Below are 52,329 nucleotides of genomic sequence, written 5' to 3' on the forward strand. Positions count from 1 at the left end.
GGCATCGAAGCAATCAAGAAGTTCGCCGACACCGGCACCAAGCCGCAGCCTACCGCTGGCAAGGACTTCTTCGACACCGGTGTTTCGTTGGTCACCGACAAGCCGGCCAAGGGCGTTCCGTCGATTGACGTTGCCGAAGGCCTGAAGAAGTGCTGGGGCTGATCTGCTCCAAAAAAATTCGCAGTAGAAGGGCGGCTCAGGCCGCCCTTCTGGTAAGCGGTTTCTGCAACCAAGGCTATCAGCAATAGCCCTTGGTTGAATAAGTAAGTTCTACAATGCCGCAGGCGGCCGTCGGCAATTGGTGCCACGGTCCAGCCCGGCCCTCAAGCCTCAGAAGAGGTCCACGGGAGGAAAGCCGATGAGCGAGCCAAAAGCCGCCACCAAACCTCATCTTGAATACGAGAATGTGCTGTCGGGCAGTGCCACTGCGGTCGCGCAGTTCGATACCAACGACAAGACGCCATTGCAAAAGTTTCAGCACTTCCTGCATTCCAGCCCGGCTGCCGTGCCGTTGATCGTGCTGATTCTGTCACTGATCGCGTTCGGCGTCATTCTGGGTGGCAAATTCTTTTCGCCCTTTGCCCTAACGCTGATTTTGCAGCAGGTTGCCATTACTGGCATCATCGGTGCAGCCCAGACCCTGATTATCCTCACCGCTGGTATCGACCTGTCGGTGGGCGCCATCATGGTCTTGTCTTCTGTCGTCATGGGGCAATTTGCCGTTCACTATGGCGTGCCTGGCCCGCTTGCCGTGCTGTGCGGCTTTGCCGTCGGCGGCATTTGCGGCTTCATCAATGGCGTGCTGGTGGCCCGCGTCAAGCTGCCCCCCTTCATTGTCACGCTCGGCATGTGGCAGATCGTGCTGGCAGCCAATTTCCTGTATTCCGGCAACGAGACAATCCGCTCGCAAGACCTGGGCACCAATGCGCCCATCCTGCAATATTTTGGCCAAAGCTTTAAACTGGGCGGCGCCGTGCTAACCTATGGCGTGATTGCACTCGCCCTTCTGGTTGCCGTGCTCTGGTATGTCTTAAACAACACCGCCTGGGGCCGCCATCTCTATGCAGTTGGCGACGATCCCGATGCAGCGGAATTGTCTGGCGTCAATGTCAAACGCATGCTGATTTCCGTCTACACGCTTGCCGGCCTGATCTGTGCGCTGGGTGGTTGGGCGATGATTGGCCGTATCGGCTCGGTATCGCCAACGGCTGGTCAGTTTGCCAATATCGAATCCATCACCGCAGTGGTGATTGGCGGCATGTCGCTGTTTGGTGGCCGTGGTTCCATCATGGGCATGCTGTTTGGCGCGCTGATCGTCGGCGTATTCCAGCTTGGCCTGCGTATGGCCGGCACCGACCCGCAATGGACCTATATGCTGATTGGCGTGCTGATCATTGCCGCCGTTGCAATTGACCAATGGATCAGAAAGGTAGCTGGCTAATGGCACAAGAACCCATTCTCACCGCCCGTGGCCTCGTCAAGCGTTATGGCCGTGTAACCGCCCTCGACAACGCCGATTTTGATCTGTACCCGGGTGAAATTCTCGCGGTCATTGGTGACAACGGTGCTGGTAAGTCCTCGTTGATCAAGGCTATTTCCGGCGCCGTGACACCGGATGAAGGCGAGATCAAGCTCGAAGGCAAGACCATCAACTTCCGTTCGCCGATTGATGCCCGCAAGGCCGGCATTGAAACCGTGTATCAGAATCTTGCCCTGTCTCCGGCCCTCTCGATTGCCGACAACATGTTCCTGGGCCGTGAAATGCGCAAACCCGGCATCATGGGCAGCCTGTTTCGTGCTCTCGACAAGCCAGCTATGGACAAGTTTGCCCGTGAAAAGCTTTCCGAGCTTGGCCTTATGACCATCCAAAACATTAACCAGGCTGTGGAAACCCTCTCGGGTGGCCAGCGGCAGGGTGTTGCCGTGGCACGCGCTGCGGCTTTCGGTTCGAAAGTGGTTATCCTCGACGAACCGACGGCGGCGCTCGGCGTCAAGGAAAGCCGCCGTGTGCTGGAGCTGATCCAGGACGTGCGCTCGCGCGGCATGCCGATCGTGCTGATTTCGCACAATATGCCGCATGTGTTCGAAGTGGCCGATCGCATCCATATCCACCGGCTTGGCAAGCGTCTCTGCGTGATCAATCCGAAGGATTACACCATGTCGGATGCCGTTGCCTTCATGACGGGCGCGAAGGAAGCCCCAGCGGAAGCGATTGCCGCATGACGGTTTCCGTCTCCTCGCTGACAGATGATATAATCCGGCTGGCCCAAGAGGCCAGCCGTTTCATGATCGCCGTTGCCGGACCGCCAGGCGCGGGCAAGTCCACCCTGTCGGAAGCCTTGCGCGAGGCGCTGATTGCGCGCGGCGAAACCGCGGAAATCCTGCCGATGGACGGGTTTCACATGGACAATGGCATTCTGGAACAGCGCGGCCTGCTGAAGCGCAAGGGCGCACCGGAAACCTTCGACGTGCGCGGCTTTCTCGACATCGTCACGGCGGTAAAAGCTGGCGACGAGGAGGTTCTCGTACCGGTCTTTGACCGCGACCGCGAATTGGCTATTGCCTCGGCCCGGCCAATTGCACCGGACATCCGTTTCATACTGGTCGAGGGCAATTACCTGCTTCTCGATCGCGCGCCCTGGACACGCCTGCAAAGCTGCTTCGACCTGACGGTCTTCGTCGGCCCACCGCTGGACGTGCTGGAACAGCGCCTGCGGGACCGTTGGGTTCATTACGGACTGGACGAGGCCGCAATCGCCTGGAAATTGAATGGCAACGACTTGCCGAATGGCCGATTGGTGATCGAAGCGTCCCGGCCCGCTGATATCAGTGTTGATATCGTCGCCATCGCGTGAAACCGTATATTTCCTGGAAACAGGGTGGGATAAGCCTCGACTCCCACCAAAAATCTGCTTACAAAATAAGCACGCTTATTTTCAGCACAATGTCATTGACAGCTGCCCCCTTCCTCGCTCTATTTGTATAGTCAAATGGCCGAGAAACGGCTGAGGGGAATTGCACCGGTACGAGAGATCGCCGGGTAGCGGGCAACTGGAGAAATTGTGATGCAGAAAAGACTGTTGCTGAAGGCGGCGCTTGGGGCTGCCCTGTTGTTTGGCGCGAGCCTTTCGGCCCATGCCGAAGATGCGCTGGCGAAGATCAAGGCCGCAGGCACCTTGAAGGTCGGCACCGAGACCGCCTTTGCGCCCTTCGACTTTATTGATGCTGGCGACCACGTTGGCCTCAATGTCGATATGTTTGCAGAAATCGGCAAGGAACTTGGCGTGAAGATCGAGTGGATCGCGCTGCCCTGGGATGGCGTTCTGCCGGGCCTTGAAGCTGGCAAGTTCGATATTGTCGCTGGCCCCGCCACCATCACCAAGGCCCGCATGGAGCGCTATCGCTTCACTGCCCCGATTGCCGAAGCCACGGTTGCCATCCTGAAAAAGGCCGGCGACAAGACCATCACCAAGCCGGAAGATCTGGCAGGCAAGGCGGTCGGCGTCGGCAAGGCCACCGCCCAACTGGCCCAGCTTCAGGAATTTTCGGCCACCTTGCCGAAAAAGATCGAGGTGCGTGAATATGTCTCCTTCAACGATGCCTATGCCGACATGGCGGCGGGCCGCGTCGTGGCAGTTGCCAATTCACTCCCCAATATCGCCTTCGTCGCCAAGCAGCGTAACGGCGCTTTCGAAGTCGTGCTGCCGCCATTCGGCAAGAAGAGCTATTTCGGCTTTATCGGCACCAAGGATGCCGACCACGCCAGCCTGATCGACGCCGTCGATGCCGCACTCATCAAGATGAAGAGCGATGGCCGCATGGCGAAATTGCAGGAAAAGTGGTTTGGCACCAAGTTTGATACGCCTGATAGCTTGAAAGACCCGGCGTTTTGAGGTGAGCTATCCTGAGGCAATGCCTTTGGAGCAGCATATAATCTCTTGATATGCCGCCTACCCCCCTCTGCCTTGCCAGGCATCTCCCCCTCAAGGGGGGAGATCGACTCGCGGGAAGCGCCGATTTCCTCAGCCAGCATGATATTTTAACGGCTATATCGGTTTGAACTGATAATTTTCGTCTATCCAATCTCCCCCCTTGAGGGGGAGTGTCCGGCAGGACAGAGGGGGGTATCCCGCCCGCTGCCATCTATTGTGGTCCGCCATGGCGGAGACTGGGGTGCCATGTCATTCAAACTCTTCTTTCTGCTGGTTAAGGCCGCCGGATGGACGCTGGGCATCAGCGTGATTTCGATTGCCATCGGCTTTTTACTGGCCGTACTCCTGTCCGGTGCCATGCTCTCCGGCAAACGGCTCTACACAATGCCCACAGAACTGTTCATCAGCTTCTTTCGCGGCGTGCCGCTCTTGGTGCAATTGCTGCTGATTTACAATCTCCTGCCGTTTATTGGCATCAACGTGCCAAGCGTGGTGGCCGCCATCATCGGCTTGTCGCTCTGCACCGCCGCCTATCAGGCCGAAAACCTGCGGGGTGGCTTTGAAAGCGTGCCGAAAGGCTTGATCGAGGCCGCCGATATGGCTGGCTTCTCAGCACGGCAAACCTTTTTGCGCATCAAACTTCCTATTGCGCTTCGGCTCACCTTTCCCGCCTTGGTCAATGAAGCGATCATGATCCTCAAATCCTCGTCGCTGGTATCCGTCGTCGGCATAGTCGAGCTGACTCGTATGGCGCAGGATCTGGCCGCTTCCACCTATTTGCCGCTTGAACTGTTTGCCTCGGCAGCACTGATTTATCTGATTATCTGCTGGAGTGTTGCGCTTTTGAGTGGCGTGGCTGAACGCGTCCTTCCGGGAGCCGTAAAATGATTTTTGATCCCAAAGTCATTCTCGATCATCTGCCGGAAATTTTCAGCGGCACCGTCACCACCTTATGGATCTGGATTGTCGGCATGTTGCTGGGTGTGCTCGTGGGCTTTCTGGTGGCAACAGGCCGTCGCTACGGCGGAAAATTTCTGGATATTCCGCTGGGGCTGATGGTGGAAGTGCTGCGTGGCACACCGTTTCTGATCCAGATTTTTCTGGTCTATTACGGCGGCCCCTATGTTGGCCTGTCGCTGGACCCGATTCCTTGCGGATTGATTGGCCTCACCGTCTATTCCGCTGCCTATTATTCCGAGATTTTCCGGGCTGGTTACAGCTCCGTTCCCCATGGGCATGTGGAAGCGGCGGAATGCCTCGGCTTGACACGCCTTCAAACCATCCGCCGCATTCTCCTGCCGGAAATGGCGCTGATTGTGCTGCCGCCTTGCGTCAATCTCGCCATCATCCTTCTCAAGGAATCGGCGGTGTTGTCTATCATCACCGTTCCCGAACTCACCGCCACCGTCAGCGCCATAGGGTCTGCCCAATATGCCTTTCTGGAGGCGATTTTCGTGCTGGCGGTTATTTACTGGGTCATTGTGGAGGCCACCGCCTGGGCGGCCCGCAAGGCTGAATCCCGTTTGAGCAGATTGAGGTTTTCCGCGCCATGACGATTCCCGCTATTTCCGTCTCCAAGCTCGTCAAGCGCTTTGGCACCAACACCGTGTTGAATGACATCAACCTCGATATCCCCGAGGGCAAGGTCTCGTGCCTGATTGGCCCTTCCGGCTCTGGCAAGAGCACGCTGCTCCGCTGCATGGCCTTTCTGGAAGAGGCCAGCGAGGGCATGATCACCGTCAGTGGCGAGGCGCTTGGCTACTTTGAGCGGCCCGATGGCCAACGCGAACGCCTGCCCGCAGCCCAGATCCGCGCCGTGCGCTCACATATCGGCATGGTGTTTCAGCAATTCAATCTCTGGCCGCATATGACCGCGCTTGGCAATGTGTCTGAAGCATTGAAAACCGTGCATAAAATACCCAAGCGCGAGGCAGAAAACCGCGCCATGGTGCAGCTGAAAAAGGTAGGGCTGGAGAACCGCGCGGGCCATTACCCCTCCCAGCTCTCCGGCGGGCAACAACAGCGTGTGGCCATTGCCCGCGCCTTGGCCTTGCAGCCCAAAATCATGCTGTTTGATGAGCCAACCTCGGCGCTGGACCCAGAATTGACTGGCGAAGTGCTAACCGTGATGCGTGACTTGGCGGCGGAAGGCATGACCATGGTGGTGGTAAGTCACGAAATTGGCTTTGCCGCCACGGTGGGCCAGCAGATCAGCTTTCTCGATCACGGCAAACTGCTGTTTACTGGCGCGCCATCCGATGTTTTTGCCAAGCCGCGCCATCCGAGATTGGAGCAGTTCCTTGACACCTATCTGGATCGCGGCGCATCGATGCTGGCATGATGACAGACGACACCGACACACCCAGCAAATCCCTGCACCAGCGCATTCTGGATGATATTGAGAGCAATATCCTCTCAGGCCGATGGCCGCCGGGCCATAAAATCCCCTCCGAACAGGTACTAACCGAGGAATATGCCTGCTCTCGCATGACGGTGAACAAGGTGCTGACCCAGCTTGCCCGTGCAGGTCTCGTGCTGCGCAAGCGCAAGACTGGCAGCATTGTCATGCCACAGAATTCGCAAAGCGCCATTCTGGAAATTTACGACATCAAGGATGAGGTCAATTCGCTCGATAAGACCTACCATCACGGCATTCTGTCACGCGCAATCCGCGCGCCCACCAAGACCGAGTCCGAAAACTTGTCTCTTGCACCCCGCCGCAAACTGCTGGCCATCACCTGCCTGCATTATGCCAATAACAAGCCCTTTTGTCTGGAAGAGCGCATTATCAATCTCGGCGTGGTGCCGCAGGCGCTCGATGCCGATTTTGCCGATCTGGCCCCCGGTCCGTGGCTGCTGGATCATATTCCATGGAACGCCGCCGAACACCGCATTGCCGCCGAAGCCGCCAGTGATGCGGCGGCCAAAACCTTGGACATTGCTGCCAACACCCCGGTTCTGGTGGTGGAGCGCCAGACCTGGCGGCTGGATGAAACGGTAACGCAAGTGCGCCTGACCTATCCCGGTGCCAGTCACGCTGTAACAGCCCGCTTTACCCCATCCCAACGCATTATGACTCCTGCCTGATCAGAAAAGAAGAGATCGCCATGGGCCGCACCGACACGCTGAAACTTGGAACCTTCGTCTACACTTTCGGTTTCAACCCGGCTGCGTGGCGACACCCGGATGCCGATGTGAATGGGGCCAACAAGATTGATCACCTGCTGAACGTGGCGAAAATCTCGGAAGCGGCGAAATTTGACTTCATGTTCCTGGCCGATTCCCCCGCCGCCGCCATTGGCGATGCTGATGCACTGGCGCGCTCGCCCACCAAGATGAACCGGTTTGAGCCGCTGTCACTGATTTCGGCGCTGTCCGTGCTCACGGAAAAGCTCGGCTTTGTCGCCACCGCCTCCACCAGCTATTACGAGCCGTTTAACATTGCCCGCATTTTTGCCTCCATCGATCATTTGAGCGGTGGCCGCGCCTGCTGGAATGTTGTGACCTCAGACCATGACGAGACCGGCTATAATTTCGGCTTTGACGGTCTGCCACCCCATGCGGAACGTTATGAGCGCGGCTCAGAGTTCGTCGATGTTGTCTTTGGCCTGTGGGACAGTTTTGAGCCAGATGCTCTGGTGCTGGACAAGGCCAACGGGCTTTACCATGACAAAGAAAAGCTGCACACGCTGAACCACAAGGGCAAGCATTTTCAGGTGCGCGGCCCGCTCAACATTGCAGCCTCCCCACAAGGCCGCCCGGTCATTGCCCAAGCTGGTGGCTCCGAAGCGGGCATGGAACTGGCCGCCCGCACCGCCGAAATCGTCTTCAGCCTTGCCTCCAATCTGGAGCGCAACAAGGCCTTTGCCGACAATATCAAGGGCCGCATGGCCAAATATGGCCGCTCCACCAATGATTTAAAACTCATGCCCGGTCTTGTGGTGAACGTCGGAGAAACCAAGGCTGAGGCGCAAGCCAAGGTGGATTTCCTGATCGATAACCTTCACCCCGATGTCGGCCGCTGGATGCTGGGCGAGTTTCTGGAAGCCGATCTTTCTGGTGTTGCCCTTGATCAGCCTTTCCCGCTGGAGCGCCTGCCCGCAGAGCCAAAAGGCTCAAAAGCCATGTTTGAATGGTTGCGCGATTTCATCATGGAAGGCCATACCGTTGGCGAGCTGATCCGCTTCTATGCCGAGAAAAGCACCGGCAATGGCATCACCGGCACCCCCACCGAGATCGCCGATTTTATGGAAGAATGGTTCCAGGCCGGAGCCGCCGATGGCTTTATTCTGATGCTGCCAACCCTGCCCGCCAGCTTGAATGATTTTGTCCGGCTGGTGCTGCCGGAATTGCGCAGGCGTGGATTGTTCCGGGAAGAGTATGAGGGCAGCACGTTGCGGGAGAATTTGGGGCTGTCGATGCCGGTCAATCGGTATGTGGCAGCACGGGATGGTCGGGACATCAAATAAACAACCTGAGCAAGGTCACCCCCTCATCCCCCCGCCGGGACCTTCTCCCCGCTGGGGAGAAGAAAGCTGATCATTGACTTTGAATTCATACGAAATCGGCATCCACATAGACGATCTTTGGCGTCATGCAATGACATCTGCTCCACGACCTCTTCTCCCCATCGGGGAGAAGGTGGCGGCAGCCGGATGAGGGGGTGCGAAGCCAAATTGTTGGACGACAAGATCAATCTCAAAACGCCGCCATCAAATCCCGCATGACGCTCGCAAACCGCACTGCAATCCACTCCCGTGCCTTATGCCGCCCAGCTTCCACCTGCTTGGTGCCAGCCACCCAGACGCAATCCACCGAAGCGCCATTGGCAAAGAGAAAACTGTCCAAAATCTGATCTCCGCTCAAACCGAGATCATGGTGCGGGTTGAGGCTGACAACATCGGCAGGCTTCCCCACCTCCAGCCCACTGTCCGCCATCAACGCAGCAGCACCACCACTCACAGCACCGTCAAACAGATACCGCCCCGTTGAACCACCCGGAACAGCCATCACATTACGGGCGCGATGAGCCAGGCGTTGCGAATATTCCAGCTGGCGCAACTCATCAGCAATGCCAATCAGGATGTTGGAATCAGAGCCGACACCAAAACGCCCGCCCTGCCCCAAGAACACGTCAGCATTGAATGTGCCATCGCCCAGATTCGCCTCGGTGATCGGGCAAAGACCGGCAATGGCACTGCTCTTGGCCATCCGCACTGTTTCATCATCCGTCATATGGGTAGCATGGATCAGGCACCAGCGAGTGGTGAGATCGGCATTGTCCAGCAGCCATTGCACCGGGCGCTGACCAGACCACGCCACGCAATCCTCCACTTCCTTGACCTGCTCGGCCACATGGATATGGATTGGCCCATCGAAAGAAAGCTGTTGCAGCGCTGATAATTCCTCCGGCGTCACGGCCCGCAGGCTGTGAGGCGCAATACCAGTGACGCTACCGGGCAGATTTGATGCCGCTTTTTTCGCCCCCTCCAAAAGCTTCGCAAAACCATCGAGATCATTGATAAACCGTCGCTGGCCCTCATTGGGGGCCAGACCACCAAAGCCGGAATGGGCATAAAACACCGGCAGCAGCGTGAGGCCAATTCCGGTCTCGCTGCTTGCGGCAACTATGCGTTCTGCCATCTCGGCACGGTTGGCAAAAGGGCTGCCATCACGGTCATGGTGGAGATAGTGAAACTCGCCCACCCGGCCAAAGCCAGCTTCCAGCATTTCCACATAAAGCTGGGCGGCAATGGCCTGCATCTGCTCCGGATTCATGGTCAGCGCAAAGCGATACATCACCGTGCGCCAGCTCCAAAAACTATCATTGTCTGGCCCGCGCAATTCCGCCAAACCCGCCATACCGCGCTGAAAGGCGTGGCTGTGCAAATTGGCCATTGTGGGCAGCAAGATCTCGTGGCGCTCATCGCCAGCTTGCGCCTCAACACCCTGCTCAATGCCGGAAATGGAGTGGCTTTTCAGCGTCAGCCGCACATCCTTGGCCCAGCCATCCGGAAGCAGCGCCTGTTTTGCGTGGAGTGTCGTCATAGCTTTCCCCTCTCATTTTCTGGCTTGCGCCTTTTCTGTCTTGCGCATGGGCTCATTAAGTATATACATAATAGGAAAATCGGTGAGGCGCAATGCAGCCTGAACCGCAATAACAAGGGATCAGCATGACAGATCGGGATCGCATTTTCACCAATGCGCGGTTGGCAACGCTCAATCCGCAACTTTCAGGCCTCGGCATTATCGAAGATGCCGCGCTGATGGTGCGTGATGGCAAGATTGTCTACGCTGGCCCAATGGCGGAACTGCCGATTAGCCTGCTGAATGCTGCCGATGTTGCCGATTGCGAGGGCCGCTGGATCACCCCCGGTCTGGTGGATTGCCATACCCATCTGGTGCATGCAGGCAACCGCGCCCATGAATTTGAAATGCGGTTGGCGGGTGCAAGTTATGAGGAAATTGCCCGGGCGGGTGGCGGCATTGTCTCATCCGTATCCAAGGTACGGGCGGCGAGTGAGGCGGATTTGTTGCGCGAAACGCTGCCGCGTCTGGATGCGCTTCTGGCCGAGGGTGTCACCACCGTTGAGGTCAAATCCGGCTATGGGCTGACGGTGGAAGATGAGCTGAAAATGCTGCGGGCCGCAAAAAAGCTCAGCGATACGCGCCCCGTTTCCATCACCACCACCTATCTCGGTGCTCATGCCACACCCGCAGAATACAAGGGCCGCAATGGTGATTTTATCCGCGAGGTTGTGCTGCCCGGGCTGAAAGCTGCCCATGCAGAGCAGCTTGTTGATGCGGTGGATGGGTTTTGCGAGGGGATTGCCTTTTCACCCGAAGAGATGCGCGTGGTTTTTGATGCAGCCCAAGCTCTGGGCCTGCCGGTGAAACTGCATGCCGATCAGCTGTCCAATCTATCCGGTGCGGCCCTTGCCGCCGAATATGGTGCACTCTCAGCTGATCATCTGGAATATACCGATGCGGCGGGCGCGAAAGCCATGGCAGAGGCTGGCACCGTGGCGGTGCTGCTGCCGGGTGCCTTTTACTTTATCCGTGAGACAAAAAAGCCGCCTGTTGATCTCTTCCGCCAGCACGGCACCAAAATGGCGCTGGCCACCGATAACAACCCCGGCACATCGCCGCTGACCTCGCTGCTGCTGACCATGAATATGGGGGCCACCCTGTTTGGCATGACGGTGGAGGAGTGCATAGCCGGAGTGACCCGCGAGGCCGCCCGCGCGCTGGGTCGGCTTGATCAGATTGGCACGCTGGAGGCCGGAAAATCGGCTGATCTTGCCATTTGGGATATTTCTGAACTGTCTGAGCTTGTCTACCGCATGGGCTTTAACCCGCTGCACCAGCGGGTGTGGCGCGGCCAAGACACATAGCAAAGACGCATAACAACAAGGGGCCACAATGACCATTACCCTTCACCCCGGCTCTGTGCCGCTGGCCGATCTGGCGAAAATCTATTGGCATGGTGAGCCAGCCGTGCTGGATCGCAGCTTTGATGCGGGCATTGAGCGCGCAGCCGCCCGCATTGCTGCCATTGCTGCGGGTAATGAGCCTGTTTACGGCGTCAACACCGGCTTTGGCAAATTGGCCTCCATCAAGATTGATGCGGCGGATACGGCCACGCTTCAGCGCAATCTCATCTTCTCCCATTGCTGCGGCGTCGGTGCGCCACTGGCTGAGAATATTGTGCGGCTGATCTTGTCGCTGAAGCTGATTTCGCTGGGCCGTGGAGCCTCCGGCGTGCGGCTGGAGCTTGTACGTTTGATTGAAGCCATGCTGGAAAAAGGCGTGATTCCGCTGATCCCGGAAAAAGGCTCTGTCGGTGCCTCCGGCGATCTGGCCCCGCTGGCGCATATGGCTGCGGTGATGATGGGCGAGGCAGAAGCCTTCTATCAGGGCGAAAAACTGCCGGGCAAACTTGCGCTGGAACGCGCTGGCCTTACCCCGGTTATTTTGGCAGCCAAAGAAGGGCTGGCGCTGATCAATGGCACGCAGGCCTCCACCGCTTTGGCCTTGGCAGGCCTTTTCCGCGCCCATCGTGCAGCACAAGCAGCATTGATTACCGGGGCGATGTCTACCGATGCGGCCATGGGTTCATCGGCACCGTTTACGGCCGATATTCACACCCTGCGTGGCCACAAGGGCCAGATTGATACGGCTGCCAGCTTGCGCGCCTTGCTGGAAGGTTCCGTCATCCGCCAAAGCCATCTGGATGGTGACGAGCGCGTCCAAGACCCCTATTGCATCCGCTGCCAGCCGCAGGTGGATGGAGCCTGCCTTGATTTGCTGCGGATGACGGCCCGCACGTTGGAAATCGAGGCCAATGCAGTGACGGATAATCCGCTGGTGCTCTCAGATGATACTGTAGTGTCTGGCGGGAATTTCCATGCCGAGCCAGTGGCTTTTGCTGCCGACCAGATTGCCATTGCCGTGTGTGAAATCGGGGCCATTGCCCAGCGGCGTATTGCGCTGTTGGTGGACCCGACCCTGTCTTACGGCTTGCCTGCGTTTTTGGCCAAAAAGCCGGGCCTCAATTCCGGCCTGATGATTGCCGAAGTCACCTCTGCCGCGCTGATGAGCGAAAACAAGCAGATGGCCCATCCGGCATCAGTCGATTCAACACCGACGTCTGCCAATCAGGAAGACCATGTTTCCATGGCCTGCCACGGTGCGCGGCGCCTGTTGCAAATGACCGAAAACCTGTTTGCCATCATTGGCATTGAGGCTCTCACCGCCGCCCAAGGCGTGGAGTTTAGAGCACCCCTGACCACCAGCCCCGAGTTGCAAAAGGCTATTGATACCTTGCGGGCCGTTGTACCGACGCTGGAGGAAGATCGGTTTATGGCACCGGACTTGGCGGCAGCCAGTGCGCTGGTGGCCGATGGGGCTTTGGTGGGCAGTGTATCGGCTGGGATCTTGCCGGGGGTGGAGGGGTGAGCGGAATGGGCGTTTTTATGTGGGGTCTACCCCCCTCTGGTCTGCCGACCATCTCCCCCTCAAGGGGGGAGATCAGCACGAGGCAACGCCCAGTTCAATTCTTTATCCAAACACTTTTCAACGAGTCGATCTCCCCCCTTGAGGGGGAGATGTCCGGCAGGACAGAGGGGGGTTACCCCATACTCCACGGGAGACATGTCGCATGACCCAAGTGTTCGAAATCACCCAAGGCACTTCACCCGTCATCCTCGCCTTCCCGCACACGGGGACGGATGTGCCACCTGCCATCTGGGACCGCCTCAACGACAACGGCAAACTGCTGGCCGATACCGATTGGCATATCCACAATCTGTACAAAGACCTGTTGCCAAACATCACCACCGTTCGCGCCACCTTCCATCGCTATGTGATTGACGCCAATCGTGATCCCGCGGGGGTGAGCCTCTATCCGGGGCAAAACACCACGGGGCTTATTCCAGAAACGGATTTTGACGGACAATCGATCTGGATGGATGGACAGGAACCAACGGAGGCGGATATTGCTGAACGCCTGAGCGCCTTTCACGCGCCCTATCACGCAGCCCTTTTGGCCGAGATTGAGCGCGTCAAGGCAATCCATGGCGTGGCGGTACTCTACGATTGCCACTCCATCCGCGCCAACATCCCCTTTCTGTTTGAAGGCAGATTGCCGGATTTGAACATCGGCACCGATATGGGCCGCACCTGTGATGCCGCCATTGAAGCGGCAACGGTGGAGATCGCGGCGTCAGCGGAAGGTTACACCTCCATCCTCAATGGCCGCTTCAAAGGCGGCTGGACCACGCGCCATTATGGCAAGCCAGACACCGGTATTCACGCCATTCAGATGGAGCTGGCGCAGGCCTCTCACCTTGCCAGTGAGGCACCGCCCTTTGCCTATGATGAAGACAAGGCGAGCCGTTTGCGCGTGCATCTCAAAGCCATTTTGGAGCGGATTGAACAGATTGCGTTTCAACTGAAACAAAAGGGGGAATGATCATGACCAACCCACGCCACAATATCCGCGATGTGCGGGCTGCCACCGGGACAGAACTAACAGCCAAAAGCTGGATGACCGAAGCCCCCTTGCGCATGTTGATGAACAATCTCGACCCCGACGTGGCCGAGCGTCCGCACGAACTGGTGGTCTATGGCGGCATTGGCCGCGCCGCCCGCACATGGGAGGATTTTGACCGCATTGTTGCCACGCTGAAAACCCTGACGGAAGAAGAAACGCTGATTGTGCAATCGGGCAAGCCAGTCGGTGTGTTCAAAACCCACAAAGATGCCCCACGGGTGCTGATTGCCAATTCCAACCTCGTGCCGCATTGGGCCACATGGGATCATTTCAACGAGCTGGATAAAAAGGGGCTGGCCATGTATGGCCAGATGACCGCAGGCTCGTGGATTTACATTGGCACGCAAGGCATTGTGCAGGGCACCTATGAAACCTTCGTGGAAGCGGGCCGTCAGCATTATAACGGCAGCCTAAAAGGTAAGTGGATACTAACAGGCGGCCTCGGCGGCATGGGTGGCGCGCAGCCGCTGGCAGCCGTCATGGCCGGTGCCTGCTGCCTTGCGGTAGAATGCGATGAAACCCGTGTCGATTTTCGCCTGCGCACCCGCTATGTTGATGCCAAGGCCCACACGCTGGATGAAGCCTTAGCGTTGATTGACCAATGGACCAAGGCAGGCGAAGCCAAATCCGTGGGCCTGATTGGCAATGCTGCCGACATTTTCCCGGAACTGGTGAAGCGCGGTGTGCGCCCCGACATTGTCACAGACCAGACCTCGGCCCATGACCCGATCAATGGCTATCTGCCCTCCGGCTGGACCGTTGCCGAATGGCGCGCCAAGCAGGAGAGCGATCCGAAAGCGGTAGAGCGTGCCGCTCGCGCATCCATGAAAGTGCATGTCGCCGCCATGGTTGATTTCTGGAACATGGGCGTGCCGACGCTGGATTACGGCAACAACATCCGGCAAGTCGCCAAGGAAGAAGGGCTGGAAAATGCCTTTGCCTTCCCCGGCTTTGTGCCTGCCTATATCCGTCCGCTGTTTTGCCGGGGCATTGGTCCGTTCCGCTGGGCTGCCCTTTCGGGTGATCCAGAGGATATTTACAAGACCGATGCCAAGGTGAAGGAATTGTTGCCCGACAACAAGCACCTACACAATTGGCTGGATATGGCGCGCGAGCGCATTGCCTTTCAGGGCCTGCCTGCCCGCATCTGCTGGGTGGGTCTGGGCGATCGCCACAAACTGGGTCTGGCCTTCAACGAAATGGTCCGCAGCGGCGAGCTAAAAGCCCCGGTGGTGATTGGTCGTGACCATCTGGATTCCGGCTCCGTCGCCTCGCCCAACCGCGAAACCGAAGCCATGAAGGACGGCTCGGATGCCGTATCCGATTGGCCCTTGCTGAACGCGCTGCTCAATTGCGCCTCGGGTGCCACATGGGTATCGCTGCACCATGGCGGCGGTGTGGGCATGGGCTTTAGCCAGCATTCCGGCATGGTGATCTGCGCCGATGGCACCGATGATGCCGCACGGCGCTTGGAGCGGGTGTTGTGGAACGACCCGGCCACCGGCGTCATGCGCCATGCCGATGCGGGCTATGACATTGCACTGGATTGCGCCAAGGAAAAAGGCCTGCGCCTGCCTGGCATTCTGGGTAATTGACATGCAGATCCTGCGTCGGGAAGATTATCGCCGCATGCCCTGGAAGAACGGCCAGGGCATGACAGAGGAAATCCTGATTTTTCCGCCCGACAGTGGCCTTGGGGATTTCGATTACCGGCTGTCCATCGCCCATGTCGGCGCGGACGGCCCTTTTTCGACCTTTCCCGGTGTGGACCGCAGTATTGGATTGTTAGAAGGTGACGGCATGGTTCTGTCCCTATCAGACGGCCAAGATGTGGCACTCAAACAAGGCAGTGAACCCCTCGCCTTTTCCGGCGATTGGGCCGTTTCCAGTCGCAATCTTGGCAGCAAAACCATCGACCTCAATATCATGACCCGGCGCAGCCGCTTTCGCCACACCATGAAAAGGGGCAATCTGGAAGTGCTGCACGGCCAAGCGACCAGAACCACGACCACGACCACGACCACGGCATTGGCCATTTTCAACGGTGATGCCACCATCATCGCCAATGGACAAACCATTTCCCTGCACCGCTTCGATACGCTGGTCTTTTCGCCAGAAGATCCACTGGACCTGACAATCACGGTGCAGTGCGATGTCTTCACCGTGACGCTGGATGCAGAACATCAAAGCTGAAGAAGATTGTTCCTTCTGCGACATAAAACCTTAACCTGGCAAGAATTTTAGGATAATTCTCGTGGAGAATGAACACTTGAAGCCATGAGGCATCAGGGATAGCGATGATCCTCAATGTGTGGATGCATCAGCATCTTCGATGTATTCCGACCAGAGAACCAATGCGGACAAAAAGCGAGACGAAACGACGCCAGATCCTGACGATTGCCGGGGATCTGTTCCGGGAGCACGGATTTGGAGCCGTCAATATGGCGCAGATCGCGGCCTCGGTCGGCGGATCGAAATCGACCCTTTACAATCATTTTCCCTCCAAGGAAGCCTTGTTCGAAGCCTATGTGATTGAAGCGGGACGCGAACCCTTTGCAGCTTTGGCCGATAGCAATCAGGCTGGCGACACCGTGGAAAAATCGCTGACGGCCTATGCGCGGGCCTACCTGCGGCTGCTGCTTTCGCCGGAGGTTCTGGCCATCAACCGGCTGGTGATTGCCGAAGCGCCACGTTTTCAGGAACTTGGCAGGATCTTCTATCAGAATGGACCACAGGCCACGCTGGACCAGATCGAAAAAAAGCTGGAGCATCTGGTCGAGCGCCAGGCGCTTGCCATCCCGGATATTGCAATGGCGGCCTTACAGTTTAAGGCGGTGGCCGAGGCGGGTCTTTATGAACACTGCCTCTGGGGCCTGATTGATCGTCCGAATGACGCGCAGATCGAGACCGCAGCGAAAAATGCATCCGCCACCATCCTGACGCTCTATGGCCGCTGAAATGCTGGCCTGCGGCTGTTAACGACAGCATCATGCGTTTTATGAAACGCGTGATGCTGTCGTGCTCGTGCGATAAACGAAGCCCTTCGGTCAGAAGGGATATTGCAGAGGAATGCTTTGGGTGGTGATCAGGTGATCGCAGGTGAATTCCGCGACGACCCAATCGCTGTTGAACCGCCCGATACCGCTATTCTTTTCACCACCGAACATCGCATTGGGGCTATCGGCAACGGAAATATCGTTGATATGGGTCATGCCGGCATGGATGCGCTTGGCAAACCGCAGGCCGCGCCCCTCATCCCGTGTGAAAACGGCGCTGGAAAGCCCGAATTCGGTCTGGTTGGCCAGTTTCAAGGCGTCCTCCTCGCCATGAGCCTTGATGATCGGAACGACGGGGCCAAACAGTTCAGTCTGGGCCAGCGTCGAGTTGTTATCGACATCAATAAACACATGTGGCGGCAGGACCTGGCCTTGCGGCTCGCCGCCCAGCGCCAGATGAATGCCGGAGGCCTTGGCTTCTTCAATTTTTGCCAGGATACCATCAAGCTGGCGCTTGCTGATGATCGGGCCGATATTGGTGCCAATGAGGCTGGGATCACCATAGGTAAGCTTGGAGACGCGCTCAATAAAGCGAGTGACAAACTCGTCATAGATCGAAGCATCGACGATGATCCGGTTGGTGCTCATGCAGATCTGGCCTTGGTGCAGGAAGCGGCCAAACAGCGCGCCCCGGACGGCCAGATCGAGATCCGCATCATCAAGCACAACGCAAGGCGCATTACCGCCCAGCTCAAGCCCGACCCGTTTCAAGGTTGAGCCCTGCATGGCAAGCTGCCCGATATGACGACCGACCCGTGCCGATCCGGTAAAGGAAATGAACTTCGGCACGGGATGCAGCGTGAACATGTCGCCGATCACCCCGGCAAGGCCGACGACCACATTCAGAAGGCCGCCCGGCAGGCCAGCCTCTTCATAAATCTTGGCAATCATCAACCCGCCACTGATCGGGGTCTCTTCCGCCGGTTTGACAACCACCGCATTGCCAAGCGCCAGCGCCGGCGCGATCGAACGATGCGACAGATGCATTGGCATGTTCCAGGGGCTGATAACCCCGATGACACCGAGAGGAGCGCGATGCACCCGCACGTCCTTGCCAGGCACTTCGCTGGGAATAATCCGGCCCTGGACGCGCGACGGCATGCCGGACACCTCCAGCATCATATCGCGCACCGAGGCCCATTCAATCTCGGCCTTGATGCGCGTGCTGCCGGATTCGGCGATGATCATATCGACGATTTCAGCATGCCGTTGATCGACGATCTGCGCCGCCCGCAGAAAAACATCGCGCTTTACACTGGCGGGCCTATCTGCCCAATCGCGCTGCGCCGCTTCGGCGGCCAGATAGGCCGCATCGAGATCCTCCACCGAGGCCAGCGCGATTTCGGCAATTTTTTCCCCGGAATAGGGATTGTTGACATTAAGGACATCCCCTGCGGCGCCAGGACGCCAGACGCCGCCAATATATTGGCCGCTGTAAGCGCCATAGGGTTCCGACCGGTTGATCGCGTTCATTGCTTTTCTCCACAATTGAAATTCAGAGAGATGTATGGGGAACCAGGACCGGATCCCGTTTCAGCAGGGTCAAGAAGACCGAATGGTGATGCTCCCAGTTTTCAGGAGCGGCTTTCAGTGCTTCGAGTGCAAAATCGACATAGCGCCTGTCGAGCGAGGCGATGTCATCACGCCCACGCCGTTCCAGAAGACGGCCCAGCATGGTCACAAGGCAGAGAAGCAGAAACACGTCCCGGCTGGTTTCTGAAGGCGCAACGAGCCGCAGACTTCCCATACGCAGGATGCGCTGGATCATTCTGAAGCGGCGTTGCAGCACCTGTTCATGGCTGGCAAGCCGGGCCGTTACCTCAAGATCTTCTGTCAGACGGTTGCGCAGCACTGTCAGCACCAGGCGATGATTGACCGGAAAGACAAAACGAAAAGCGAGTGCCGCAGCAGCAACACCCGCCACCATCGCCAAGGTCTGCTCCACCGAAAGCCAAGGCGATACCGCCACCGGAAAAACCGGCTGGGCAGCGAGTAGGAATGACATATTGCCATCGATGGCAGCTTTGGCGGTTTTCGGACGCGACATGGCGTAAGCGCCCACGGCCAGGAAAGGTGCCACCATCAACAGCATGTCCAACGCGTTTTCCGCATGCGGCAGCAAATAGATCCGCGAGAACATGCCAAGCGTTGCGCCGCACAGTGTCCCTTTCAATGCCTCGCCAACCGCGAGCTGAGGGGCTTCATGGCTTGAAAACAGCGTCACGAATACCGCAGCTGTCATCAGCATGACCGGACCCAGCGACCAGCCAGTCAGCTTCCAGACCAGGGCCACCGCGCTCAGCGCAAGGAAAGTCCGGCAAAAGGCAATTGCTGCTGCCCTTTTGTCCGAAATGCGCAAGGCATTGATGTCCAGCAGGCGATTGACCGGCTGGACAGCGTAAAGCTCACCCAGGTAACCGATGGCAGCGGTCACCGCGGCCGACAGTTGCGGGGCGTGCTCGCCGATTGCCGCGACAGCAGTATGGGCCGCCTCGATATCGCCACGCCCCAGCGCCAGATCGACAGCGGCCAATGTTTCAGCGGTCTTTTCCGTCCTCATCTGCGGCTCGCCGAGTTGGCGGGCCGTCATCGCTTCGGTGACCAGAATGGTCGAGGCGGCGGCAATGTGACGGGCGAACCGGGCGCGCTGGTGCCCTGTGAGCGAGCCCGCAGCCAGTGTGTCGAGATCGGTATCCATCTGGACGACTACCGAGAAGAACTGTTGCACGGGTTCACCCACGGCCCCCCCCATGGTTTCCCCAGGGGTTTTCAGCAGGGCCGCCGAAAGCGACAGAGCCTGACGCAGAAGTGCAAGAGAGCGGGTATGAACCATGTCCTTGGCTGCCCCCGGTGCAAAAAGCACCGTGGCGACAAGCGAAGCCACCACACCGATCAGGGTACAGGCGATCCGCGACCAGGCCAATTCATGGCCAAGCTGGGGCTCGATCAGACCCGACATGGTGACGACGGCAGCGGTGTAACCGGCCAGCAAAAGCCCATAGGAGCGGAAGTGGCGAAAGAACGATCCCGCCGCAGCGCACAGCGCGACCCAGCAAATCAGCACCGACAGCTGCAGGCCAGGTGCAGCGCTCAATTGCCAGAGCATTAGAAAGCCGAAAAGGGCTCCGACGATGGTTCCCGCCAGCCGCGCCAGTCCCCGCTCGACCACCAGCCCACGGGTGGGCTGGGCGACCAGCCACACAGTCATTGCCGCCCAGTAGGGATGGTGAATTTGCAGCAATGTGGCCAATGCCATGGCAAGAATAGCGGCAACGGTGGTGCGCAAGGCAAAGCTGACGCTGGGGCCTTTTAAGAAAACAAATCGACGCCGCCACCGGTTCACATCGCCACGTGTGGTGTTTTTTGTTGCTGGAGACATGCGGTCGGTTCTCTTCAAGGGCGGCAACGGGGTCCGGTATCGGATTGATGTCTAGTCGGAAAGTCATGAAATATGACAATTCGTATACTCTTTCGAATATCCCATATCCTTACCGCATAATTCCTTAGATTGAACTCGATCCAATGCGAAATTATGTCGAAAATTTGAACTATTACAGTAACTTACATGCACTTGACGAAATGCATGCCGCTGTAGAAAACGGTGCAGAAAATCGGGATCGGCCCAATGATCTAAGTCTTGGTTTTATCGCATTGGGCTGAAAATCGTTCCCGGTTTCCAGCCCAATGCCGTCCTTCAGGCTATGTCAACCCGCCTTCAGCTGATCGCCCGGCACCCAATTGCCGTGCAACGACATGCGCAGACGCATCGGCAACTTGATGGTCGCAATCGGACCGTCAGACAGATGTTGCGCATCCAGCACGAGAAGATCCGTAGCGCGCTCCGCCAACCGATTAACCAGACCGATCACATAGCCATCGCCTTCAGGCGAATCCGGCCGGCGCGGCACGAAGATCGGCTCCTGGAAACAGGACTGGTCATCGGCAAACCAGAGCTGGGTCTTTCCGGTTGCAATATCCAGATGCGCCAGTTGATTGAAGAACTGAAACGGACGCGGACCGATCCGGGCTTCGTCAAAAGGCTTGGTCGGATCCATGGCGATCACAAAGCCATGGCGATATTGCCGGCCACAATAGCGGTCGTCGCTGCGGGGAAACTCACAAGCGAAACTGGTGAGCGGCTTCACTTCGATATTGTTGCCGTTCGACCGCATGTCGAAGGTCCAGCGCATCATCTGCGAAGACAGGGTTTCCGGCGGCGGCACCGTGCCATCCGATTGCGGGAAGAAATAGAAGATATTGCCTGATGTGACGGGCATATCGACGAAGATCCTACCGCCATCATCGAAGGCGTTCAGCGTATGGCCCTGGAAGCCGTTGGGCGCCTTGAACCAACGAACATCACGTCCGTCGCCATCCCGGCGCAGAATGCCGAAGAGCTGATCCAGACCCGGCTGCCACTGGAAGTGCTTGCCGCCCTGCTTCATCCGCTCCAGATCCGCCGTCAACGGCATCAACGGGAAAATCACGAAATGCTCCGTGACCGCGAAATCATGGATCATTGCGGCATAAGGTGCGGTGATCCACACTTCACGCTTCATCCGGCCATGCTTGTCGATCTCGTAATAGACGATATCGGGGGTGGCCTCGCCTTTGGCCTCGTAGCCGAAACACAGCAGATCGCCGGTTTCTGGGTCGAATTTCGGATGGGCCGTGAAGGTCGCGCTGGTCAACTGGCCATCGAAATCATAAAGACCGATGGTTTCAAGCGTGATCGGATCGAGGGCATAAGGTGGGCTATCCTCCTTCAGCGCCAGCAGCTTGCCATTGTGAACAACGACATTGGTATTGGCGGTGGAGTTGGAAATATCCTTGACGCTCGGATCATTGGTAAAGGGATTGCGATAGATCCCGTGCAAGGAGGCGCGGGCGTCGCGCTGGGCCTTCAATCGCTCGGTCATCACGTAACGACGCTGAAAATCCACATGGCCGTTCTTGAACCGGAAGGCGCTGACGGCGCCATCGCCATTGAAGAAAATGTCCTCTCCAAGCATAGGGGGATATTGCGGATCGGGAGCAACCTGAAAGAACGTGCCGTCGATCTCCTCGGGCACCTTGCCCTCCACTTCGAGATCATAAACCTGGCCTTCAAAACGGGCCGGCTTGTAGAGCGATCCAGTAAATTCAGGCTTATTTGGAAATGGGACTGTCATCGGATTGACCTTTCATAACCGTACGATATTGTACATATACAGCCATGTGACAGACGTCAAGTTATAAACGTACATCCCAGTACGATTTCAGGAGGCGCCATGCGTGTCAGAACCCAGGCCAAGCGCCAGGCCATTGTCGACATCGCCGGGTCGATGTTTCTTCGCCACGGCTATGCCCAGGTATCGATGGCGGCGGTGGCGGCAGAAGTCGGCGGATCCAAGGGAACGCTCTACGGCTATTTCCCCAGCAAGGCGGATCTGTTTGCCGCTTTTGTCGTTCAGGCGGGCGAAGATGCCTTTGCACCGTTGATGGATGTCATCGACAAGGAGCAGGATGCGGCAAACACGCTGAAGGCGCTCGGAATGAACTATCTGAGGCTGCTGCTACGCCCCAAGATCATCGCAATCACCCGTCTGGTGGTATCGGAAGCAGGCAGGGCCACCGATCTCAGCGCGATTTACTTCGACATCGGTCCGCGCCGGGTGCTGGACCGCTTCATACAGATTTTCGAAACAATGAAAATATCAGGTAAACTTGTGCCACCCGATAGCGCGCAGGCCGCACGGGAATTCAAGGCGCTGTGCGAGGCCGGTCTTTATGAACCTGTGCTGCTTGGTGTAGCCGGTATTCCGAGCGAAGGCGACATGGAGGCCAATGTCGCAGCCACGGTCGATATTATGTGCACGAGGTATGGACCGACAAAATCCCGGCGGCGACCGAAAGCACCGGCAAAACAGCCATCGACCACCGGTGTAACACGCAGGAAACCGCCGCCGGAGGATGATCTGTTATCCGAAAAAGCTCACCACGAGCAACCCTATAGATTATGAGCAACATCATGCACTTGACTTGTTTTCAGGGGGAATATCAGGCGTCATTTTCAATGACTCCTGATATAACTCCCCTCAAAATCAATCCGTCAGACTGCGAACGCCGGAGGCCGTACCAACAGGGGTTGCGATCAATTGCATGAACTTCATGAAATCGACCGTCGGATGACGCGAAGCGTAGATGACATCGCGACTCTTGATCGGGAAATTCTGGCCAACAATCAGGCTATCGGGTGAACGCATGTTGAACCGGTAGACGATCGGGTATCGGCCATCCTTGCTCGCCACCATGCCCTTGGACTGCAATTCGTGGAACCGTTTGGCGCCCAGAATATCCATGACGATTTCCGGCTCCTCGTAGCGGAACACGAAATAGCCCTCCGCATCCACCTGGCTGTCGGAACCGCCGCCGCCAAGCGCGATGGCTTCAAGGAGGTTCAGATCATTGGCGCCGAAGGGTACACGACCATTTTTCTGCACTTCACCCAGGATGGTGAAGGTGCGCGGATCGTGGGTGACATAGATCTGGTCGCGCGGCTCGACATAAATGTTTTCACGCGGATTTTCGATCAGCGACTTCAAAAGCACGCTGGCCGATTTGGTGCCGCGTACCAGAGTGACGTAGGATTCGTAGGGTTCACTGGAAGCCCCGCCAGCCCGTGCGATCACCTCGGTGAGCTTGTCTCCGGCCAGGGTCAGCTCCACATTCGAAGGCTTGCCGACGGAGCCGGAAACCGTAACAGAACGCGAGGCGGTGCCTGCTGCCGTGACAAGGACATCAGGCTCCACGGCCTTATTGACCAGCTTGGCCAGGATAGCCTTGCGTGCTTCTTCCTGGGTCTTTCCGGCCAGGACAATCTGTCCGACATAGGGAATGGTGCCGGTTCCATCTGGCTGGATCACCACATCGATGGTCGTCTGCTTGGACTGGCTCGTTGAAAACAGCCCGTCCGATCCGGCTTCGAAAATGCTGATCTTCAACTGATCGCCAATCCCGATCACCACCCGGCCAGCCCGTCCGCCAATACCGAAACGGCGGCTGAACATCGAATTGGAAAAACCGGAAACCGTACGGGCAGTCCGCTGATCGACATCCACAACATCGAAAACCGATGCATTGGGCCTGTTCAGCTCCTGCCTTGACTTACCTGCCTGGCCCTCGATTTGCGAGGAAAGCGGCCCTGACGCCGGTAGAGTATCGCATGCAGCAAGACCCGCAGTAACAAAAACTGCGACAACCTTTTTCAACGGGTAACTCTCCACTCGCACAACTCCTTGGCGCTTCCACAGTGCGACTGCCATCGCAGACGGTGGGCGCAACAAACTACTAGCGACCTTCTACGGTCGTTTCAAGATACCCTCTCTACGCTGACACTATTCAAACAATCTTAACGAATTCTCACCCACCGACTTTCAACAGGAAAAGCACGGCAAAGATTGTTCCGTAAAGACGCAGACGGCATAGCAAGATAAACTTTCCCGGACCTGATCTCGATCCCGAGTGGGGAACCTCGACACCCAGAACACGACCTCAGCAAGATCAAGGCTGCTGGAGGGCCTCGGAACGGCCAGGCGATACCCCTTCGATCAGTGGTCGCAGCGGGATCAACTGCGCGGCAATAAAATCCATAAACACCCGAATGCGGGGCGAATGGCGCAGGTCCTGATGGGTCAGCAGCCAAAGGCTGGCGGAATAATCAGGAATGGTCGGCGAAAGCCGAACCAGGGCGGGGCGTACATCACCGATGAAACAGGGAATATGGCCGATGCCGATGCCCGCCTCCACCGCATCGGCCAATGCGAGCACAGAATTGGCGCGGTAGCGCAGCTGTTTTGGCGCCAGCTGTTGCCTGGCCGCCTTGACCACTTTCAACCCCGCCATGTCTTCGCCTAGGCAAACCCAATTGGCGGCCTCGAGTTCTTCCGGCGAAGGGTCGGATGCGGCGACAAAATCCTGGCCGCGACCGTAGAGTGCCCAGGCGATCAGGCCGATGCGGCGTCCGACAAGCATGTCCGGCGGATTGTCTGTTGCACGAATGGCAATATCTGCATCCCGCCGCGAAAGGTTCAAAGCATTATTGCCGATCACCACATCCAGCTGAATGTCCGGATAGGCCTGCTGGAACCGGGCAAACAAGGGCGTCAGCAAATAGACCAGCAGACTGTCGGCCGTCGTCACCCGGATTTCACCGGCCGGCGCAATCTCCCGGCCTTGCAGACGGCGTTCCAGCTGCGCGACCTCCGCCTCGATCCGCTCGGCAGTGCGCATGGCTTCTTCACCGGTCGGCGTCAGTGCGTAGCCGGAGCGCCTGCGCTCGAACAGCGGCACACCCAGTGCCTCTTCCAGGGCGCCCAGCCTGCGGAACACAGTGGAATGGTCAATCCCCAGTGCCGCCGCTGCCCCAGCCATGCCCTGGGCCTGCGCTATTGCCTTGACGAGCCGCAGATCGTCCCAGGCCAAGGATTTTGCTGCTCGCATGATAGGCCTCCGCGTTTATTTCCAGAATGCATTCTGGTTTCTTACCGCGCAAAGTCAAGTTTGCATGAATGCAAGCAAAACCAGCTGCAATCCGAACGGCAAGCGCCTATCTCTTGGTCATCGAAAGCGCCGCATCATTGCCGACATCGGGAACCGAAGTCCAATCCTGCACCTGCTTTCACGGACTAGAGAACCCGATTAGCGGCAATTCAAACCGCACGGCGTCCTCAATGCTGACCAAGCAAAGGAGAGTTCACATGGCACATGGCATTCATCACGTCACAGCAATTGCTGGCCCAGCGCGCCGCAATCTCGATTTCTACACGCGGGTTCTCGGCCAGCGCTTTGTCAAAAAGACTGTCAATTTCGACGATCCCGGCACCTATCACTTCTATTTCGGCGATGAGGCCGGCAATCCCGGCACGATCATGACCTTCTTCCCCTGGGAACATGCCGCACCGGGCCGCCTCGGCATCGGTGAAACCCAGGAAACAGGTTACCGGGTTCCCAAATCCTCCCTGGGGTTTTGGACGCATCGCTTTATCGAACAGGGCGTCGTGCATGAAAAGATCGAGCAGCGCTTTGGCCAGACAGTCCTGCCTTTCAAGGACCCAGACGGGATGCGGCTTGCCCTGGTCGGCATTGAAGACATCGAACAAGAAGCCGCCTGGGCAGCCCCCGGCATTCCGGCAGAGCATGCGTTGCGGGGATTTCACGGGGTGACGCTGCTGCTGGACAAGATCGACGCAACCGCTGCTGTCCTGACCGATGTGTTCGGCTTTGAACAGCAGGGCAAGGAAGGCTATGTCACCCGGTATCATGTGCCTGGCACTGATATCGGTGGGGTGGTGGATCTGCGCGCTGCCGGTGAATTTTTGCCCGCCCGGCCAGGTGCCGGCTCGGTCCATCACGTTGCCTTCAGAGCAAAGGACGATGCCGAACAGGCGGAAATGGCTGAAAAACTGCGCAAGAACCACGGCTTGCAGACAACGGAACAGAAAGACCGGGACTATTTCCGCTCGATCTATTTCCGCTCTCCGGGCGGCGTGTTGTTCGAAATCGCCACGCTCGACCCCGGCTTTGCCGTCGATGAACCCGCGGCAACCTTGGGTCAGGCACTGAAGCTGCCGAAGGGCCTGGAAGGTTTCCGGGCCAAGATTGAGGGGATGCTACCCGATCTCGGCGATCTCAGCGTCGCTCAGCAGGACTAGAGTTCGTCAGGCAGAGGTGAAATCCGGTTTTCGGAAAATCCGATGCGACAACAGAAACGACAGCATCGTACCGATTCCAGTTTTCTGGGAGATGCTGACGTCCAGATGCTCAAAAATGCGGCGCGTTAACAAAACGCGCCGCCGACACATGATCGTGCATTTTATCAAGCACTCGCATGCTGCAACACTTTACGTCTGCTGCACATCTCGCGCCTCACATCGGGGCCGCATAGGAGAAATCCGACATGACCCATTCCCCCAGCTCGTCGTTTATCCATCAGTTCGTTCCGGCGACGGTGCCAAACCTTGCGCCCTTGCTTTTGCTGCATGGAACAGGCGGCAACGAAAATGATCTCTTATCGCTTGGCGCTGCCCTTTCACCGGGTGCGGCTCTGCTATCCCCCCGTGGGCAAGTGCTGGAACACGGCATGCCACGCTTCTTCAGACGGTTGGCGGAAGGTGTGTTCGATGAAGATGACCTGCGGGTGCGGGCAGCGGATCTGGCCGGTTTCATAAAGGAGGCCCGTGCGGCTCATAACCTGGCGGCCCCTGTCGCCGTCGGCTTCTCCAATGGCGCCAATATTGCCGCCGCTCTGCTGTTGCTGCATCGCCAGACCTTGGCTGGCGCGGTGCTGTTGCGGGCCATGGCACCGCTTCAATCCCCGCCAGTAGAGCATGACAGTGGCGCTGGCGTACCAGTTCTCGTGCTATCTGGAGCGATGGATCCAATCATTCCCGCTGACAATGCAGAACGATTGGTCGGCTCACTTCAAGCTGTGGGTCATACGGTCAGCCACGACATCCTACCGTCGGGGCATAATCTCACCCAACTCGATCTATCGATCAGCAAGCAGTTCCTGGACGTAAATTTCACCTCGGCTGCGACCACCTGATACGACAGCTTTCTGGCGATGGATGAAAGGCGCAATGCAGCCTCTCCGTCCAAAGCCGTTTACAGCTGACCAGCGCGTTTGGTTGTGGGCTTTGTCTTGGCGGCAGCGCGGATTTTTTCTGCCTCCAGGGCATGTCTCAATTCGCGCAGCCGTAAGGTCTTTTCCTTCTGCCGCTCGAGGGCAGCAAGATGTTCATCCATCGCCTGCTGCCCCTCCTGCTGCTTCACCAGTTTTTCCTGGGCGCGAACAGCGCGGCGTTCAACCAGATCCTCATCTTGATCAGTCAATGTAAAATCCCTTTGCTGAGAGGCTGTCGGGGGGAAATGGACCCTCGTTTCCCCAAATTCGTCCGGTTCAGTGTAAACGTGGCAGATCCTGCGATTCTACGGTCAACGGAAATCCGCCGCGGTCAAAAGATACATGTTGTTGCCGCCTTTTTTCCCATAGGCTTTTCTTGCAACATCCAGAATAGATCCGCGCAGATTGTCAAATGCGGCGAGGAAGTCGTGTTCCCCGACGATAACCTTGGCCATCGCCTTGGATATCGCATCGAGTTCCACGAAAAACCTGATTTCAAACATGCCGTCGTAACCAAGAAACCGGATGCGGTGTCCCTTCTCATCGAAACTGCGGCTATTATTGGGGAAGGTTAAAGCCATCGCATTATTCTCGCTCGCATATTTCAGAAACATGAAGAGATCACCGGGCTCCCGAAGGGAGCAAACCGTCGCAATCGTCGTTCAGTAGACCCATCCAATCATCACAGCAGTCTTTCACCGCCATCTGCAGGCTTGCTGCGCTTCTGGCGCTTTTCGGTTTTTGCCGGCTCAGGCTGCTGCTCAGGCGCAGTCTCATTGGAAACCGCCTTGACGGCTGGCGTTTTTGCCGGTGCGGCATCATCGGTAATGGTGGTGAAGCGAATCATGGCTTAATCCTTCGAATGAACGGGCTTGAGCAAAGGGATACGGTCAGGAAATCGACTGTCGATTATGACGGTGACTGCACGTTTCCTTAAATCGAGCCTGATTTAGGAAACATTGTACAGCATCTTTAAAGTTCTATGGCGCCTTTCGTGCTTGGCTAAACACACAGCACCTTATCTAAATTCAACGCCAGCCAACCAAAGCAGGGCGCAAAGGCAGCACCCTGCAAGCAAAGCAGACCTTACACATATATGATGCAGTGGCGCTTCTTTTACAACGGCACAGCGCCCTTGTTTTTTAAAGGTTGCGCGCGCTCGATGTCCCATCACCATAATAGCGCACGACACTTGAGCGTGTCACCGGGACGGCGCGGCGCTGAACAAGCTTGCCCAGCATGAAATAAAGCAGGAAGGAGCCGATCTGATAAGCGAAGATAATATCGATTTCCACGAAAGCCCGCTCGACCAGCAGCATGGCGAGACCGAACAGCACACCGGCCTCTGGATCTCGGGCATTAACGAGCAGACGTTTGAGATTGCCGATCAATGCGAAGACCAACATTCCAACCAGCAGAACGAGGCCGATAATCCCGGTCTCAACAGCGGTTTCGATGAACGTATTGTGGAAATGAAACCCGGCCCGGGTCGGAATATAAAACTCATCCCATAGCCGCTCCGCCTCGGAAAAGCCCTGGACCCAATAGGCCTGGTAACCGACGCCAAAAATCGGATTCGCCCAGGCTGCCGCTATGCCCTGCTGCCAAAGATAGGTTCGCCCGGTCAGGGTCGAATCCTTTCCGAATGCTCCCAGGATCAAATCGACGCCACCAGCATAGACGAACGCCGCCGCCCCCAGCCCGCCAAGCACGACGCCAGCCACAACCAGCACAATACGATGGCGCGGCGACAGGAGAATGACCGCTCTCAACACTAGAGACGCCCCGACCACCGCCATGACGGTAATGACCGATGTGGCCGACTCCGATGCAAACAGACAATAGGCCGATAGCAAAGCCAGCCCAGCGGGCGGCAGCACCCATATGCTGCGTTCTTTCAGGATAATGATCGCGGCGAACGAAAAATACACGCCGAGCGAGGCATAAAAGCCCAGCTGGTTCTTTGACGAGAAGGCACCCACAAAGCTGAAGGAACCGTCCAGGGGATCCAGAAAATAGGAACCGAACAGCAGCGAATAGACCAGCACGATACCGGTGCCGATCATTGATCCCCTCAAAAAGGACCTTATGCCCACCACACGCATGGCAATCAACGCACAGACGATATGCGAGAAATATTGCAGCGAGGCCCTGACCGTCACCGGTGGCGCCGCCGACCAGAAGATCGACAGGATGGTCAGAATGCTGAACGCAAAGATCGGAAGGTACAGACCATAATTACCCAGCACGCGCCGGTAATTCACAGCAATCAGCGGCAGCCAGACTCCGTAATAAGCCAGAATGGAAATTTGCCCGAAACGGGCAGAATAGGCAAAAACGAAGTAGGAAAGCGCAATCGCCGTGACGGCATAGAGACCATTGCGTTCAGGGTCGATCAAATGCGATTTGGCGATCCGCATCGACCGTTACCGCATGGCTGGCTGAGACAGCTTTACCGTAACCTTGATCACATCGCCGGGCGCTACTGAGGTATTCTCGTCAACAGCGATTTCAGTGGGCTTCCCATCCTTTTCGCGGACGATGGAATAAGCGACATTGGCTTCACCATCAGCATTCTTGGCACTGGCGCTTTCCGAAGATTGCAGCAGGGATTCGGCCATCAGGCCACGGCTGGTGGAAAGCTTCAACGCAATCTGGTCCAGCTCCGCCTCGGTATCCTGCAATTCCTGGGCAAGCTGGGCATCCCAGTCGTTGCGTGTCGTGGTTTCGTCCTGCTGGGCCTTGTTCAGATCCTGCTTGGCCTTCAGCGTATTGGTATCGATATCCAGAAGCGCCGACTGCAAATCCGACACCTGCTGCTCGACCGCCAAACGACGCGAACTCAGCGCCAGGCCCTGCTCACTCAAGCTATTGACCTTGTCACGATCTTCCTGAACCATCGTCAACTGACGGGTCTGGGTCTCGGACTTCTTACCGAGCGCCTCAATTTCAGCCGCAAGCAAGGTCTTGAGGTCGGCGAGTGACGACAACTGAACCTTGAGCTTGGCGGTCTGGGAATTCATCAAGGCCGCTTCCGACTCAACCAACTGGTTGATGTCGGGAATGGATTTCAGTTCCTCAGGAATTTCGATCGTCTCTTTTTCATTCATTTCCGCAAGAACGCGCACACGACGAACCAGCAAACGGTTGCGTTGGGAGACCAAAACGGCGCCATCGCCCTGCGCCTGAAGGAAATCACGAGCAAAACGCTGGCCAGCATCGGCGCGCTTCAAGCCGCCCGCCACGCTCAGGGCCTTCAAAACCGTCATACCCGGTGCATAGGGATATTCACCCGGCGACTGAATCGCGCCAGCCATGTAGACGGGGCGATATTCGGAAATTTCAACCGATGCGGACGGCCGATCACTGAGACCGAACAATTGCTGCATCTTTTTGCCGATCTCGTCGGCAACCTCGGCTGTGGTTTTGCCGGAGGCCGGCAATTCGCCGATGAACGGCAGAGACACCTGACCCGCAGCACCGACGGAATAGTCGCCACTGACGGCGGCCCAGTCCCGTACGGCACCCTCGGCCGTCTGCCATTCCGCCACCCGAACGCGGACCTTGTCCATTACGCCCAAACGGTAGTCATCTGCCAATGTCAATCCCGGCACAGCCAAGGACAGGCAAAGCGTGAGTGCTGCAACGTTCAAGGTCGTAATGCGCTTGGATGACCGAAATCCTCCAGCAAATCCGTAAGCCTTCATGGCAGATCCTATGCGTATTCTATAAAAAGGCGGCACGTCTAAACGTCATTTCGGGCAGCAGCCCGATCGGCTCCGCCCTTATGACATTCTTTTTTTAGTAGCTGCCGCGAGACAGGCACACTGCCGGAACCGTGCGGACCATGATGAGTACATCCCTGGCCAGCGACCATGTCTTAACATATTGCGTGTCCATAGCCACCCGCGTTTCGTAGGAAACATCGTTGCGGCCGCTCACCTGCCAGAGACCAGTCAGGCCAGGGCGGGTTTGCAGATAAAAAGCTGCAGCACTATCGTACATTTCCAGCTCATCTTCGACGACAGGCCGGGGTCCGACGATGCTCATCTCACCCTTAATGATATTGAAGAGCTGCGGAAGCTCGTCCAGGCTGAGCTTACGCAGCACGGAACCGATCGCCGTCACACGGGGATCGTTTTGCAGCTTACGGGTGGCACGCCATTCTTCATAAGCTTCCGGATTGGCCCGCAGGTAATCCTGCAAAACCTTGTCGCCATTCTGCACCATGGTGCGAAACTTCATGCAATGAAATTGCTGGCCGTTATGTCCGATACGGCGATGGCCGTAAAATACACTGCCGCCATCGGTAAATTTCACCATGGCTGCAATCATCAAGAACATCGGGCTGAAGATAATCAGCGCCATCGTGGCGATGAAAATATCAAACCCTCTCTTGGCAAGACCACCAACCGGTTGGGTACCGGATGCGGCGGTCGTAAAAAACGGCGAACTGGCCGATCTTGTCGCGGACTTCATAGAGGTAACTCCATTTACGTGGGCGATTGGTCGGGTCCCGGCGGGACGCGTCCGTGGTCATTGATCCCTAGTGTGTGGTGATAATTTGTCCTTCGCAATAGCCTTTGCAGAAAACCTTCCAGAGGATGGAATGATAGCGATTAAAATATGTGTCTCTTTCACACTACAATTTAAGTATTTAACGTCCCATTGTGACACTTAGGTTTCCGAATTTGGATATTTTGCAATGAAAATCCTTTAACCTTCCCGCAAATGGAATGTTTATTACTTTTAATATATATGGGAACTCAATGAAATTTCATAAATTCGTCATGTGAAATGGAGGAAAGCGGCTCAGGTTGATGTCCTCTGACATGGATATTGCATTGCATCATTATGGTGCGACGCATATAGGTTTAAAACGATATCCTAATATTGAAACAATTCGTGATCGAATTAGGTAAAGATTTAATGAATTCAGAAAGGCGAAATATAGGTTTTCGGCTCGATCCCCACCTCCCCCAAGCCAAGGTCGTCCCTATTCAAAGACGCAATGACCTTCATTGACGCCCTATCGCAAGCCAAGGAAATAGTTAGTAATTCCCTAAAGCCGCGAGAAAAATTGACTGATTTTTGTAACGGTCCTGCAAGCCATTTGCTCTATTGTCGCGCCAAGATCGCAGCCAAAGGGCCGTACAAACATGAAGATTGAAAGAATGAGGCAAGGTGCCTATATTCATTATGCCTCTGAGGAGAAGGCAATGGCTATGATCTCAAGATCAATGTACCGGGGGGAGGCTCTAAATTATGCATGCGCCTAAGGTCTTCTTTAGCATGATTGGTGCACTGCTGGTGTTTGCAGTTGCGACTTATTTCCTGTCAGGCTCGCTTGCTGGCACGCTCATTAAAACAGTTTTAGCCGCCATTCTTTTGCAGGTTGGTTACTTCTGTTGTGTTGCTTATCTTGTTTTTCACGAATCAAAGCGCCGCACACAGGCGACCGGGACCAGCGACGCGACAGCCAGCAATGGCGCAATCCGCGCACTTGGCAAGACGGGTCAGACCGCATTGCGCAACAACTAACCGGCCTTCTTTTCGCCCGGCCGCGTTTCAGCCAAAATCAATTGGCAAAGATTGCGCGAAAGCCGTTGACACGGCTCACTTCGCCAAGCATTTGTGTTTGAAAGCCGCGTTTGGCTTGGAAAACGGTTGATTTGGAGCAAGGCGATTAGAACCCCGGGAGACATCCACTGCCTTTCCGGTTCCTGCCGTAATGTAGGGGAAATTTTGCTTCGTCATCTGTTCGAATCAGAAACGCGCTACCTGCGCGTCAGATTAGAATACGGGGGACCGTAATGATGATGAATTCCACCGTATGCGTTATTATTGCCGCTAAAAACGCTGGCGCCACTGTGGCGCGGGCGGTGCGTTCTGCCTTGGCGGAAGCCGAAACGCGGGAAGTTGTTGTCGTCGATGATGGATCGGTGGATGGCACCGGCGCAGAAGCTTTTTCCGCCGACGACAACAGCGGTCGCTTGAAAATTATCCGCTTCGACCATAATCGCGGCCCAGCCGCCGCACGCAACTGTGCTATTGAAGCATCGACGGCACCTTTGCTATCTATTCTCGATGCAGATGATTTTTTCCTGCCAGGGCGCTTCACTCAGATGATGGCTGAAGACCATTGGGATTTCATCGCCGACAATATCGTCTTTGTGAAAGAGGAATGCGTTTCCCAGGTCAGTACCGAGGTCAAACGTTTCCGGCGTCAGGCGCGCCTTTTGGTGCTTGAGGATTTCATTGCTGGAAATATTTCCCAGAGAGGCGCGCAACGCGGGGAAATCGGCTTCCTCAAGCCAGTCATGCGGCGCGACTTTCTGGATCGCCATGGCTTGCGATATAACGAAAGGCTTCGCCTCGGCGAAGATTATGATCTTTATGCACGTGCGCTTGTCGCTGGTGCCCGCTACAAGATCATTCATAGTTGCGGTTATGGTGCTGTTGTCCGTCCTGATTCGCTCAGCGGCAAGCATAGAACCGAAGATCTAAAGCGGCTTTACGAAGCTGACCGCTCCATCCTCGCCAATCCAGACCTGACGCAGGAGCAGAGATCATTGCTGCTCCAGCATGAAAAGCACATCCGCGACCGCTATGAGCTGCGACATTTCCTCGATTTAAAGAATAATCAAGGTGCATTGTCCGCCATCTCCTATGCGGCGACCCATCCTGTTGCCATACCGGCCATCATCGGCGGGATTGCAGCCGATAAGAAAGATGCGCTGATTGGCAGTAGCCAACGCCCTCAATCTGCCCAGTCCTCGGGGCCTCTGCGCTATCTCTTGCCTGCCATCGCGGATGCCGACCAGCGATAGAGGATCGGACCGAAAGTTAAGAACCGGTTTTCGGATAAATCCTGTCTGTAAACAAAAACTGGGAGCATCGTGCTGATTCTGATTGTCTGCACGATGCTCTCAGCGCCGGGCACGACATATGGCGCACAAAGGTTCGCTGTAGCTCCTTATATTTGTTGCATAATTCTTTAAACCGATTCCGATTTAAAGAATTGTCCAATAGTATTTAACAGAGACAACCGTCACCTCCAGCGCTGTGCGTTTGATAACACGCACAGCGCCGTAACACTTGAATTATGCTGCAGGTCGGATCAGGAAGCCGCGCCGATCCCATAATCACGACGGACGCCCTCAATAACCTCCAGGAAGCGGGCTTTACGCTCATCCAAAACGGAATCTCGGCTCAGTTGCGGTTCTGCTTGACTTGCCTTCCATAGATTAAGCATGGCTGGCCCTGCCAGGATCTGTTTGACGACGGTGCGCAATCCGGTTTGCTTCGGACCGCGTGCTTGTTCCAGAACCGCTGCATCCACAGCCAGATCATTCGGATTTTCTGGGGCTGGCTGGTGGTTTTTAAAGCTCACCCCCCAAAAGCTTTCGCCCTTTATCTGGGCTTCAGCGCGGCTGGACAGCGGGACGCGCAGGGGTTTGTAAGTCACACCAAGAGTAGAAGCCCAATCGTTCCACTTGAAACTATTGATAGAAGCTGAGGTGCTGACCGCGACCCATGGAACGCGTAGAGCATCGGCAATGATCGCGCCATGCATTGATTCGGCTATAATCACTTCGGATTGCAGAATCTGACGAATAACCGCCTTTGCCTCGCCGCAGGGGTCGATATAGGTGAGGCCCACTTTGGGCACAATTGATGCCCAAACGCCCGCTACCGCCGATTCCCAGTGAGGAACGAAACTCTTTTTGTATAGTTTTGGCAGCTTCTGGAATTCAGGCATTTCCGCCAGCATCACAGCCGGATCGATCACACCTTTTTCCGGCGGCAGACCAAGCGCCTTGGCAGTCAAAGGACCGCGCACGGACCGTATATCCCATTCTTCCGGTCGGCTCATATCCGGCAGGCTTCCATAGCCAAAACCGCTGCCGATCACCAGCTTATGCTGGCCTTCCGGCAAAAGAGCGCGATTGAGAACAGTTCCGACGCCGACAAGCAACGTTTCCGGATGCACATCCCGAAAACCTGGCATGAGAAAATCCCATAACCAGAGGTTAAGGTCGTCACCAAAATTTCCATGGGCGGATTCCCAATAGTAAGGCTGCATGAATGTTCCTTTACGGGGCGAGGCAGACGCCCGATGAGAATGCATGATCACTGCATTTCAAGATACTTTTATATCAGCGGGAAAATTTACCAACCGCAAGGGCCAAAGCACTTTGGACGATGGCAGGATCCCGTCTCATCCATCGCAATAGCACGCCGAACTGCGGTAGCTTACGGCGTTTTACCATGCCCATCTGACCCCAGAGGGCATTTTTACGAGCTGTCTGCTTATAGTGCTGAATAAAGCTCAAGGCTTCAGGTTTATTGGAAAATCGACGTTCAAGCGTGTCTAGCGCCACCCAGGTATTCAACTGCTGCTGCAGAAAGGCGGGAGAACTTGAATCAATACTGTGGAAAATATTGATTCCTTCACCGCGCTCGGCTCCAGCGGCATCGCACAGAATGACGCGCTTGGCCGCCAGCACACAATCACAGAAGAACAGTACATCTTCAGCCGCCAGCCGAAGCTCGGCTTCAAACCGGATTTTCTCAAATAGCGGGCGACCAATCACCATGCAGGACAGATGCAGGAAACTCCAGTTCTTCAGCATCACCACTGGCATTTCCGGCAGTTCGAGCACCAGTGGCGTCTCCTGAAGCTGCACGGTTTTTTCGGTCTTCTTCAACTCGGCAACACTGAAATGATAGTAGAAATCATCTCCGCCGTGGATCGATGCCCAATAGCAATCAGCACCGAATTGGGTCATGGCCTCATAGGCATTTTTCAGGTGATCCGGCGCCCATTCATCGTCGGAATCCAGGAAGGCGGCGAAATCGCAATCGGCGGCAATTGCGTCGAGCCCGGTATTGCGGGCACCGCCCGGACCACCGTTCTCCTGCTTGATAACCCGAATACGGGCACGGTGTGCCGGCTCCAGCGGCTGCAATTCCAAATCGATGGAATAGGGTGACTGGTCATCGACCACAATAATGTCGAAGTCCTGGAATGTCTGGGAAAAAATCGAGCCCAGCGCCCGTCTTAAAATTCCGGCTTCCTTCTGATAGAAGGGAATAATCACTGTCAGCTTCGCCATCTTTTTGCCCTGTCGTTTCTCAAGAAAGAGGTTCAGTTGCCTGTTCTGTACCCTTGCGCTATCAGACTATGGTGCTTTGCACCATATTCCACGATGCAATCAGGTTCGCCATAGCGCTTGTGTTGTTTGCCACCCTGAAAGCAAAAACGCTCCATAACCATACAATTTTGGCGCTTTCCCACAAGCCTTTCGACCTGTAACCGCTCTTTCGCCCCCAGACCTAAGGATGTTTGCCCATGCCGCCAACCGTCAATGCGAAATCCGTAACCCGGAATGTCGGCTGGAGCGTCCTTTCCAAGACAGGCACTTTCGGGCTTAAATTTGTCACGGTCCCCATCCTGGCACGCATTCTCACCCCTGATCAATTCGGTGCTGTCGCCGTTGCGTTAACCGTGGTGCAATTTCTGGCGATGATCGGCGGTGCAGGTTTCGGTGCAGCTTTGGTCATCCAGGAAAAGGAAGAGCCGGAGACGATTCATTCTGTTTTCTGGGCGAATTTGATCATTTCCTGCCTGATGGCAACCCTCCTTTACGTGTTTGCCGAACCGATTTCGGCCATGCTGGGAGCGGTCGAGGCCGCGCCGCTGGTGCGCATCATGGCGGTGCTTATTCCGCTGCAACTCACCGGAGACGTTGCCTATGCTCTCCTGGCCCGGCGAATGCAGTTCAGTCAGGACGCGCTGTGGAGCATGATTTCCGAATCAGCTGGCGCACTGATTGCGGTCGGCATGGCCTTGATGGGTTATGGGGTGATGGCGCTGGTGGCGCAATTGTTTTCCTCCTCCATCATCCGGCTTTGCGGGCTCTACTATGTATCCGGTTATGTCCCGGGCTTTGCCTTCAAGCCGCGCCGCATCCTGGCGCTGGGGCGCTTCAGCCTCGGAATGATGGGCTCGGAAATCGCCAATTTCATCACCTTCCAATCTCCCATGGTGGTGATTTCCCGCTATCTCGGCCTGTCGGATGCCGGCGCTTATTCCGCCGCCAACCGGTTTTCCAGCATTCCCAACCAGGTCGTCCTGTCCGCTGTCATGGGCGTGCTGTTTCCCGCCTTCAGCACCATGATGCATGACCGGGATCGCCGCTCCCAGGCGCTGATGTTGAGCACTCAGGTGACGACCGTGCTGCTGGCGCCGATGATGTTCGGCATGTGGGCATTGGCCGAGCCGGCCATGCTGGTGTTGTTTGGACCGCAATGGGCCTGGGCCTGGCCGGTTCTCGGTCTGCTTGCCTTGTCTAAGGGCATTCTCACGCCGTGCAGTACGTTTATCCCTTATCTGAAAGGCGTCGGACACGGCGGTACGCTGTTCTGGTGGGCCGTCATCCGGGCAATCGTCACCACCGTTGCCGTCGCGGTTGCCGCAGCCTTCGGAAACCTGGTCGATGCCATGGTGGCGCTTTGCGTTGTCAATGTCGTCGTGCTCTTCGGCTATTCCTGGGTGGTGTTCCGCGCGGACCAGATGCCGTTCCTCAAGGGCATGTTTATTTCCACACGGCCGATGGTCACCGCCCTGGTCATGGCCGGCATGGTTCGCGCCCTTCTGCATTTTTATGGGTATCTGGTCCCCAATCCAGTATTGCAGGTATTGATTGGTGGTTTGATCGGCGGCACAATCTACGGTGTATTCGTTGTGCTGACGGAGGCCGAATTGTTGAGAAAACTGAAAACCATGGTGCGCAACCGCAGATCCGCGGCCCCCGCACCTGCAGAATAATGTAAGCCATGCAAACCGCTCTGCGCCGCCTCATTATCGAGCCATTCTGCCCTCATCCGGGAAAACCGATGGTATAGGCGGTGCAATTCCTTAGCTTTTTTCGAGCTCTGGACAAAAAAATATTCGCACACGCGAATAGACATATAGCAATAAGCGCATAAATTTAAGCTGCTGAATTTTCAAGATTTTATCAAAAAAATCCTACTATTACCCCGCTAATCCAACCCGAGCTCACTGGGCAAACTGCAAAAAATTGAAGATCAAGAGGTAAATTTTTTGCTGCACTGCCACATTTTTACAGGCACATTCCCATAATGTGAAGGTGCTGGCCCATACTGTGAAGGGCCTTAGGGTGATGGGGACCATAGAGGATATTGAAGACAGGAGTACCGAATATCGTGAAGATCGACCAGGAACTGTCCGCGCGGATTCATATGGCGCGGTTGATGCTGATCGTCGGCATTGTCTTCGTACATGTCCCCTTCGATCCGCAGTCGAACGCCTATCTGGGCCAATACGGCGCCTTTGATTGGCTGCGCGCCTTTCTCGGCGATATGCTGTTTCGCATTGGCGTTCCCTGCCTCAGTGCGATTTCCGGCCTGCTGATGTTTCGCCGAGGCCTTGACGATTTCGATTACAAGAAAGTGCTTCGCTCGAAAAGTTCGAGCGTTTTGCTGCCTTTCCTGCTGTGGAACAGCATCGTTTTCCTGTATGTGCTGACAACGCAATCCATGGGCTATGGCGAAGGATATTTCCCAAGTGTTCTCACCGCATCCTATCGGGAACTCGTTACCCTGGCGCTGGCAACGGAAGATTGGCCGATCAATCTGCCACTCTATTTCCTGCGCGACCTGCTACTCTGCTTTCTTCTATCGCCGCTGATTGGCTTCCTGGTAAAACGGCAACCCGCCCTGACGCTTGGGGTTATGCTTCTGTATGTCGTCCTGCCGGTGCCCAATATGATTTTCCTGAAAAAATCGATCATTCTCGGGTTTTCGGCCGGTGCGGCGATAGCGATACACAATATCGATATCCGCAAGCTCGACCGTTATGCCTTGCCGATTGTGGCAGCGGTGCTGGTCTGCGCCATGGCGGTCTTCGTCTGCATGTATCAGACAGGCTTTAACGAGCATCCACTCTGGCTTGATGTGATATATGGTCTGATTACGGTGATTGGCGGCCTGGGAGCCTGGGAAATGACCCGGCTGCTCAGAAATACCCGCCTTGGCAAAACACTGGTCGCCGCACCCGGCGGGCTTAGTTTCTGGATCTTCTGCGCGCATTATCCGATCTTGATGACCGCATGGATGATCTGGCAGAAATTCGATATAGGGCCTTACCCTCTATTTTACGTCCTTGCGCTGCCCGTCACCTTTTGCCTACTGCTTGCCTCCCATTTCCTGGCGATCCGGCTCACACCCGGATTTTACGGGGTCATGACCGGCCAGCGCAATGCAAGCGGCAGAGACAAGAACAAGAACGTGGCAGCCGGGCGGGCGCTTGCCTTCAGCAAAGGAGACTGACATGAACCACCCCTCGCTTTTCCGAGGTCTGTTTTCTCGGCTACTCTGCGCCTCTGCTTTTGGCGCAACGGTTTTGATGACCTTGTCCACGGCGCATGCCCAGCAACCCGTCGAAGGCCAATCCTTTGTCGATACATTTGACAAACTGGATTTAAAACGCTGGTATATTTCCGACGGCTGGAATAACGGACCGCATCAGAACTGCACGTGGACCAAGAAGAACGTGAAAATCAAGGATGGCCATCTGGAATTGACATTTGACGACAAGCCCCTGGGCGAGCGTCAGTATTCCTGTGCCGAAATTCAGACCAAGCAGCGCTTCAGCTATGGTACCTATGAGGCGCGCCTGAAGACCGCCGATGCGTCCGGGCTGAATTCGGCTTTTTTCACCTTTATCGGCCCGCGCGACAAAACTCCCCATGACGAGATCGACTTCGAGATCCTCGGCAAGAACCTCAACGAGGTTCAGGTCAACCAGTATATCTCGGCCAAGGGTGGTAATGAAAAAATGGCTGCCGTCGATAACGGCGCTAACAAGGGCTTCAACGATTATGCCTTTGTCTGGGAAAAGGACAGGCTGCGCTACTATGTCAACGGTAAGCTGGTTCAGGACGTGACCGATCCGGCCAAATTGCCCAGCCACAGCCAGAAGATCTTCTTCAGCCTTTGGGGTACGGATACATTGAAGGACTGGATGGGGTCGTTTTCCTATTCCGGACCGCAGACCATGACCGTAGAGAGACTGGCATTCACGGCGCTGGGCGACAAGTGCCAGTTCCCGGAATCGGTCGCTTGCACGCTGAATTGACACCAAGCAATGTGAGAGCGGCCTTACGTTAATAGGGAAGCTACGCTGCATCATGGCTTGATCCGGGTAAGGTTCAAGAAAAAACATGTCGCATCACTGAAACATGACTGGGGGCGAGGTAAGCCATGGGTGGCTTACCTTTCCATGAAGACGCAATTTCGCGGGAAACCCGATCCTCTCTGGCGAGGGTTTCCACACAATTGCACAAAGGGGGCCAATGACCATACGTGTGCTATACCTTGCGCATGACCTTGCCGATCCTGCCATTCGCCGCAGGGTGATGATGTTGCGTGCCGGTGGCGCGGACGTGATGCTGGCTGGCTTTCGCCGCGATGAAAACAAATTGGCCGCGGTGGAAGGGGTTCAGCCGATTGAGCTTGGAATAACCGCCGATGGCCGCTTTGCTCACCGCGCGGCAACGGTGTTGAAAGCAAGCTTGTCAGCCGCCGCCAAACTTGGCCATCTGCCCCGCCCGGACGTGATCATTGCCCGCAATCTCGAAATGCTGGCCATCGGCCGCCGCGCCCGCCATATTTTCGGTGCAGCCGTGCCAATGGTCTATGAATGTCTCGACATCCACAGGCTGATGCTGCGCAATGATCCGCTCGGCAAATCGCTGCGCGGTCTGGAAGCGCGGCTCGGTCGCCAGGCTAGCCTGTTGATCACCAGCTCTCCGGCCTTTGTCGAGCAGTATTTTCAGCCGCTTTCAGGTCTCGATCTGCCGACCATGCTGCTTGAAAACCAGGTTCTCGACCTGTCCGGGCAAGACGCCCCGCTGGCGCTGACACCGCGGGTTCCGGTTCCCGGCCAGCCTTGGCGCATCGGTTGGTTCGGCGCCCTGCGCTGCTCGAAATCCCTTAAACTGCTTGGTGAATTCACCCGGTCGATGCAGGGTTCGGCAGTTGTCGAGATGCGTGGACGGCCCGCCCATATCGAGTTTGAGAATTTCGACGCTCAGGTCGCGCGTGAACCGCATGTCAATTTTCATGGACCCTACAAAAATCCAGAGGATCTGGCCGGGATTTACCAGCAGGTTCAATTTGTCTGGGCCATCGATTTCTACGAGGAAGGCCAGAATTCAAGCTGGCTTTTGCCGAACCGGCTCTATGAAGGATGCCGCTATGGCACTGTTCCCATCGCCCTGAAGGGAACTGAGACAGCACGCTACCTGGCCCGCAAGGGCATTGGCTTTGAATTGCCGGATGCAAGCGTCTCGTCCCTCGTTTCACTGTTTGAAACCATGACTGCCGAGCGTTACCAGTCCGCCTTCGATGCGGTTGCCGCCCAGGATCCACACAGCTTCACGCTCACCAGAGCCGATTGCGAAACATTGGTGCGCCGACTTGCAGCGCTTCCCGCAGATCCCTTGGCCTCCCGCTCGCTCAATTCAAACGCCCTGAAGGCGCCGATCCTTTCAACCAAGCCAACCCTTTCGAACAAGGTAGACGTTCATGATGGCTGACAAGCTGAAATCCGTAAGATGCCTGATCGTCATCCCCTGCCTCAACGAAGAAAAGCATATCGAGGGCGTCATCGCCAATCTGGCCAAGGCGCTTGACGATCTGAACGCTGAAATCGTCGTCGCCGATGGCGGCAGCCGCGATCAGACCCAGGCGATCGTCTCGCGCATTTCCGCTGCGAATTCCAAGGTCAGACTGATCGACAATCCGAAGAAGATCCAGAGCGCCGCCGTCAACTTGACTGTTGCCCAATTCGGCGGTGATTACGATTATATCATTCGCATCGATGCCCACGGCACTTATCCAGACGATTATTGCCAGACACTGGTGAAAGAGGCCCTGGAAACCGGGGCCGACTCCGTCGTTGTCGGCATGTTGACGGTTGGCTTCGGAACGTTCCAGAAGGCAACGGCGCTGGCCCAGAATTCCAAACTCGGCAACGGTGGCTCCAAGCATCGCACCGGCGCCCAAAGTCACTGGACGGATCACGGCCATCACGCCCTGATCCGCATTGCCGCCTATAAAGCGATTGGCGGCTATGACGAATCGTTCCGTCATAACGAAGATGCGGAATTCGACTACCGACTGAATAAATCCGGCTTTCGTGTCTGGATGACCGCCAATACCAGCATGGTCTATTATCCACGCTCCAGCCCCTTGCCGCTCTACCGGCAATATTTTGGCTATGGCCGCGGTCGCGCCCAGAATTTCCTGAAACATCGCTCCCGTCCAAGCCTGCGTCAGCTCATTCCGCTGGCCGTGGCGCCGGTTGCCGGTTTCGCATTGCTGTGCGTGTTCAGCTGGCTCGCACTCATACCGCTTCTCGTCTGGGCGCTGGCCTGCCTTGGCTACGGCGTCTGGCTCGCCATCGGCGAGCGCCAACCGCTCGGGCCGCTGGCCGCCCTCTCGGCAATGATCATGCATTTCGCCTGGTCTGCCGGTTTCTGGCGGGAAATATTGGATTTTCGAAATCGTAAAACCTATCCGCTGCCGCCCAGTCAAGAGGTTGCGTCATGAATGCCGCCCATCCCATCCGCATCGATATCGGCATCTGCACGTTCCGGCGGCCCGAGCTTGAGACAGCTCTGTTGTCGCTCGCCATGATCGACGTTCCCACCGGGGTTTCCCTGCGCATCATTGTTGCCGACAATGATCAGACGCCCAGCGCCGCATCCCTGGTCGATAGCCTGCGCCCACGTCTTCCCTGCGGGCTGATTTACGTCCATTGCCCGGCTGGCAATATATCCATTGCCCGCAATGCCTGCCTGGATGCCAGCGATGCCGATTACCTTGCCTTTATCGACGATGATGAGACAGCAACGGAAAGCTGGCTGAACGAACTGCTGACGGTCGCCCGCCAGACCGGTGCCGATGCCGTACTTGGTCCCGTCAAGGCGAGCTATAGTGACAACGCGCCGGAATGGATGCGCAAAGGCGATTTTCACTCGACATTCCCGGTCTTTGTCGGCGGTGAAATCCGCACCGGCTATACCTGCAACGTGCTTCTCGATCTGCGTTCACCACGCCTTACCGAGCGCCGTTTCAACCTGGCGCTGGGCAAGACCGGCGGTGAGGATACCGAGTATTTCACCTATATATACCGCAATGGCGGCAGGATCGCCTATGCCGAGAACGCCCTTCTCCATGAACCCGTGACCCCATCGCGCAGCCGGTTCGACTGGTTGGCCAAGCGCCGCTACCGCATGGGCCAGACCCATGGCCGGCTGGTGGCTGAAGGCCAGGGAACCCTGACGAAATTCAAGGCAATCCTGATGGCCGGAGCAAAGGCTATTTTCTGCTTTCTGGCCGCACTGGTTTTCGCCTTCATGCCAATCCATCGTCATCGTTATGTCCTGCGCGGCATCCTGCATCTCGGCGCCATCTCCGGCATTCTCGGCTTTCGTGAAATCCACCAATACGGATCGCTGGAGACTGCCAAGCCATGATCGCCTGGACCCCCGATGTCACGGTGGTGATTGCCGCCTATAATACCGGTGAAACCATTGAGCGCGCCATTGAAAGCGCCCTGTCGCAGGTCAATGTCACAGTCGAAGTTGTTGTTGTCGACGATTGCTCATCCGACGATACCCGCGACCGGGTCGCAGCCCTCACCGATCCACGCATTCGCTTGATCGCATTGGAGCGCAATAAAGGCCCGGGCGGTGCCAGGAATGCGGCAATAGACGCCGCCCGTGGTCGCTGGATCGCCGTGCTGGATTCAGACGATACATTCAAACCGATGCGGCTGTTTCGAATGATCGAGCGTGCCGAGGACGAAAAGGCCCAGGTCGTCGTCGATAATCTTGATGTCATCGACATGAATGGCAGTTGCCGGACGATGTTTCTGGAAGACGCGCTGGCACATATCGGCCAAATCGACCTGGCGCGGTTTATCGGCTCCAACATCCTGTTCCGATCCGAGCATAATTTCGGCTATATGAAGCCTGTCTTCCTGCGCAGTTTCCTGAATGACAAAGGCCTGCGTTTCGACGAGAGCCTGAGAATCGGCGAGGATTACCTGCTGCTGGCTTCGGCCTTGGCCGAGAATGCCCTCTGCACGATAGAGCCGACGGCGGGTTACCTCTATTATATCAGGGAGGGATCGATCTCGCGGGTGCTTCGCCTCCATCATGTCGATGCTATGATGGCCGCCGATGCCGGTTTCATCTCTCGCTATCCGCTGAAAGGGGCAGCCCTTGCGGCCCAGACGGCCCGGACCCGCAGCCTGAAGGAAGCGCGCGCTTTCATAAATCTGATCGATAGTCTCAAGGCACGATCGCTGTCGGGCGTTATCAAAACCGCCCTTGCCAATCCCTTGGCGCTGCGCCATCTAAAAATGCCAATCTCCGTTCGTCTCCAGCGACTTATAAAGAGCTTGCAGAAAGACCAGACATCAAACGCCGCTACGTCTTCTGCCGATCCGCCCATCAAGGGCTAACCCACTACTTTAGAGAGAAGTGACATGGATCTTTGCACGCCAATGCCAAAATCAGTGATGCCCTTGTCTCAACCCGGAGCGATCTTGACGTGCGCCGTTTACTCTTTTTTAAAGGAATTGGTTCCGTCGCATGAAGGCCGTATTCAGGCGGACCAAGACGTCCTATAGTGCAAAATCCTTAAGTCCGAAATCGATTTAAGGCGAAAACGATGCTTGACTATAAAGTGCCTGGGTCTGCTTTGTTCGTCATGGATGACATCAGGCGCCGGAAAATCAACATTGTTCTACAATTTGCTTCGTCCGGGCCGGATCATTCCGACCCTGACGAAGCCGGGAAACGAGCATCTGTCGAGATCAAGGGTTTGGAGTGCTGTATGAGTGTGAGTTTTTCCAATGTGCATGAGCAGTCGCGGCGGTCCAGCTGTCCGTTGACAGACCATGCCCGGACGAAGAGCTCCCGCCCGCACGGCATTGGCGGGAGACGAACCCTAAATGGATCCCGGCAGGTCAGCGGAGGTCTTTTCCTGACAGCCATCCATGCCTCAACCACGTTTGAAGCCGGTTTCCGGCTTATGCCTGGTGCCGCCGAGACATCCTTGGACCAAACTATGTTCCGCAACGAATTATGAAGAGCCGCCCCATGAACGAGAGAAGTTATCCCTATAAAGCCGTTCTGCAACGGGAGCAGCCTGAAGCCGATTCCTTTATCGATCTTGATAAACTGCTGACCATTGCCGTACGCAGGGCCAGGATCGTCGGTCTGTCGATCGCCCTCTTCGTGATGCTCGGCATTACCTATCTCCTCTTCACGACGCCCTATTATACGTCGATGACGCAGATCCTGCTGGATGACAGCCTGTCGCGCTACACGCAGGACGACAAGGCAGCGCCCGGTGACCGTTCCCAGGCTGATACGGAACTGGCCAGCGCCGTGGAAATCCTCAAATCCAACAGCATGGCCCTGCGGGTCGTTGACGAGGCCAAGCTCAGCGATAACGAGCTGGTCACCAATCCTCCCGCCTCGCCAGTATCCTTCGTCAAGGACATGTTGAGGTCCGTGAAAAGGCTGGTCAGCCCTGGACCGAAATTGACCGATGCGGAAATCGCAGCAGGCAAGCGCGGCAAGGCCGCTGCCATGCTACAGCAGAACATTACCGTGGAACGGGTGATGCGCAGTGCGGTCATTGCCGTATCCTATCGCTCTCCCGACCCTCTGCTGTCGGCGAAAGTCACCAAAGCCTACGCAGATGCCTTTCTGACCGATCAGTTGAACGCCAATTTCGATGCCAGTGAGCGAGCAACGCTGTGGCTGCAAGGTCGCTTGGACGATCTGGCAAAGCGTGCACAGCTGGCCTCGCTGGACGTTGAAAAATACAAGGCAGAAAACGGCCTGACCCAAACGGGCGGCGAACTGATGTCCGAACAGCAGTTGACCGACCTCAACAAACAGCTGATCGTTGCTCAGGCCGATGCGGCAAGCGCCCAGGCCCGCTACGAGCAATATAAAAGCATCGTCACGCAAGGCCCGCAAAATGCGGTCAAGAATGCCATCGTTTCCGGACAGGCTGGCGCCAACCAGGTGCTTCAGGATCTGCGAAGCCGGTATTTGTCGATCGAAAAGCGTGAACAGGATATCGTTGCCAATTTTGGCCCAACTCATCCCCAGGCCAAAGCGCTGAAGGCTGAAAAAGACAATGTCGGCGGCCAGATTTTCCAGGAACTGCAACAGCTGACATCAAGCTATGGCAATGAATTCGACGTTGCCAAATCGCGCGAGCAATCACTGCGCGGCAGCCTGGAAAAGTTGACCGGCACAAATTCCGATGCCAATCGATCGCTGGTGCATCTGAAAGAGCTTGAGCAGAAATCGTCAGCGCTCAAAACCCTCTATGAAGCTTTCCTGAATCGCTACGAAGTGGCCAGCCAAAGCCAGTCCTTGCCAGCGGCCAAAGCGCGGGTCATCTCGGAGGCTGGTATACCCGCCTCACCATCCAGCCCTAAAAAGACAATGGTGATTGCTCTTTCCATGGTTCTCGGCCTGATGGTCGGTGCCGGGCTAGCCTTTCTTCAGGAAATGCAGGAGCGGTATTTCCGGCTGGAAAGCGATGTGCGCACCACACTTGGCCAAAAATCGCTAGGTTACCTGCCCCGTCTCGGTCCAAAGTTGAAAAAGGCAATCAACCCCAAACTTGCCCGCTGGCGCCAGAAAGCGCCTAAGGGAGCAACTGTCGTTCCTGGGGCAGAAAATGTATCACTCGACAGAATGATGCGAACCGTAATCGAAGCGCCCCGGTCCGCCTTTACCGAAACCCTGCGCAATACCAAGCTTGCCACCGATATTATCCTGCAGGGTAAGACAAGCCGCGTGATCGGTATTCTGTCGGCGCTGCCTGGTGAAGGTAAGTCCACGGTTGCAGCAAATTTCGCCGTTCTGCTTGCCTCCAGCGGCAAGCGGACATTGCTGATCGACGCCGACTTGCGCAATCCGAGCCTTAGCCGGCTTCTACAGCCCGCCCCGAAAACCGGCCTCGTGCAAGCCGTGCTTGGTGAGGTCTCCTGGCAGGATTGTATCAAGGTGGATCAGGAAACGAAACTTGCCGTCCTGCCTATCGTTCCAGGCGCAGCAGCCAGATCTCTGGCGCATACCAACGAGCTCATTGCATCACCTGGAATGAATGCCTTGCTCGAAAATGTCCGCCAATCGTTCGATTACATTATCGTCGACCTTGCGCCACTTGGCCCGGTCGTCGATGCAAAGGCCTTCGCGCCCCTGGCAGATGGTTTCGTCTTCGTTGTCGAATGGGGTAAGACACCAAAGAAGCTGGTCTCCGATCTACTCGAAGCAGAACCGCATATCAGCAATAAGGTCCTTGGCGTTCTCTTGAACAAGACCGATATGCAGACCCTGACCCGCTATAGCGATTTTGGCGGTTCGGAGAAATTCCGCAAACAATACAACAAATACTACGTGGAATAAGCGCTGTAACGGCGACCCACAAAACAACAATTGAAATATATTTGACCCTCTCCGCCAGCGCCGAGAGGGTCAAATATCAGAAGATGATAGCGACTAGAGCATCGTACAGAAAATCGGAACCAGCACGATGCTCTAGGTTTTTGTTTGCGCATCGGATTTATCCGAAAACCGGTTCCCACTTTTCGGTCCGATGCTCTAGAAATCGTCCGCTACCATGATTTCAAGGCGCGAAGCGTCGCGGTCTTCTTGAACACATGTCCGTCCATACGGGCAAGAAGACTATCGAGAAGGCTCACTGCCTCACCCACCGCAGGCCCCTTGTTCAGCATCACACATTCGGCGCGGGCGGCCATGGCGGCATCAGTCATCTCTCCACGGGAGGGCAGACCTGTTTTGACAAGATCTTCGAGAACCTGCGTCGCCCATATGGTGGGTACGGCCGCTGCCTCGCAGAGCCACAACAACTCCTCCTGCATTTCCGCTACCCGCTCAAAGCCGATTTCAGCCGCGAGATCACCCCGCGCGATCATCACACCAAACGGGCGATTGCGGCATCGGGCTCGCACGATCAATTCCGGCAGGTTGGTCACAGCCTGCGGCTGCTCGATCTTGGCAATCAAGCCAAGCGGCTGCAAACGAGCCGGAAATTTTGCCAGTGCATCCTCCAAAAGGTCGATGTCATTGGCATGACTGACAAAGGAATAGCCCAGCATATCCGCATGTGCCATAACAGTTTCCAGATCAGAATAGTCTTTGGTCGTCAGCGGTGAAAGACCAAGCGCTGTATCGGGCAGATTCAAACCCTTTTCGGGCTTGAGTTTGACACCACCGGTTTTGGTATGGGTTACACGAATGACCGCTTCGTTTGGACCCGTTTCTTCGACGACACCTTCAAGCTTGCCGTCATCATATCTAAGCCGATGGCCCACAGCGACGCGGGTGACGATTTCGGGAACCGACACGGTCGCCGCAAACTCCACATCCTCCGTTGGTCGCGGCTTTCCTTGCGCAACCAATCTGAGGCGGTCCCCGACCTGAAGTTTGCGCTTCTCCCCCGCAACGGCTTCCGTGCGAATTTTTGGTCCTGCGATATCCATCAACACGGTGAGTTTATGACCAATGATCTCTGACGCCGCGCGGACGTGGCCTGCGATCTTTGTCCACGCCTTCTCGTCATCATGTGCACAATTGATCCGGGCAATGTCCATCCCGCGTTTGGCGAGATCAAGCACAAAATCCGGCTGATCAGCCGCCTCGCTCGGCATGGTCACCATGATCCGCCCACGGCGAGAAGAGCGGGCTGGTCCAAACAATTCCTCTGTTGCCGCCCGCAACGATCGCTCTCCGGCAAAGAATTTACTCTCTGACAGTTCATCCAGGTGTGACGTAACACCTTGTAGTCCCGACAGCGCTGCGGAGACCGCATCCAAAGTTGGAAGCACACGACTTTCCAGACGTCCCAAAGACGACAGCCCTCTCCACATCAACTCGCGCTGCAAAACACGAAGGTCACGGTGGCGCAGTGAAAGATAGTGACAAAGGTTCTCAATCGCTGGCCTATGTTGCGCGGGAAGCACCGCTGAGCCGCACAGACCTTGCAACAAATCTTGCGCATGAGCAGCAATGTCAGCGCGAAGCTCAATAACGTCGCGATGCAATGCCTCCAAGGCGATTGAATTCTCGTTCGAAGCGGAATTAAACTGTGCCATCGCCACCATCCTCGATTTATCCAGAAGACATAAGCCTTCCAGTCATAAATGACTGATGACGGCTTACGCCGCTTTGCGCTACGTCAATCCCTTCGCAAGTTACACAAAAGCAATTTCGAAAAGCGGTAGCATCGAAATTGAGGGTGTTTACGAGGTTAAGCCGAGGGCTAGATTCCCGACGAAACCATACCCGGCATAGCTCAGAGCTTACTTCAAAATGGATTATTTCAACGAGAATAGGTCAGCATGCCGATCACCATCTGCCCAACGCAAAAAGCCCCGTGATGGGGTTTTGTTGGGATCTCGGGGATTTTTGGTTGCGGGGGCAGGATTTGAACCTGCGGCCTTCAGGTTATGAGCCTGACGAGCTACCGGGCTGCTCCACCCCGCGTTATATATAAGTGTAATTATCAACGTAAGAAGGGTCGCTTTATGCGACCCTTTTTTGTTGTCGGCAGGGCCGAAGATAGTGAGAGAAGAGTGTTTTGATTTTGGATTTTTTAACAACATTGCCATTAGCAGACCTGGCAGCGACCTACTCTCCCGCGTCTTAAGACGAAGTACCATTGGCGCAGGGGCGTTTCACGGCCGTGTTCGGAATGGGAACGGGTGCGGCCGCCCCGCCATGACCACCAGGTCAGCTAAGGGCAATGTTGATGCTTCGCATCAACATTGTTCCCTTTTCTTTGGCAAACCCATCTTCTTCGCTTGCGCTCAGAAGGGTGCCAAAGCGTTAATACGGAACCGTATTGATGCTTTGCATATGTGAGAAGCTGGCGGGCGTTGCCCGTTTTTTTTGTGAACACGTCATTCGTCGACGTTTTGCTTGGCACCTTCGGACGAAGTCCGCAAGCGCAAAGCGCGTCGCCGATCGTTCGGCGCCCTCGCGGAGCATAGGCTCGTATACGAGCCGCTCATGCGTGAGCGCTAAACATATGGCTCATCGACGAAGTCGATGAGCATGGTCAATGAGAACGATTAAGCCAATCGAGCTATTAGTAACGGTAAGCTTCGCAGGTTACCCTGCTTCCACACCCGTCCTATCAACGTGGTCGTCTTCCACGGCTCTGATAGGGAATACTCGTTTTCAGGTTGGTTTCCCGCTTAGATGCCTTCAGCGGTTATCCATTCCATATATAGCTACCCTGCTATGCCGTTGGCACGACAACAGGTCCACCAGAGATATGTCCATCCCGGTCCTCTCGTACTAGGGACAGATCCTGTCAATATTCCTACACCCACGGCAGATAGGGACCGAACTGTCTCACGACGTTCTGAACCCAGCTCACGTACCGCTTTAATTGGCGAACAGCCAAACCCTTGGGACCTGCTCCAGCCCCAGGATGCGATGAGCCGACATCGAGGTGCCAAACAACCCCGTCGATATGGACTCTTGGGGGTCATCAGCCTGTTATCCCCGGCGTACCTTTTATCCGTTGAGCGATGGCCCTTCCACGCGGGACCACCGGATCACTATGACCGACTTTCGTCTCTGCTCGACTTGTCAGTCTCGCAGTCAGGCGGGCTTATGCCATTGCACTCGACGACCGATTTCCGACCGGTCTGAGCCCACCATCGCGCGCCTCCGTTACTCTTTCGGAGGCGACCGCCCCAGTCAAACTACCCACCATACACTGTCCCGGATCCGGATAACGGACCGCGGTTAGACATCCATGACGATAAGGGTGGTATTTCAAGGATGGCTCCACTCGAACTGGCGTCCAAGCTTCAAAGCCTACCACCTATCCTACACATGCCGACACGAATGCCAGTGTAAAGCTATAGTAAAGGTGCACGGGGTCTTTCCGTCTGACCGCAGGAACCCCGCATCTTCACGGGGAATTCAATTTCACTGAGTCTATGTTGGAGACAGCGGGGAAGTCGTTACGCCATTCGTGCAGGTCGGAACTTACCCGACAAGGAATTTCGCTACCTTAGGACCGTTATAGTTACGGCCGCCGTTTACTGGGGCTTCGATTCAAAGCTTGCACCTCTCCTCTTAACCTTCCAGCACCGGGCAGGCGTCAGACCCTATACGTCGTCTTGCGACTTCGCAGAGCCCTGTGTTTTTGATAAACAGTCGCTACCCCCTGGTCTGTGCCACCCCTCTCCACTTGCGTAAAAAGGGGTCACGCTTCTTCCGAAGTTACGCGTGCAATTTGCCGAGTTCCTTCAACATAGTTCTCTCAAGCGCCTTGGTATACTCTACCTGACCACCTGTGTCGGTTTCGGGTACGGTCTATACGGTGGAGCTATTTCCTGGAACCACTCCACTGCACAATCAATCCAATAAGACTGTACAATTTGTGTGATCCGTCACTACCACCAGGCCCACGAATATTAACGTGGTTCCCATCGACTACGCATTTCTGCCT

General features: G+C 56.2%; 45 protein-coding genes, 1 tRNA gene and 2 rRNA genes (2 of these 48 running past the window's edge). 30 read left to right on the plus strand and 18 right to left on the minus strand.

Annotation, left to right across the window (positions count from 1 at the left end):
• The 10 genes from G6L01_RS14255 to G6L01_RS14300 form a co-directional block, all read left to right on the plus strand.
• Window positions 1–162, plus strand: the final stretch of a protein-coding gene (locus G6L01_RS14255) for a sugar ABC transporter substrate-binding protein (protein WP_070167066.1). 864 nt of this gene lie to the left of the window's left edge; only the last 162 of its 1,026 coding nucleotides appear in the window; its start codon lies off the left edge, out of view; the stop codon is at window positions 160–162.
• Between the two features lie 196 nt (window positions 163–358).
• Complete coding sequence (locus tag G6L01_RS14260; RefSeq protein ID WP_070149098.1) at window positions 359–1,441, plus strand: ABC transporter permease; 1,083 nt, start codon at window positions 359–361, stop codon at window positions 1,439–1,441.
• Window positions 1,441–2,223, plus strand: coding sequence for an ATP-binding cassette domain-containing protein (locus G6L01_RS14265; protein ID WP_041698633.1), 783 nt, complete (start codon window positions 1,441–1,443; stop codon window positions 2,221–2,223). Before G6L01_RS14260 ends, G6L01_RS14265 begins: the two co-directional genes overlap by 1 nt.
• Entirely contained in the window at window positions 2,220–2,855 is a 636-nt protein-coding gene (locus G6L01_RS14270; protein ID WP_070167067.1) for a nucleoside triphosphate hydrolase, read from the plus strand. The genes G6L01_RS14265 and G6L01_RS14270 overlap by 4 nt, the downstream gene beginning before the upstream one ends.
• A gap of 210 nt (window positions 2,856–3,065) precedes the next feature.
• Entirely contained in the window at window positions 3,066–3,893 is an 828-nt protein-coding gene (locus G6L01_RS14275; RefSeq protein ID WP_070167068.1) for a transporter substrate-binding domain-containing protein, read from the plus strand.
• A gap of 285 nt (window positions 3,894–4,178) precedes the next feature.
• A complete protein-coding gene (locus tag G6L01_RS14280) occupies window positions 4,179–4,820 on the plus strand; it encodes an amino acid ABC transporter permease (protein WP_070167069.1) in 642 nt (213 codons plus the stop codon).
• Window positions 4,817–5,485, plus strand: coding sequence for an amino acid ABC transporter permease (locus tag G6L01_RS14285; RefSeq protein ID WP_070167070.1), 669 nt, complete (start codon window positions 4,817–4,819; stop codon window positions 5,483–5,485). The genes G6L01_RS14280 and G6L01_RS14285 overlap by 4 nt, the downstream gene beginning before the upstream one ends.
• Window positions 5,482–6,273: an amino acid ABC transporter ATP-binding protein gene (locus G6L01_RS14290; protein ID WP_070167071.1), complete on the plus strand. Its 792-nt coding sequence runs from the start codon at window positions 5,482–5,484 to the stop codon at window positions 6,271–6,273. The genes G6L01_RS14285 and G6L01_RS14290 overlap by 4 nt, the downstream gene beginning before the upstream one ends.
• Window positions 6,270–7,019, plus strand: coding sequence for a histidine utilization transcriptional repressor HutC (hutC, locus tag G6L01_RS14295; RefSeq protein WP_070167072.1), 750 nt, complete (start codon window positions 6,270–6,272; stop codon window positions 7,017–7,019). The genes G6L01_RS14290 and hutC overlap by 4 nt, the downstream gene beginning before the upstream one ends.
• A 20-nt stretch (window positions 7,020–7,039) precedes the next feature.
• Entirely contained in the window at window positions 7,040–8,401 is a 1,362-nt protein-coding gene (locus G6L01_RS14300) for an LLM class flavin-dependent oxidoreductase (RefSeq protein ID WP_070167073.1), read from the plus strand.
• A 229-nt stretch (window positions 8,402–8,630) separates the two neighbouring features.
• On the opposite strand, the gene G6L01_RS14305 is transcribed toward G6L01_RS14300, so the two are convergent.
• Window positions 8,631–9,980: a formimidoylglutamate deiminase gene (locus G6L01_RS14305; RefSeq protein WP_070167074.1), complete on the minus strand. Its 1,350-nt coding sequence runs from the start codon at window positions 9,978–9,980 to the stop codon at window positions 8,631–8,633.
• Between the two features lie 125 nt (window positions 9,981–10,105).
• Between G6L01_RS14305 and hutI the strand changes: the two genes are divergently transcribed.
• The 6 genes from hutI (at window position 10,106) to G6L01_RS14335 (ending at window position 16,943) form a co-directional block, all read left to right on the plus strand.
• Complete coding sequence (gene hutI / locus G6L01_RS14310) at window positions 10,106–11,326, plus strand: imidazolonepropionase (RefSeq protein WP_070167075.1); 1,221 nt, start codon at window positions 10,106–10,108, stop codon at window positions 11,324–11,326.
• Window positions 11,327–11,354: 28 nt separating this feature from the next.
• Window positions 11,355–12,890, plus strand: coding sequence for a histidine ammonia-lyase (gene hutH / locus G6L01_RS14315; protein WP_070167076.1), 1,536 nt, complete (start codon window positions 11,355–11,357; stop codon window positions 12,888–12,890).
• Between the two features lie 202 nt (window positions 12,891–13,092).
• Window positions 13,093–13,905 carry an N-formylglutamate deformylase gene (gene hutG, locus G6L01_RS14320; RefSeq protein WP_070167078.1) on the plus strand — a complete coding sequence of 271 codons (813 nt, stop codon included), beginning with the start codon at window positions 13,093–13,095 and terminating at the stop codon, window positions 13,903–13,905.
• 2 nt (window positions 13,906–13,907) lie between these two features.
• On the plus strand, window positions 13,908–15,581 hold the full coding sequence (gene hutU / locus G6L01_RS14325; protein ID WP_070167112.1) for a urocanate hydratase: 1,674 nt from the start codon (window positions 13,908–13,910) through the stop codon (window positions 15,579–15,581).
• A gap of 1 nt (window position 15,582) precedes the next feature.
• Entirely contained in the window at window positions 15,583–16,179 is a 597-nt protein-coding gene (locus G6L01_RS14330; protein WP_071206041.1) for a HutD/Ves family protein, read from the plus strand.
• A gap of 161 nt (window positions 16,180–16,340) precedes the next feature.
• Window positions 16,341–16,943, plus strand: a complete 603-nt coding sequence (locus G6L01_RS14335) for a TetR/AcrR family transcriptional regulator (protein ID WP_070167080.1) — start codon at window positions 16,341–16,343, stop codon at window positions 16,941–16,943.
• A 90-nt stretch (window positions 16,944–17,033) separates the two neighbouring features.
• On the opposite strand, the gene G6L01_RS14340 is transcribed toward G6L01_RS14335, so the two are convergent.
• The 3 genes from G6L01_RS14340 to G6L01_RS14350 form a co-directional block, all read right to left on the minus strand.
• Window positions 17,034–18,515: an aldehyde dehydrogenase family protein gene (locus tag G6L01_RS14340; protein ID WP_070167081.1), complete on the minus strand. Its 1,482-nt coding sequence runs from the start codon at window positions 18,513–18,515 to the stop codon at window positions 17,034–17,036.
• A gap of 22 nt (window positions 18,516–18,537) precedes the next feature.
• Window positions 18,538–20,421, minus strand: a complete 1,884-nt coding sequence (locus G6L01_RS14345) for an FUSC family protein (protein ID WP_070167082.1) — start codon at window positions 20,419–20,421, stop codon at window positions 18,538–18,540.
• Between the two features lie 325 nt (window positions 20,422–20,746).
• Window positions 20,747–22,213 carry a carotenoid oxygenase family protein gene (locus tag G6L01_RS14350; RefSeq protein WP_070167083.1) on the minus strand — a complete coding sequence of 489 codons (1,467 nt, stop codon included), beginning with the start codon at window positions 22,211–22,213 and terminating at the stop codon, window positions 20,747–20,749.
• Window positions 22,214–22,312: 99 nt separating this feature from the next.
• Between G6L01_RS14350 and G6L01_RS14355 the strand changes: the two genes are divergently transcribed.
• The gene (locus G6L01_RS14355) at window positions 22,313–23,044 is read left to right on the plus strand and encodes a TetR/AcrR family transcriptional regulator (protein WP_070167084.1); all 732 of its coding nucleotides are present in this window, start codon (window positions 22,313–22,315) and stop codon (window positions 23,042–23,044) included.
• A gap of 81 nt (window positions 23,045–23,125) precedes the next feature.
• On the opposite strand, the gene G6L01_RS14360 is transcribed toward G6L01_RS14355, so the two are convergent.
• The gene (locus G6L01_RS14360) at window positions 23,126–24,292 is read right to left on the minus strand and encodes a polysaccharide biosynthesis/export family protein (RefSeq protein ID WP_070167085.1); all 1,167 of its coding nucleotides are present in this window, start codon (window positions 24,290–24,292) and stop codon (window positions 23,126–23,128) included.
• Window positions 24,293–24,584: 292 nt separating this feature from the next.
• Entirely contained in the window at window positions 24,585–25,523 is a 939-nt protein-coding gene (locus G6L01_RS14365) for a LysR family transcriptional regulator (RefSeq protein WP_070167086.1), read from the minus strand.
• A gap of 257 nt (window positions 25,524–25,780) precedes the next feature.
• Between G6L01_RS14365 and G6L01_RS14370 the strand changes: the two genes are divergently transcribed.
• A complete protein-coding gene (locus tag G6L01_RS14370; RefSeq protein ID WP_070167087.1) occupies window positions 25,781–26,734 on the plus strand; it encodes a ring-cleaving dioxygenase in 954 nt (317 codons plus the stop codon).
• Between the two features lie 245 nt (window positions 26,735–26,979).
• Window positions 26,980–27,627: an alpha/beta hydrolase gene (locus G6L01_RS14375; RefSeq protein ID WP_070167088.1), complete on the plus strand. Its 648-nt coding sequence runs from the start codon at window positions 26,980–26,982 to the stop codon at window positions 27,625–27,627.
• Between the two features lie 59 nt (window positions 27,628–27,686).
• On the opposite strand, the gene G6L01_RS14380 is transcribed toward G6L01_RS14375, so the two are convergent.
• The 6 genes from G6L01_RS14380 to G6L01_RS14405 form a co-directional block, all read right to left on the minus strand.
• Window positions 27,687–27,914 (minus strand): hypothetical protein, encoded by a 228-nt coding sequence (locus tag G6L01_RS14380; protein ID WP_070167089.1) that lies wholly within the window; start codon window positions 27,912–27,914, stop codon window positions 27,687–27,689.
• 102 nt (window positions 27,915–28,016) lie between these two features.
• Window positions 28,017–28,286 (minus strand): DUF1488 family protein, encoded by a 270-nt coding sequence (locus G6L01_RS14385; RefSeq protein WP_070167113.1) that lies wholly within the window; start codon window positions 28,284–28,286, stop codon window positions 28,017–28,019.
• A gap of 101 nt (window positions 28,287–28,387) precedes the next feature.
• Window positions 28,388–28,552, minus strand: coding sequence for a hypothetical protein (locus G6L01_RS14390; RefSeq protein WP_156551527.1), 165 nt, complete (start codon window positions 28,550–28,552; stop codon window positions 28,388–28,390).
• 295 nt (window positions 28,553–28,847) lie between these two features.
• Window positions 28,848–30,125, minus strand: coding sequence for an O-antigen ligase family protein (locus G6L01_RS14395; protein WP_070167090.1), 1,278 nt, complete (start codon window positions 30,123–30,125; stop codon window positions 28,848–28,850).
• A 6-nt stretch (window positions 30,126–30,131) separates the two neighbouring features.
• The gene (locus G6L01_RS14400; protein ID WP_081344210.1) at window positions 30,132–31,412 is read right to left on the minus strand and encodes a polysaccharide biosynthesis/export family protein; all 1,281 of its coding nucleotides are present in this window, start codon (window positions 31,410–31,412) and stop codon (window positions 30,132–30,134) included.
• Between the two features lie 94 nt (window positions 31,413–31,506).
• A complete protein-coding gene (locus G6L01_RS14405) occupies window positions 31,507–32,184 on the minus strand; it encodes a sugar transferase (RefSeq protein WP_070167091.1) in 678 nt (225 codons plus the stop codon).
• Window positions 32,185–32,970: 786 nt separating this feature from the next.
• On the opposite strand from G6L01_RS14405, the gene G6L01_RS14410 reads away from it, so the two are divergent.
• Entirely contained in the window at window positions 32,971–33,246 is a 276-nt protein-coding gene (locus tag G6L01_RS14410; RefSeq protein WP_070167092.1) for an exopolysaccharide production repressor protein, read from the plus strand.
• 272 nt (window positions 33,247–33,518) lie between these two features.
• Window positions 33,519–34,535 carry a glycosyltransferase family 2 protein gene (locus tag G6L01_RS14415; RefSeq protein ID WP_081344211.1) on the plus strand — a complete coding sequence of 339 codons (1,017 nt, stop codon included), beginning with the start codon at window positions 33,519–33,521 and terminating at the stop codon, window positions 34,533–34,535.
• Window positions 34,536–34,825: 290 nt separating this feature from the next.
• On the opposite strand, the gene G6L01_RS14420 is transcribed toward G6L01_RS14415, so the two are convergent.
• On the minus strand, window positions 34,826–35,791 hold the full coding sequence (locus G6L01_RS14420) for a polysaccharide pyruvyl transferase family protein (RefSeq protein ID WP_070167093.1): 966 nt from the start codon (window positions 35,789–35,791) through the stop codon (window positions 34,826–34,828).
• A 73-nt stretch (window positions 35,792–35,864) separates the two neighbouring features.
• The gene (locus tag G6L01_RS14425; protein WP_070167094.1) at window positions 35,865–36,824 is read right to left on the minus strand and encodes a glycosyltransferase family 2 protein; all 960 of its coding nucleotides are present in this window, start codon (window positions 36,822–36,824) and stop codon (window positions 35,865–35,867) included.
• 236 nt (window positions 36,825–37,060) lie between these two features.
• Between G6L01_RS14425 and G6L01_RS14430 the strand changes: the two genes are divergently transcribed.
• From G6L01_RS14430 to G6L01_RS14470, 9 genes are all read left to right on the plus strand, one after another.
• Window positions 37,061–38,539 (plus strand): lipopolysaccharide biosynthesis protein, encoded by a 1,479-nt coding sequence (locus G6L01_RS14430; protein WP_070167095.1) that lies wholly within the window; start codon window positions 37,061–37,063, stop codon window positions 38,537–38,539.
• Window positions 38,540–38,937: 398 nt separating this feature from the next.
• Window positions 38,938–40,062 (plus strand): acyltransferase family protein, encoded by a 1,125-nt coding sequence (locus G6L01_RS14435; protein WP_070167096.1) that lies wholly within the window; start codon window positions 38,938–38,940, stop codon window positions 40,060–40,062.
• Window position 40,063: 1 nt separating this feature from the next.
• Window positions 40,064–40,870 carry an endo-1,3-1,4-beta-glycanase ExoK gene (gene exoK, locus G6L01_RS14440; protein ID WP_012654204.1) on the plus strand — a complete coding sequence of 269 codons (807 nt, stop codon included), beginning with the start codon at window positions 40,064–40,066 and terminating at the stop codon, window positions 40,868–40,870.
• Window positions 40,871–41,087: 217 nt separating this feature from the next.
• Window positions 41,088–42,332 (plus strand): glycosyltransferase family protein, encoded by a 1,245-nt coding sequence (locus tag G6L01_RS14445; RefSeq protein ID WP_070167097.1) that lies wholly within the window; start codon window positions 41,088–41,090, stop codon window positions 42,330–42,332.
• Window positions 42,322–43,347 carry a glycosyltransferase family 2 protein gene (locus G6L01_RS14450; protein WP_070167098.1) on the plus strand — a complete coding sequence of 342 codons (1,026 nt, stop codon included), beginning with the start codon at window positions 42,322–42,324 and terminating at the stop codon, window positions 43,345–43,347. The genes G6L01_RS14445 and G6L01_RS14450 overlap by 11 nt, the downstream gene beginning before the upstream one ends.
• Window positions 43,344–44,276, plus strand: coding sequence for a glycosyltransferase family 2 protein (locus tag G6L01_RS14455; RefSeq protein ID WP_070167099.1), 933 nt, complete (start codon window positions 43,344–43,346; stop codon window positions 44,274–44,276). Before G6L01_RS14450 ends, G6L01_RS14455 begins: the two co-directional genes overlap by 4 nt.
• Complete coding sequence (locus tag G6L01_RS14460; RefSeq protein ID WP_070167100.1) at window positions 44,273–45,268, plus strand: glycosyltransferase family 2 protein; 996 nt, start codon at window positions 44,273–44,275, stop codon at window positions 45,266–45,268. The genes G6L01_RS14455 and G6L01_RS14460 overlap by 4 nt, the downstream gene beginning before the upstream one ends.
• 209 nt (window positions 45,269–45,477) lie before the next feature.
• The gene (locus G6L01_RS14465; protein ID WP_070167101.1) at window positions 45,478–45,897 is read left to right on the plus strand and encodes a hypothetical protein; all 420 of its coding nucleotides are present in this window, start codon (window positions 45,478–45,480) and stop codon (window positions 45,895–45,897) included.
• An 11-nt stretch (window positions 45,898–45,908) separates the two neighbouring features.
• The gene (locus tag G6L01_RS14470; protein ID WP_070167102.1) at window positions 45,909–48,245 is read left to right on the plus strand and encodes a polysaccharide biosynthesis tyrosine autokinase; all 2,337 of its coding nucleotides are present in this window, start codon (window positions 45,909–45,911) and stop codon (window positions 48,243–48,245) included.
• A gap of 209 nt (window positions 48,246–48,454) precedes the next feature.
• Here the strand turns inward: G6L01_RS14470 and G6L01_RS14475 are convergent, their stop codons facing one another.
• From G6L01_RS14475 to G6L01_RS14490, 4 genes are all read right to left on the minus strand, one after another.
• Window positions 48,455–49,954, minus strand: coding sequence for a pyruvate kinase (locus G6L01_RS14475; protein ID WP_337692730.1), 1,500 nt, complete (start codon window positions 49,952–49,954; stop codon window positions 48,455–48,457).
• A gap of 314 nt (window positions 49,955–50,268) precedes the next feature.
• Window positions 50,269–50,345 (minus strand) — tRNA-Met (locus G6L01_RS14480).
• A gap of 131 nt (window positions 50,346–50,476) precedes the next feature.
• Window positions 50,477–50,591: ribosomal RNA gene (gene rrf, locus G6L01_RS14485) — 5S ribosomal RNA — on the minus strand.
• Window positions 50,592–50,928: 337 nt separating this feature from the next.
• A 23S ribosomal RNA gene (locus G6L01_RS14490) occupies window positions 50,929–52,329 on the minus strand (it continues 1,398 nt past the right edge of the window).

Origin of the sequence: Agrobacterium vitis (genome assembly GCF_013337045.2) — a bacterium.
GTDB lineage: Bacteria > Pseudomonadota > Alphaproteobacteria > Rhizobiales > Rhizobiaceae > Allorhizobium > Allorhizobium vitis_B.

Coding starts and splice junctions, on each gene's coding strand:
- G6L01_RS14260 (WP_070149098.1), top strand. CDS start 359: ATGAGCGAGCCAAAAGCCGCCACCAAACCTCATCTTGAATACGAGAAT.
- G6L01_RS14265 (WP_041698633.1), top strand. CDS start 1,441: ATGGCACAAGAACCCATTCTCACCGCCCGTGGCCTCGTCAAGCGTTAT.
- G6L01_RS14270 (WP_070167067.1), top strand. CDS start 2,220: ATGACGGTTTCCGTCTCCTCGCTGACAGATGATATAATCCGGCTGGCC.
- G6L01_RS14275 (WP_070167068.1), top strand. CDS start 3,066: ATGCAGAAAAGACTGTTGCTGAAGGCGGCGCTTGGGGCTGCCCTGTTG.
- G6L01_RS14280 (WP_070167069.1), top strand. CDS start 4,179: ATGTCATTCAAACTCTTCTTTCTGCTGGTTAAGGCCGCCGGATGGACG.
- G6L01_RS14285 (WP_070167070.1), top strand. CDS start 4,817: ATGATTTTTGATCCCAAAGTCATTCTCGATCATCTGCCGGAAATTTTC.
- G6L01_RS14290 (WP_070167071.1), top strand. CDS start 5,482: ATGACGATTCCCGCTATTTCCGTCTCCAAGCTCGTCAAGCGCTTTGGC.
- hutC (WP_070167072.1), top strand. CDS start 6,270: ATGATGACAGACGACACCGACACACCCAGCAAATCCCTGCACCAGCGC.
- G6L01_RS14300 (WP_070167073.1), top strand. CDS start 7,040: ATGGGCCGCACCGACACGCTGAAACTTGGAACCTTCGTCTACACTTTC.
- G6L01_RS14305 (WP_070167074.1), bottom strand. CDS start 9,980: ATGACGACACTCCACGCAAAACAGGCGCTGCTTCCGGATGGCTGGGCC.
- hutI (WP_070167075.1), top strand. CDS start 10,106: ATGACAGATCGGGATCGCATTTTCACCAATGCGCGGTTGGCAACGCTC.
- hutH (WP_070167076.1), top strand. CDS start 11,355: ATGACCATTACCCTTCACCCCGGCTCTGTGCCGCTGGCCGATCTGGCG.
- hutG (WP_070167078.1), top strand. CDS start 13,093: ATGACCCAAGTGTTCGAAATCACCCAAGGCACTTCACCCGTCATCCTC.
- hutU (WP_070167112.1), top strand. CDS start 13,908: ATGACCAACCCACGCCACAATATCCGCGATGTGCGGGCTGCCACCGGG.
- G6L01_RS14330 (WP_071206041.1), top strand. CDS start 15,583: ATGCAGATCCTGCGTCGGGAAGATTATCGCCGCATGCCCTGGAAGAAC.
- G6L01_RS14335 (WP_070167080.1), top strand. CDS start 16,341: ATGCGGACAAAAAGCGAGACGAAACGACGCCAGATCCTGACGATTGCC.
- G6L01_RS14340 (WP_070167081.1), bottom strand. CDS start 18,515: ATGAACGCGATCAACCGGTCGGAACCCTATGGCGCTTACAGCGGCCAA.
- G6L01_RS14345 (WP_070167082.1), bottom strand. CDS start 20,421: ATGTCTCCAGCAACAAAAAACACCACACGTGGCGATGTGAACCGGTGG.
- G6L01_RS14350 (WP_070167083.1), bottom strand. CDS start 22,213: ATGACAGTCCCATTTCCAAATAAGCCTGAATTTACTGGATCGCTCTAC.
- G6L01_RS14355 (WP_070167084.1), top strand. CDS start 22,313: ATGCGTGTCAGAACCCAGGCCAAGCGCCAGGCCATTGTCGACATCGCC.
- G6L01_RS14365 (WP_070167086.1), bottom strand. CDS start 25,523: ATGCGAGCAGCAAAATCCTTGGCCTGGGACGATCTGCGGCTCGTCAAG.
- G6L01_RS14370 (WP_070167087.1), top strand. CDS start 25,781: ATGGCACATGGCATTCATCACGTCACAGCAATTGCTGGCCCAGCGCGC.
- G6L01_RS14375 (WP_070167088.1), top strand. CDS start 26,980: ATGACCCATTCCCCCAGCTCGTCGTTTATCCATCAGTTCGTTCCGGCG.
- G6L01_RS14385 (WP_070167113.1), bottom strand. CDS start 28,286: ATGGCTTTAACCTTCCCCAATAATAGCCGCAGTTTCGATGAGAAGGGA.
- G6L01_RS14390 (WP_156551527.1), bottom strand. CDS start 28,552: ATGATTCGCTTCACCACCATTACCGATGATGCCGCACCGGCAAAAACG.
- G6L01_RS14395 (WP_070167090.1), bottom strand. CDS start 30,125: ATGCGGATCGCCAAATCGCATTTGATCGACCCTGAACGCAATGGTCTC.
- G6L01_RS14400 (WP_081344210.1), bottom strand. CDS start 31,412: ATGAAGGCTTACGGATTTGCTGGAGGATTTCGGTCATCCAAGCGCATT.
- G6L01_RS14405 (WP_070167091.1), bottom strand. CDS start 32,184: ATGAAGTCCGCGACAAGATCGGCCAGTTCGCCGTTTTTTACGACCGCC.
- G6L01_RS14410 (WP_070167092.1), top strand. CDS start 32,971: ATGCATGCGCCTAAGGTCTTCTTTAGCATGATTGGTGCACTGCTGGTG.
- G6L01_RS14415 (WP_081344211.1), top strand. CDS start 33,519: ATGATGATGAATTCCACCGTATGCGTTATTATTGCCGCTAAAAACGCT.
- G6L01_RS14420 (WP_070167093.1), bottom strand. CDS start 35,791: ATGCAGCCTTACTATTGGGAATCCGCCCATGGAAATTTTGGTGACGAC.
- G6L01_RS14425 (WP_070167094.1), bottom strand. CDS start 36,824: ATGGCGAAGCTGACAGTGATTATTCCCTTCTATCAGAAGGAAGCCGGA.
- G6L01_RS14430 (WP_070167095.1), top strand. CDS start 37,061: ATGCCGCCAACCGTCAATGCGAAATCCGTAACCCGGAATGTCGGCTGG.
- exoK (WP_012654204.1), top strand. CDS start 40,064: ATGAACCACCCCTCGCTTTTCCGAGGTCTGTTTTCTCGGCTACTCTGC.
- G6L01_RS14445 (WP_070167097.1), top strand. CDS start 41,088: ATGACCATACGTGTGCTATACCTTGCGCATGACCTTGCCGATCCTGCC.
- G6L01_RS14450 (WP_070167098.1), top strand. CDS start 42,322: ATGATGGCTGACAAGCTGAAATCCGTAAGATGCCTGATCGTCATCCCC.
- G6L01_RS14455 (WP_070167099.1), top strand. CDS start 43,344: ATGAATGCCGCCCATCCCATCCGCATCGATATCGGCATCTGCACGTTC.
- G6L01_RS14460 (WP_070167100.1), top strand. CDS start 44,273: ATGATCGCCTGGACCCCCGATGTCACGGTGGTGATTGCCGCCTATAAT.
- G6L01_RS14465 (WP_070167101.1), top strand. CDS start 45,478: ATGCTTGACTATAAAGTGCCTGGGTCTGCTTTGTTCGTCATGGATGAC.
- G6L01_RS14470 (WP_070167102.1), top strand. CDS start 45,909: ATGAACGAGAGAAGTTATCCCTATAAAGCCGTTCTGCAACGGGAGCAG.
- G6L01_RS14475 (WP_337692730.1), bottom strand. CDS start 49,954: ATGGCACAGTTTAATTCCGCTTCGAACGAGAATTCAATCGCCTTGGAG.